Source organism: Aurantimonas sp. E1-2-R+4 (assembly GCF_036549515.1).
GTDB lineage: Bacteria > Pseudomonadota > Alphaproteobacteria > Rhizobiales > Rhizobiaceae > Aurantimonas > Aurantimonas coralicida_A.
Genome location: NZ_JAZHLK010000004.1, coordinates 55,067 through 110,164, shown reverse-complemented (window position 1 = coordinate 110,164; position 55,098 = coordinate 55,067). Strand labels below are relative to the sequence as shown.

Here is a 55,098-nt window from a genome sequence, read left to right as displayed (position 1 = left end):
TTGCCGTCACCGCTTTGCGAGGCGCTAACGGGTTCGGCCGGCTGCTGGCCTTCCGGCTGGGCTGCTGGAGTAGCGGGCGCCTCAGTGGTTTGCTGCTGCTCTGCCGGCGCTGCTGCCTGGGCGTCAGTCTCCGGAGCCGGCTGTTCACCGCCGGTCGAAGCTGCTTGCTCGCCATCCGTGGGGGCCGTTTCGGTGGCGGCTCGCGCGGCCTGTTGGCCATCGGCGGGAGCTTCCGGCGCCGTTGCCGCCTGCGGCGCACTCTCGGCCGACTGCTCGCACCCTTGCGCGGCGAGGTAGGCCGCGCCGGCAGTAACGCCGGCGACGCTGACCTCGCAGGTCTCGCGGACCTTGATTGCCTCGCCCGTCGCGACCTCCTGGTTTTCGCCATCGCTGACGACCAGGGTCGCGCTGCCGTTTTCGACCGAAATCGCCGTCAGCCGCACAGTGTAGCCTCCGAAGATCGCCGCCTGACCGGGCAGGAGGATGGCGCCGGACGCGCCGATCTGTTCTGCCAGCGCCGCAGGATCGCCGCCGGGTGTCGCCGTCGTGGCGGCCACCTCGGAGGGCGACGGCTGCGGCGTGGCGCTCGCGATCCGCTCTTCGAGGCTCTTCAGTTGGGTCGCAATTTCGTCCAGCTTGGCGGCCGCGCCGCCGGCGGCCTGGCCGGCCTGTTCCTGGACGGCTTGCGTGATCGCGTCGGTGCGGCTCTGCAGTTCGTTCGTCAGCTGGTCGAAGCGCGACCCCAGCGCGTTGACTGCTTCCGTCGCCGCGTCATCGCCGGTGTCGGCGGCCGGTTCCGAGAGGCGGGTGCTCAACGCCTCAACATTGGTCTGGATTTGACCGATCGGCGCCTTCAGCTCCTCGATCTGTCCCGCCATGGTTTCGCTGGCTTCGTCGAAGTCGGGCGCCGCCCACCAGCCGACGATCAGACCCACAAGGCCTGCGATCAGGATCGGGATAAATCTCGAGCCGCCCATCATGTCCTCCCACAGAACCATCGGCAAAACGCCGAGATTTCAGAATAGGGTCGGGAGCCCCCGGCCTGTCAATGCGAACAAGCGCAGTGGTGTCGGGCTGCACCCGAGCTCGGCGGGGAGGAGGGCACCAGTAGGGACAGCCTTCGTCTTCTATGCTACCGAGCCGGCAATAGAGCGCCAGTGCGTCCATCCGGACGCACAAAGGACGCTCTATCACTTTGGTTGAGCATCGGAATAATCCGAAAACCGGATCCACTTTTCGGTCCGATGCTCTAGCCGCCGAGCGAGACCGCCATGCCGACCGAACTGTCCGTCAATCTCAACGCCGTCGCCATGCTGAGAAACCGGCGCGACCTGCCCTGGCCGAGCGTGACCGCGCTGGGCCGGATCGCGTTGCAGGCAGGCGCGCACGGGCTGACGGTGCATCCGCGTCCCGACCAGCGGCATATCCGCTTTTCCGACCTGCCGGACATTCGCCGGCTGATCGATACGGAATTTCCCGGCGCCGAGTTCAATATCGAGGGCTATCCGACGCCGGAGTTCCTGGAACTCGTTCGCGCGGCGCGGCCGGAGCAGGTGACGCTGGTCCCCGACGACCCCTCTCAGCCGACCTCCGACCATGGCTGGGATTTCGTTGCCGCGGCGGCGTTTCTCAGGCCGATCGTGATGGCGTTGAAGGGCGAGGGCGCCCGGGTCTCGCTGTTCGCCGACCCCGAACCCGAAGCGATGGCGGCTGCCGCCGCAACGGGCTGCGATCGCGTCGAACTCTACACCGGCCCCTATGGCGCGACCCATGACGATCCGGACGCGGCGGCGCGCGAGATCGAGCGTCTCGGGCGTACCGCCGACGCGGCGCTGGCGACCGGTCTCGGAGTCAATGCCGGGCACGATTTGACCGTCGCCAACCTGCCGCCGCTGGTCGCGCGCATCCCCGACCTCGCCGAGGTCTCGATCGGCCACGGATTGACCGCCGACGCTTTGGAATTCGGTATGGCCGAGACCGTGCGCCGGTTTTGTCACGCCTGCGGGCAGGATGCCTGACCCGATGCTCTCGTGACGCAGGGCTTTCACAGGGCCATTGCCGACGTCCTTTCAGCGGGTGCTTGATCCCTGCCGCCATTGCCGCTAAATAGCCGTACCGTACGTTACGGTACGGCTGATGGGCAAGCGAACCACAAGCAGGACGGGTGGCGCGGGTGCAGACGATAGAGGATCTCGACAGCAACACGATGACGGCGCGCCAGCGCGACGTCCTCGATGCGGCGCTCGGCCTCGTCGTGGCGGCGCGGCGTCCCTTGACCATGGCGGCGGTGGCGCGGGCAGCGAGCTGTTCCAAGGAGACGCTCTACAAATGGTTTGGCGACCGTGACGGGCTTTTGACCGCGACCGTCCGCTGGCAGGCGGCCAAGGTGCGCGGCGTTCCGGCCCGAACCGGGCGCGACACGCGCCAGCAGCTTCACTCCGACCTTGCCCAATTCGCACGCGACTGGCTGACGGTAATCTCCGGGCCGACCTCGGTCGCGCTCAACCGGCTCGCGGTCGCAGAAGCCGGCTCCCAGACCGCCGATCTCGGTGCGATCGTTCTGAACAATGGTCCGTTCGCGATGGCCCGGCGGCTGAAGCCGGCGCTGGCGGCCGGGCGCGCGGCCGAAATTCTTGATTTCGACGATGTCGATGCCGCCTTCCGGACCTTCTTCGGTCTGGTCGTGCGCGACGTCCAGATCCGACTTCTGCTCGGCGAACCGCTTGATTTGCGCCCTGCCGATATCGACCGCGACGCCAAGCGCGCCGCGGATCAGTTCTTCGCCCTTTACGGGGCGGACGAGAACCGGCCGATCGTGGCCGGAGACATCAACTAGGAGGACACGACATGCGCGTCTATTACGATCGGGATGCCGATCTCAATCTCATCAAGTCCCGCAAGGTTGCGATCATCGGCTATGGCAGCCAGGGCCGCGCCCATGCGCTCAATCTGAAGGATTCCGGCGCCAAGGACGTCGCCATCGCCCTGCGTCAGGGCTCGGCGACCGCCAAGAAGGCCGAGGCCGACGGCTTCAAGGTGATGACGGTGGCCGAAGCGGCCGGCTGGGCGGACCTGATGATGATGGCCGCGCCGGACGAACTGCAGGCCGACATCTACAAGGACGAGATCGCCGCGAACATTCGCGACGGCGCGGCGATCGCCTTCGCCCACGGCCTCAACGTGCATTTCGGCCTGATCGAGCCGAAGGACACGGTCGACGTGGTGATGATCGCGCCCAAGGGCCCCGGTCATACGGTGCGCGGCGAGTACCAGAAGGGCGGCGGCGTTCCGTGCCTCGTCGCGGTGCATCGCGACGCCTCGGGCAACGCCCTCGATCTGGCGCTGTCCTATGCTTGCGGCGTCGGTGGTGGCCGTTCGGGCATCATCGAGACCAATTTCAAGGAAGAGTGCGAGACCGATCTATTCGGCGAGCAGGTGGTCCTGTGTGGCGGCCTGGTGGAACTGATCCGGGCTGGTTTCGAGACCCTGGTGGAAGCCGGCTATGCGCCGGAAATGGCCTATTTCGAGTGCCTGCACGAGGTCAAGCTGATCGTCGACCTCATCTATGAGGGCGGCATCGCCAACATGAATTACTCGATCTCCAACACCGCCGAGTGGGGCGAATACGTCTCCGGCCCGCGCATCATCACCGCCGAAACCAAGGCCGAGATGAAGCGCGTCCTGAACGACATCCAGACCGGCAAGTTCACCAGCGAATGGATGCAGGAATACCGTTCCGGCATGGCCCGCTTCAAGGGGATCCGCCGCCGCAACGACGATCACCAGATCGAGGAAGTCGGCGAAAAGCTGCGCGGCATGATGCCCTGGATCAAGTCCGGCGCATTGGTCGACAAGGCCCGCAACTAGCTCGACCCGCGCCTATCGCGCCGAATCGAAGATCGGATGGCCGGGCAACGAGGTTGCCCGGCCATCGTCGTTTAGCGTTGCGAGAGGTGTCGTTCCTAGCCGAGCGGCGAACGGCCATGATCGACAATGTCAAAATGTCCCGGCCGGCTTCAGCATTTGCAAAGGACTGTCTGGGATAATTCCGCTTGCAGATTGTCCCGGAGGCCATCATGGCAGCGCTCCCAGAACTCGAACCCGATGGATCGGAACGCCGCGTCGCCCAGCGCATGCGGACGCTCAAACGCGCCAAGGTGATCTTCAACGGCGGCTTCTCGACCTTCGATTGCATCGTGCGCAATCTTTCGGCGACCGGGGCGCTGTTGACCATCGACGAAGCCGCGCACCTGCCGAAGGCGTTCGAAATTCGGGTCGGAGAAGACCAGCACGCCCGTCCCGCTCGCCTGGTCTACCGGCGGGCGATGTTCGCGGGAATCCGCTTTCTCGACATCGCGGATGAGCAGGACGACGACAGGGAGGCGGCCGTCGCGAGTCAGTCGGCGGCGTTGGACGAACTGAACTCGGTTCAACACGAATCGGCGTCGACCCCCGGCATCCGCCGGATCGAGCCCGAAATCCTTCCGCCGGCGCTCTCAAGCCTGTTCGCCTGGTCCAGGACCGATCCCGCGTCGTAGCATCGCGCCATGGCCCCTAGGGACCGCGGCATCTCTCGAAAACCGTGGCAACCGGTCCACAAACGGGTGGACAGGCTCTCGGGCGCTCTCTATATAGCCGCTACCGAACGCCTCGGCGTCGTGGGTGATTAGCTCAGTTGGTAGAGCAGCTGACTCTTAATCAGCGGGTCGTAGGTTCGAACCCTACATCACCCACCAAATATCTTCCTGGCGCCACCTGCTGGAACACGATCCTTGCGCGCTGGTGGATATTCCGCCCGTGAGACTAGCTACATGGGGCCTTGGTGCGTAATCCGCGTAGCGCAGAAATGGCTAAGGGACTTTGGGTCGTCGGTTTCACAGCTTTCGGCAGACCCGGTCATGCCAGCTGCTGTCTTCCTCGACGCGATGCTCGCATCTCGCCATCGCGGCCCGTAACGCTTTATATGACGCTCCGTCTTTTATGTCGTGATGCCGGCAATACACACATCGGGCACTCGGGCTCCCACCCCTCATTCGGCCGTGTCGTTGGGCGGATCGTCCGCTTGGAAGTGGAATGTAGACACGATGGGCAACGCGGAATATCGGCTATGGGCGATACAAAATTGCGAGTCGAGGACTTCGACGCCGCGATCCCCGACCTCGGCGGGATAGCGGCACGGACGGCTCGCATGCATGCCGCGGACGGGAAGCGGTTGGTTCACGAGCATTTTAGGCGGCGTACCGAAAAGACGGGAGCGCAGCTTCGCTGGTTCCTCGGTAACGACTACGGGCGTTCCGTCGACCTCAAGAGGCGATACGACGGTGTCACAAGTTCTCCAAATGCGATGTCAGGCCAGGAACTCATTGAAAAAATATAGGATCGCCTGGCTGGAGCACGACACAACGTTCAAAGCGCGCGACAGTAACGGCTGCGGATTGTTCCGCGCCTTCAAGCTCGACGTGAGCGGTTCGGCCACGCATCACGTTGCTGACCTGCCGGGTAGGAGGTCGTGGGTCGCAGCATGAGCATCCCCAAGCTGAGGTCGAAAATTTTCGATGGGCTTTTTGCCATTTGGACAGCATCGTTCGCGATCGGGAGACTGGTATTGTGGGCAGCCGGATCACCTCCCGGACCCATTAGGGCGGCGACACGTCTATGGGTCCGCATGGCGCTGGTCGGACTGAAATATGTGGTCCGATTGCGGTATGTCGAATGCGGTCGGGAGTTCATTCCGCATGAGCCCTGCCTCATTATCTGCAACCATCAATCCACGTGGGAGACGCTTGCCTTTCTTGTTCTCGTCCCGAACGTCGCGATTATCGCGAAGCAGGAATTACTGCGAATTCCAATCGTGTCGTGGTATTTGAGAAAATCCCCGATGATCATCATTGATCGCGAGACAGGCGCAAGAGCCCTGAAGACCATGCTCGAACAAAGTCGGGCAGCGCTTGCCAGCGGCCGCTCGGTGCTCATCTTCCCGGAAGGTTCACGCAAGTCGGACGTGGAGCCGATCCGGTTCAGGCGCGGCGTCGAACTGCTTTACGCCAAGCTCGGCACCTCGGTCCTGCCAGTGGCGGTCAATTCGGGGAAATTCTGGGGCCCCGGCCAGCCCTATAAGCGAAGCGGTACGATCGTGGTTTCATACTTGCCACTTATTTCACCGGGCCATCCGCCCGCGGAATTCAGTCGCAAGGCCGAAGCGGCCCTCGAAGCGGAGCGGACGAGGATCGGCTAGACTCAGCGTTGTTGTCTCCCATGGCCGTCTCCGGCATCGGACCTGGATGGCCACATCCAGTCGCGGATTTCGGGCATGCCTTCGCCCTTGTCGACGATATAGGCGCGATGCGTCGCAAGTCGCTGGCGGAAATTGCTGGATCTCTTCCTCGCCCGCTGCTCCGCCGCGATCCGGCAGCCGCTCGATGGCGGTGATCGCCAGATGGAAGCGATCCAATTCGTTGAGCACGACCATGTCGAAGGGCGTCGTCGTCGTATGGACTTGCCGCGCGAAAGTGGAGAGCAGTTTTCCTTCGCAAAGGCGGGGAGAGGAGAACCAGGTCGTGCGAGCCCTTCAACGTCTCGAAGAAGGAAATCTCACGGGATTCTGCTTCGAATACGACGAACTTCATTGCTGTGTGTCTCCGGGATGTTCTGACGCGGTCGTTGCATCGACGTCCGGCCGGTCATCCGGATCGGGTACCCCCGCTAGCGAGACTGGCCGCCAGCCGCCATGGGTGACCTCGCAGGAAAATTCCAGGACGGCGCCGGCCTTGAACGGATACACTTGGTTTCGGACGCCGATTTTTCCCGGGCCGTGCCATCCATGTGGCGCGGAGACGGTCAGTCTGTCGCAGCCGACATCGAGATAGAGCCAATCGCCCCGATAGAGCAGCTTCAGGCGCAAGCGTTGCAGCTTCGTCGGTAGGCATGGACTGATCCACAGCGTGTCGTCACGAAATTCCAGCGCTGTCTGGCCGCGCTCGACGAGGTCGACCGTGCCGGCCATTGCACCGAGATGGATACCCTCGGCGGTCGTGCCGCCCTGGATGTCGGAGATATCGCTTTCGAGGGCCGTCACGAAGAGATCCCAGGATCGGCTCCGGTCGCCGCGAGCGAGAACCCAGGATTGAACGACCCGGCTCAGCGTCGAGCCGTCCGATGTGCGCCGGACGTAGTAATCGATATTTTTTTGGATCGCGTCCGGCTCGAACGGATAGCCGAGCGACGTGATCAGTTCGTGCAGTTCGTCGTAGGAGAACAGGTAGAACAGCATCAGGACGTCGGGCTGCTTCGAGGCCTTGTAGCGGTTGACGGTGTCGCCTTCCGCTTCCAGGATTCGGTCGAGCCGGTGAATGTCGGAATATTTCTCGCGATAGACCTCCCAGTCGAGCTCCTCAAGTTCCCCGTAGCCTTCGAACTGGGCGATAATCCCGTCCTTGAGGAACACCAGCCGCATCTTGCGGGCGATGTCGTTCCAGTGGTTGGTTTCTTCGGTTGTTAGCCCAAGCAGGTGTTCGAGTTCGCGACGGCGTTCGACCCCGACGTGATCGAGAACCTCCGCGGCGCGGCGCAGAACCCAGACCGCCATCACATTGGTGTAGGCGTTGTTGTCGAGGCCGGGCGTGTCTCGCCACGGATAGCAGTCGTGGAACTCGTCCGGTCCCATCACGCCGCCAATCTGGTAGCGGCCGGAGGCTTCGTCGTAGGTCGCGATACTCGCCCAGAAGCGGGCGATTTCGATCAGCATCTCGGCGCCGTACCAGGACAGGAACGCAAGATCCCCGGTCGTCTGCCAGTAGCGCCAGACATTGCAGGCCACGGCGGCGCTGACATGGCGCTGCAGATGGGTATTGTCGGGTGTCCAGCGCCCGGAACGCGGGTTGAGATGCAGTGTCTGGGTTTCCTCGCGCCCGCTCGAGCCGCTCTGCCAGGGATACATCGCGCCGTGGTAACCTGCCCCGCGCGCCAGCCGACGTGCTTCGGGCAGCCGCCGATAGCGGTAGAGCAAGAGCGCCCGGCTGATTTCCGGCAGGTGAAAGTTCAGGTAGGGCAGGATGAACAGCTCGTCCCAGAAAATATGCCCCCGATAGGCTTCGCCGTGCAAGCCGCGCGCCGGCACACCGGCATCGAGATCGACGGTGTTGGGGGAGACCGTCTGTAGAAGGTGGAAGACATGCAGCCGCAGGATCATCTGCGTGCGCGAGCCCTGATCGATAACGATGTCGCAGCGGTTCCATAAAGCGCGCCATGCACGCCTGTGAGAGTCCAGAAGCATGTCGAAGCGCTCGGCTTGTTCAAGCGCCTCGATCGCGGCCTGGCGCGGCTCGGAGATCGCCCGGTCCCGCGAGGTGAAGACCGCCACCGTCTTCTCGATCGTGACGTATATTCCTTCCGCGACCGCGAATCTCAGTTCCTGTCCGACATAGCCCTCTTCCTCGTGACGCTCGCACGCGACGGTGAGCGCATCGTCGCCCTCGAAAACCCGTGTGCGCGCCGCTTCCGCGATCCGCAGGCGCGACTGGCTCGTCTCGGCGATGAGCAGCATGCCGTCATCTCCCAGCACTTGCGTCTCAAGCGGCACGAGGTGCTTGCTGGCGAGTGGGCCGTAGCGCTCGACGCCGCCATTGATGACGCGCCCGTCCAGGGCGGTCCGCACGACAAGCTGGCCCGACCAGTTCTCCGGGAGTAGCGTGATCGCGATCGCCGCCAGATGCGGTCGTCCCATGTGGACCAGCCTGCGGCTGAGGAGGGACGTTTCGCGGCCATGGTCGTCGCGGATACGCACCTTGCGTTCGAGTACGCCGCCGCCGAGATCGAGCTCTTGCCGATAGGCGAGGATTTCGACGCGTCGCAGGTTGACCCAGTCGCCGTCCTCGGGGCGAAAGCGCAGTGGCAGCCAGTTCGGCAGATTGACGAGGTCCTCGTTCTCGACCATGCGGCCGGCGATGTCGGTGGACAAGCGGTTATAGCCGCCGGCAAGATAGGTGCCCGGATAGTGGACGTCGTCGGCTGCGCTCTCTTCCGCCGCGCCGCGTGTCGCGAAATAGCCGTTACCGAGCGTACAGAGCGCCTCGCGGACACCTTCCTGCGCCGGCTCGAAGCCCTCGTACACGAGCGTCCAGCGGCTATCGGCCATCGCGCCGCTCCATCGATGCGGGTCTTGCGGGTGGCGTGGGGGGCAACAGACTGAAGGCGGCGAGGTCGGCCACAACCACGTCGGCGCCAGCCTCACGAAGTGCGGCCGCCTGACCGGCGCGGTCGACGCCGACGACGAGGCCGAAGTCGCCGGCGCGGCCGGCCTGAACGCCGCTGATCGCATCCTCGAAAACCGCGGCTCGTTTCGGCGGAACGCCGAGCGCCGTGGCGGCGGCGAGAAAGATGTCGGGCCGCGGCTTTCCCTTCAGGTCGAGCCTCTGTGCGTCGGTGCCGTCCACACAAACGTCGAAGAGATCCGTGAGTCCGGCGGCGGCGAGGACGGCACGAGCGTTGCGGCTGGACGAGACGAGCGCCGTCTTGACGCCGCGTGCGCGCAGTTCGCGGATTAGCGCCACGCTGCTCTCGAAGACTTCGACGCCGTCTTTCTCCAAACTCTTATGAAAATACTGATTCTTGCGGTTGCCGAGTCCGGAGATGGTTTCACGATCGGGCGGATCTGTGGCCGCGCCAGGGGGAAGCGCGATGCCACGCGATTGCAGAAAGCTCTCCACCCCGTCATAGCGCGGCTTGCCGTCGACATAGCGCCGGTAATCGTCATCGAGAAATGGGCGGAACGGCGCTCCTGTCGCTCCAGCCCGCCGCTTCAGATACTCGTCGAACAGGCGCTTCCAGGCGGCAGCGTGGACGCGGGCTGTCCGCGTGACCACACCGTCGAGATCGAAGATCGCGGCGTCAAAATCCTCGACCCGCCAGGCGGCGTCTTCACGTCGCGGACTTTGCGCATAGCCCATCGTGTCGACCTTCTTTTCTATGCCAATGACCCTTGCGGCAAACGCAGGAAACGACGGCGAATGCGTCGGCGCGTGATGTCTCTTGCTAGCCTTGGTTCACAACAGACGGAACACCATGCGCGGCGTTACAGCACTTTCGACAGACCAGCAGTCATGTCGGCGCCGAGGCCTCTCTTGCCCAAATGACATACAGTCGCGATCGTCGGACGCCGGGCTTCCCCACGTGCAGATACCTCAACGACCGGGCCCAAAGCACCGATCGGCGGACACAGCTCCGCGATGAGGCATTCGACGCGGTATTATAGCCGAAGCAGGCGATCCAATCGGTCAGGAAAAGGCGACTTGGCTCATCTCTGTCGCACCAGTCGAGTGGTGGCGGTCGCCGCATGTGCAACTGTTGAAACCATGTTCGCAACAGCTGCCGCAGCATTCGTGCATTGCTTCGCGCAAAGCTTGGCGTGCTCGATGCAGCCGGACCCTGGCATTTCCAGGTGAAATGCCGAGATTCGCCACGGTCTTTCCGCGGGGCTCGCTCGACAAATCGACCCGTCGCAGAATCTCCGCATAGTCCGGCCGCAATGCGGGAAGGAGTTCGCGGAAACATTCGCAAGGGCTATCTTCGAGATCGATTTCGTCAGGATTTTTGCCCAGCGCGATCTGCTCCCGCACATAGCTGCCTTCCCGCCGCCGCCGCGCGGCCTCCCGTCGGTAGTGATCCGTGAGGGCAGACCGCAGCACCGTATAAAGCCAAGCGATCACGCTTTCACTCTTTCTGAGATCGACGTTGCTGGAAACTACCCGCAAGCAGAAGTTCTGAAGCACGTCCTCCGCCGTATCCCTGTCCCCGAGGCGGCGCAGGAGATAGCGCAGAAACTCGCCACGATGATCTGCCAGCGCAGCGGTAACGACCGGCATTACCGGCACCTGAGCATCATTGGGCTGAACCGGTTTCACATTGGGTGCGAGACTTCGGCGATCCGCTGCGAACATCTTCCAAAGCCTTTCCTGATTTGCTGCGCCGGGAGGACAGGGTCGTTTCCCGCTTCAGTCGCTAAGAAACAGCGCTTAAAAAACGATCCGGCCTTTTCCTATGGTCGAGCACGCAGTCCGAGCGCCAATTTGAGATCAATCATGCAAGAAGTGCGCGCAGGCGGCTTTGATCTTGATCAAAACCACCGGCCGCATCGGAAAAAAATTGGTAAAAGGTGTTGCGGACTCCTCGTAGGTTCGAGCCCTACATTACCCACCAAATTATCCCTCCATTTGTCTGTATGATGTTCTCCTGATAGGCGGCAGCGGGAATTGGCCGAATACGGAGCAGCGGCGACATGACCAGCGACGACGTGCTTGCGATCTTTCGCGAGGCCGGAGCCTATCTCGAAGGCCATTTCATCCTGACGTCCGGCCTGCGCAGTCCAGTATTTCTGCAGAAGGCCAGGGTGTTCATGCATCCGCCTTTGACCGAGCGTCTATGCCGTGCCCTGGCCGAGCGGATTCGGGCGGATGTTGCGGGACAGATCGACTACGTCGTCGGGCCGGCGATCGGCGGGCTGATTCCGGCCTATGAGACGTCACGGCATCTCGGCGTGCCGGCAGTATGGGTCGAGCGGGAAGGCGGGGTCTTCAAGCTCCGCCGGTTCGAGGTGCCGCGCGGCTCCCGCGTCGTGGTGGTGGAGGACATCGTCACAACCGGGCTGTCGATTCGCGAGACCATCGCGTGCCTGGAGGATCTGGGAATAGAGGTCGCGGCGACGGCCTGCATCATCGATCGTTCCGCCGGTAAAGCCGATGTCGGCGTGCCGCTGGTCGCACTGGCCGAACATGCGGTCCCGGCCTATCCGGCCGATGCGCTGCCGCCCGAACTCGCCGCAATTCCGCCAGTCAAGCCCGGTAGCCGGACGCTCTGAACCGCGACCATGGCCGGTGCTCGTCAAGCCGTTTACGGAATGTCGGCATCAGGTCCTATATAGGTTGTGGACCATGGCCGGTGCGCCGGCGAGATGAGGAATGCGACGGGCATGCTGTTCGGGCGACGCCATCCGGAAAAGTTTGGATCGAAGCTTCGTACGCTGCTTTGGCCGCGCCGCTCGTTCTCGCGCTCGTTCCGTTACCTGCAGAAGCGTGTTCTGCGGCTCAATGCGACGCCGCACGCCATTGCCGCCGGCTTCGCCGCGGGGGTCTTTTCATCCTTCACACCCTTCATCGGCTTCCACTTCCTGCTCGCCTTCGCGCTCGCCTATGTGGTCGCCGGCAACATGGCGTCGGCGGCGCTCGGAACGGCGGTCGGCAACCCGCTGAGCTTTCCGTTCATCTGGGGCGCGACCTATGAAATCGGGCAGTTCTTCCTGACCTCGCGGACGATCGATGGAACGGCGCCCTCGGGGATTGGCCGCGCCTTGACGCATATGGATTTCGCCTCGATCTGGACGCCCATCGTCAAGCCGATGCTCGTCGGCGGGATTCCCCTCGGCACCGCTGCCGGGTTGCTGGCATACGGGCTGGTGTTCGCCGCGGCGCGCAGCTTTCAAAAACACCGCACGCGGCGCATTCTGGAAGGGCGGCCGCCGGCCAGACCACTTCGGGGTGCCGAGAAGGCTCAACGCTCGGTCACGGCGGGGGGAAGCCTGCGCACCTCCGACGAAGTTTAACAATTCGGTGCATTGCTCCGGTGAAAGCGAGCCGATAGAAGGCGCCGAGCGACGTTTTGCGGCGCGAAACGGCAATGAAGGGCAGGGCATGGTCGACGAGGCCGAACGGGCGGAACAAGGCGGCGGCTTCGGCGAAACCGTCAAGGTCATCGTGCAGGCGCTGCTTTTGGCGCTGATCATCCGCACGTTCCTGTTCCAGCCATTCTCGATTCCCTCCGGCTCGATGATGCCGACGCTTTTGGTGGGCGACTACCTCTTCGTCTCCAAATGGAGCTACGGCTTCTCGAAATATTCGATCCCGTTCTCGCCGCCGCTGTTCGAGGGCCGGTTGCTCGGCTCCGCGCCGGATCGGGGCGATGTCGTCGTCTTCCGCAAGCCACGCGAGGAGGACACCGATTATATCAAGCGGTTGATCGGTCTGCCGGGCGATCGCATCCAGGTCCGAGACGGCGTGCTCTCCATCAACGGCAAACCGGTACCGCGCGAAGTGGTGGGCGAGTTCGTCGCCGACGACGGAACCACCGTGCCGCAATATCGCGAGACGCTGCCCAACGGCGCCTCCTATCTGACGCTCGATCTCAGCCCGAGCTCGGCCGGCGACAACACCCGCGAATTCGTGGTGCCGGACGGGCATTATTTCATGATGGGCGACAACCGCGACAACTCGCTGGATAGCCGGTTCGACGTCGGCTACGTTCCCTTCGAGAATTTGGTCGGCAAGGCGCAGGTGATCTTCTTCTCCGTCCAGGATGACGTGTCGCCGCTCGAAATCTGGAAATGGCCGACGGATTTGCGTCCGAGCCGCATTCTGACATGGCTAAGCTGAAAGCCGACAAGTCGCTCGACGAGCTCGAACGCCGGCTCGGCATTCGATTTCGCGAGCGGGCGCGGTTCGAGCGCGCGCTCACCCATTCGAGCCTGCGGCCCTCCGGTGGCAACGACCGCAGCTACGAGCGGCTGGAATTTCTCGGCGATCGGGTGCTCGGCCTTGTGATCGCCGAAAAGCTGTTCGAAATGTTTCCGAGCGCCGACGAAGGCGAGCTGTCGTTGCGGCTGAATTCCCTGGTCAGCGCCGAGACCTGCGCCGAAATCGCCGATGAACTCGGACTCTACGAATTCGTCCGACATGGCGGCGATCTGAAGAAGCTGAAGGGTGAGCGGACGCGGAGCATCCGCGCCGACCTCGTCGAATCGCTGATCGCTGCGATCTATCTCGGCGAAGGGCTGGAGACGGCGCGCGGCTTCATCATCGCCCATTGGGCGGGGCGTCTCGAGGATGCCGGGAGCGCCCGGCGCGATCCGAAGACGGCGCTGCAGGAATGGGCGCATACCCGTGGGCCGGAGACGCCGCACTATGCGATCGTAGACCGGTCCGGCCCCGACCACGATCCGGTGTTCACCGTCCGCGTCACCGTCCCCGGTATCGAGCCGGCGGACGGGCAGGGGCGCTCGAAGCGAATTGCCGAACAGGAGGCCGCCACCGCGGTCCTTATCCGCGAATCTGTCTGGAAGGACGACAATTGACCGACCAAGACGATCAGACCCAAGATACCGCGGTCCCGGCCGAGGGCGCTCTTGCGCCGACCCGCTCGGGCTTCGTGGCGCTGCTCGGCGCGCCCAATGCCGGCAAGTCGACGCTGGTCAATCAGCTCGTCGGCACCAAGGTTTCGATCGTCACCCACAAGGTGCAGACGACACGGGCGCTGGTGCGTGGCATCGCCATCCGCGACCGCACCCAGATCGTCTTCGTCGACACGCCGGGCGTGTTCGCGCCGAAACGGCGGCTCGACCGGGCGATGGTGCGGACCGCCTGGTCCGGTGCCAGGGACGCCGACATCGTGCTCGCTATCATCGATGCCGATCGGGGCATCAGCGAGGACGTGGAGACGATCCTGGAGCGGCTGAAAACCGTCGATCAGCCGAAGGTGCTCTTGCTCAACAAGGTCGATCGCATGAAGCGCGACCGCCTGCTCGGGTTGACCAAGGAGATTTCGGAGCGCGGCGATTTCGCCGAGATCTTCATGATCTCGGCGCTCAACGGCTCGGGTTGCGACGATCTGATGACCTATCTGGCCCGCGCGCTGCCGGAAGGCCCGTGGTATTATCCCGAAGACCAGATCACCGATCTGCCGCTACGCCAGCTTGCCGCCGAGATCACCCGCGAAAAGCTCTTCCTGCGACTGCATCAGGAACTGCCCTATTCGTCCCATGTCGAGACCGAATTGTGGGAAGCGCGCAAGGACGGGTCGGTGCGTATCGAGCAGACGATCTATGTCGAGCGCGACAGCCAGAAGCGCATCGTCATCGGTCACAATGGCGAGACCATCAAGGCGATCGGCCAGGCGGCGCGCAAGGAGATCATGGAGGCCGCCGACCAGACGGTTCACCTGTTCCTTTTCGTCAAGGTCCGCGAGAACTGGGGGGACGATCCGGAGCGCTATCGCGAGATGGGGCTGACTTTCGAGAAATAGTCAGCGCGATCGCCGAACATCGGATCGCCACCGGATTTCGGATGCTGTCCGATCCGGCGCGTCGACGCCGGTCAAAGCGGGAAGGGGACGCGGTTTCCCATGGAGTGGCGTGAGGACGCGATTGTGTTGGGCGTGCGCCGGCATGGCGAGACCAGCGTCATCGCCGAGGTGATGACCCGTGAGCGTGGCCGCCATCTCGGTCTCGTGCGCGGCGGGCGCTCGCGCAAGCAGCAGCCGATGCTCCAACCCGGCAATTCCGTCGCCATCCATTGGCGCGCTCGTCTCGACGAGCATATGGGCATCTTCCTCATCGAACCGCTGGAACTGCGCGCGGCGCGGCTGATGGAAAACGGCATCGGCCTCAACGGCGTCCAGCTTGTCGCGGCGCATCTGCGCCTGCTCGCCGAACGCGACCCGCACGCCCGCCTCTATGACGGGCTGGCGGTGATCGTCGATCATTTGGACGAGCCGGACAAGGCGGCGGAATTGATGCTGCGGTTCGAGATCGCGCTGCTGGAAGAACTCGGCTTCGGCCTTGACCTGGAGCGCTGCGCGGCGACCGGGCGGCGGGACGATCTCGTCTATGTCTCGCCGAAGACTGGCCGGGCGGTTAGCCGGGACGCCGGCAAGCCCTGGCGCGACAAACTCTTGCCGCTCCCCGGGTTCCTCATTGAAAGCGACACGGCGTGCGACCCGCAAAGCCTCGTCGACGGGTTTCGCATGACCGGCTATTTCCTCTCGCGGCATGTGTTCGAGCCGCGCGGCCTTGCCGAGCCGCTCTCCCGAGCAGGGTTCCTGGCCGCCATCGAGAAAATCCGCGCCCGAACAAACGCCTGATCGAACGCCGTCTTATGCCGGCAGCAATTCGCGCTCCACCGGCGCCTCACGGATCGGCCAGTGGACGACCGCCGCGATCAGGCCGAGGATGACGCCGAGCCACCAGACCGGATCGTAGGAGCCCATCGCGACGTAGAGATAGCCGCCGAGCCAGACGCCGAGAAACGAGCCGATCTGGTGCGACAAGAAGACCAGCCCGCCGAGCAGTCCCAGATAGCGGGTGCCGAACATGATCGCCACGAGCGCATTGGTCGGCGGCACCGTCGACAACCACAACAGCCCCATCACCGTGGAGAAGACGACGACCGTCGCCGGCGTCTGCGGCGTCAGCAGGAAGATGGTCACCGCGATCGAGCGGCCGATATAGATCAGCGCGAGGAAATGCGGCTTGGAATAGCGCTGGCCGATCAGGCCCGAGCCGATCGAGCCGATGATGTTGAAGAAGCCGATCAGGGAGAGCGCCGTCACCGCCCAGACCGGCGCCATGCCGAGGTCGGCGATATAGGCCGGAAAATGCGCGGTGATGAAGGCGACCTGAAAGCCGCAGACGAAGAAGCCGGTGGTCAAAAGCAGATAGCTCTTGGTCGCGAAAGCCTCGCGCAGCGCCGCGCCCATGGTCTGCTCCACCTCCGCCTGGAGGTTGCCGGAGGTGCGGCTGTTGCCGCGCAAGGCATAAGCGAACAGCGGCACCAGCAGCATCATGGCCGACAGGATGAGCAGAGAATCGGACCAGCCATAGCTGTCGATCAGTGCCTGGCTGAGTGGCGCGAACAGGAACATGCCGGCCGAGCCCGCGGCCGTGCCGAGGCCGAAGACGAAGGAGCGCTGCTCGGGCGACACCCGCCGCGCGAAGGCCGCCAGCACGATGCCGAATGAGCCGGCGGCGACGCCAAGCCCGACAAGGACGCCGGAACCGATGGTCAGCCAGAACGGCGTCGGGGCGATGGCGGTGACGCCGAGCCCGGCGGCGTAGAGAAACCCTGATAGAATCAGCACCCTGCCGGTGCCGAATCGGTCAGCGATGGCGCCGAAGATCGGTTGCCCGGCGCCCCAGAACAGGTTCTGGATGGCGATCGCGATGGCGAAATCCTCGCGGCTCCAGCCATGCTCGGCGAGCATCGGAATCTGGAAGAAGCCGATTGCCGAGCGGGGGCCGAAGGTCAACAGCGCGATGGCGCAACCAGCGGCGATCGCGATCCATGGCGTCGTCGCACCATTGGCGGTCGATGTGGTCGCGCTCATGCTTCGGTCTCCGGGTTCGGCACTTAGAGCGTTAGCATCCGGATCGAGCCTGAGGGAAACGCGTTTGGGTGATCGGTGTGATCACCGGGAAGAATACGGACTCGTCTTCCGTCTCCGTGGGCCGGGAGGCTTCGAGCCTTCCCCCCGCCTCCCAGTGTCGCTAAAAGGTCCGCGACAGCCGAGGAGGGGCGCTTGCAGTTGTTCGAACGGATCGCGCCGCTACGTGCCGCGCTGAAGGCTCATCGCCTCGCCGGCGAGACGATCGGCGTCGTGCCGACCATGGGCTATTTGCACGCCGGGCATCTGAAGCTGGTCGAACGGGCCGCGGCCGAGAACGACCGGGTCGTTGTCACCATCTTCGTCAACCCGACGCAGTTCGGTCCGAACGAGGATCTTGACGCCTATCCCCGCGATATCGAGAGCGATTTGGCGCGACTCGCGGATTTCCCGGTCGACTATGTCTTCGCGCCGCCCGTCGACGAGATGTACGGTCGGCCGATGCAGGCCTTCGTGGATCTGAAGCCGCTCGGCGACATCCTGATCGGCGAATTGCGCCCCGGCCATTTCCGTGGCGTGGCGACCGTCGTCACCAAGCTGTTCAACATCGTCCAGCCGGACCGCGCCTATTTCGGCGAGAAAGACTACCAGCAGCTGACGATCATCCGGCGGATGGTCGCCGATCTGGAAATGCCGATCGAGATCGTCGCCGTGCCGACGGTACGTGAAACCGACGGCCTCGCCCTGTCGTCGCGCAATGTCCGCCTGTCTTCGGAAGATCGCGCGGTTGCGACGGTACTGGCGAGCGCTCTCGACGAGGGCGAGAAAGTGGTCGCTGGCGGTGAGCGCGATCCGGCGACGGTTCTCTCAGCCGTTCGGGTGATCATCGAAGCCGAGCCCCGCGCCGATCTCCAGTCTCTCGATCTTCGCGACGCGGCGACGCTCGACGCCGTCGATCGGATCGGCGATCGGCCGGTGGTATTGTTGGTCACTGCGCGGTTCGGCGAGGTGCTGTTGATCGATCAGCGCGTGGCCGCGCGGAAGAGCCGATCCGCCCAAACGGGAGAATGCGCATGAGTTCGCCGATTCGCACGACGCGCCTGACGGCACCGGAACTTCGTTCTCGCAAGGGCGCGACGCCCATCGTCGCCGTCACCGCCTACAACACGATCATGGCGCGGCTCGTCGATCCGCATGTGGATTGCATCCTCGTCGGCGACAGCCTGGCGATGGTCGAGCACGGCATGGGGTCGACGCTCGGTGCGTCGCTGGAACTGATGATCGCCCATGGGCGGGCGGTGATGGCTGGCACGTCCAAGGCGCTCGTCGTCGTCGACATGCCGTTCGGCAGCTACGAAGCGAGCCCGTCGGACGCATTCCGTGCGGCCGCGCGATTGATGGCGGATACCGGCTGCGGGGCGGTCAAGCTCGAAGGTGGCATCCGCATGGCCGAAACGATCGAATTTCTGGCCGAGCGCGGGATTCCGGTTATGGCCCATGTCGGGCTGACACCCCAGTCGGTGAACGCCCTCGGCGGCTTTCGCACGCAGGGGCATGACGAAGTCGGGCGGGAACGGATTCTCGCCGACGCGCGGGCGGTCAGCGAGGCGGGGGCCTTCTCCGTCGTGCTGGAGGGTATCGTCGAGCCCTTGGCCGAGGCGATCACGCGGGACATTACTGCGCCGACCATCGGTATCGGGGCGGCGGCGGCCTGCGACGGACAGATCCTCGTGCTCGAGGACATGCTGGGCCTCACCGAGAAAGCGCCGCGCTTCGTCAAGCGCTACGCGGCCCTCGGCGAAGCTGTGGGCCAGGCGGTATCGAACTATGCCGAGGAGGTCAGGTCGCGGAACTTTCCCGGGCCGGAGCATGTCTATCGGCCGCGGGGCTGAGGCAGGCCTTCTTCCTCGGCGACCTTCGGCGATAACGCTGGGGATTCGCCGCTAAAGCGCCAACGGCAGAACGAAGGGCGTGCCGGAGAAGGCGTCTTCGCCGCGGCCGATCGCATGGATCGCCGCGACCATCCGACCGCCGCGTCCGAGCTTTTCGTCGGCCAGCGCGACGAGCCGCCGATTGGGTGTCGCGGACGGGGCGCGCCGCCGCAACTCCTGCGCCAGCGCGGCTTCCTCAAGATCCGGATTGATCGCCAGCGCCAGGATGAAGGCGGCGGCGGTGGAGCGGCTGATTCCGGCCCAGCAATGGATCGCCAGCGGCTTTTCGCGGTCCCAACGCCGTCCAAACACGAGCAGTTCGTCGATGTGGTCGACCGACGGCGCGATCATGCCCTCGATCGGCTCGGCGATGTCGTTGAAGCCGAGAAACAGATGACGCTCGGCGACAATGCCCGTCGGCCGAGGCACCGCCGTATCGGCATTGATCAGCGTCACGAGATCGCGCGCACCGTGCTGGGCGACGGTGGCGGGAAGTTCGGCAAGGGAAGAGACCACGAGATAGGACATGCGCTGACATTATGTCCGGTGCCGTCGCGCTGTCACCCCCGCCTGACCGCTTTGCCAACAATCGACGTCGTCGCCGCGACTTCGGCATCGAGTTCGGCGAATCGCTGAAGGAAGGCCGCCTCTGTCGCCGCCGTCGGCACGGGCGCGAAGTCATCAGGCTCGAACCGCGACGGTCCGGGCTTGCCGAAGAACGCCGCCGCTTCATGGGCTTCGAAGCCGGCGAGCAGTGTCGCCTCGAAATAGGCCGAGATCCGGTCGGCGGCCTTAATCGCCTTCTCGACCGGGGCGGGAAGCCTCGCCGGCAGACCGAAGCGCAGATGCACCGCCGCCTGGAGCCGCTTTTCGACCAGCTTGTAGTCGCCGCCCATGACGCTCTTGAACGGCGAGATCATGTCGCCGATGACATATTCTGGACCATCATGGAGAAGGGCCGCCAACCGCCAGCGCGGGTCGCTTTCTCCTCGCGCCACGATCGCTTCGACGATCAACGAATGCTGCGCGACGGAGAAGGCGTGATCGCCGCGCGTCTGGCCGTTCCAGCGGGCGACGCGGGCGAGGCCGTGGGCAATGTCCTCGATCTCGACGTCGAGCGGCGACGGGTCGAGCAGATCGAGCCGGCGGCCCGACAGCATCCGTTGCCAGACGCGCTTCGGCTTGGGTCCGATTCGGCTCATGCTTCGGTCCCGGTCCCGGACGCGGCCTGGTTGGGCTCCGGCAGGGAAAAGCCCGCCCAGGGCGGGATCGTCGCCGTCAGCGGGACTCCGTCGGAAGACAGCTTTTCGCCCTTCGCCAACATGTCCGCCAGCCGGTCGATCCGGACGAAGCCGAATCCGTCCGCGCCGGTCGTCGCCAGCACCGTTCCCACAGTCTTGCCGCCGGCCTCGATATTAGCGCCGGGGGTCAGATGCCGTTCGCCGGACAAGAGCATCAGGCGCCGCCGCGCGGTGCCGCGATGCTGCATCCGCGAGACCACCTCCTGGCCGACGAAGCAGCCCTTCTTGAAGGAGACGCCGCCGTTCTGATCGAGCAGCACGTCGTGGGGAAAGGCATCGGCGCCCGGATAGTCGGTTTCGGCCTCGGCGATGCCTGCGGCGACCCGCAGCGCGTAATAGTCAGCCGGGTCCGCCGCATCGATCCCGGCGGGCGCGTTGCCATAGCGACGGGCGACGTCTCCGTCCGGGAACCGCCGGTCGACGAAGGAGCCGGCGAGGGCGGCGTTAGCCTCGCCCCACAGCGCGAACACCGCCGTCGCTTCTGGCTCGATCGCGACCTTGCTGCGCAGGCGATAAAGTCCGAGGCGCTTGGTCAGACCCGCCGCCGCGGCCAGGGCGCAATCGAGTCGGTAGCCGCCGTCGATTCGTCCGATCAAAAATTCGAACAGGATTTTGCCCTGCGGTGTCAAAAGCGCCGAGGGCCGCATCTCCGCCGCGCCGAGCTGGTCGAGGTCGGCGGTGACCAGCGTCTGAAGAAACTGATCGGCATCGTCCCCGGTGACGGCGAGAACGGTCCGCTCCGGCAATTGGGCGTAGGGCATGGGCGGCTCGCTTGTGTGATCCAGCTCAGTTACGTAAGCCGGACACGGCAGAGGGACAAGCACGGGATAGCATCGATGGGCACGATCGCCACGACCTACGAGACGGTTCTAAAGGGCGGCACGGTCGTCAATCAGGACGGCGCCGGCGTCCGCGATATCGGGATCATCGACGGACGGATCGCCGCGATCGGGACGATTGATCCCGGATTGGCCGGGACGGTGATCGATTGCACCGGCCTGCACGTTCTGCCGGGTGTCATCGACAGCCAGGTGCATTTTCGCGAACCCGGCGCCGAGCACAAGGAAGACCTCGAAACCGGATCGCGCGCCGCCGTCCTCGGAGGCGTGACTTGCGTCTTCGAAATGCCGAACACCAATCCGCTGACCACGAGCGAGGCGGCGCTCGCCGACAAGCTGCATCGCGGCGGCCATCGGATGCATTGCGATTTCGCCTTCTGGGTCGGGGGAACGCGCGAGAACGCGGCGGAGGTTGCCGAACTGGAGCGGCTGCCGGGCGCCGCGGGCATCAAGGTGTTCATGGGCTCGTCGACCGGCTCGCTGCTGGTCGAGGACGACGACGGCGTCCGCGAGATCCTGAAACGCACGCGCCGGCGCGCCGCCTTCCACTCGGAGGACGAGTTCCGCCTGCGCGAGCGGGCGGCGCTGCGAATCGAGAACGATCCGGCGTCGCACCCGGTCTGGCGCGACGAAATCGCGGCGCTGCAATGCACCGAGCGGCTGGTGCGAATCGCCGAGGAAGAGGGCGCCCGCATCCATGTCCTGCATATTTCGACCGCAGAGGAGATCGCGTTTCTCGCCGGCCACAAGCGCAACGCCACCTGCGAGGCGACGCCGCATCATCTGACGATGACGGCGGACGATTATGCCCGCCTCGGCACCAAGCTGCAGATGAACCCGCCGGTGCGCGAGGCGCGGCACCGGGATGGAATCTGGCGGGGCGTCGCCGACGGCGTCATCGACGTCCTCGGCTCGGACCACGCGCCGCATACGCTGGAGGAAAAGGCCAAACCTTACCCGCAGTCTCCCTCCGGCATGACCGGGGTTCAGACACTGGTGCCGATCATGCTCGATCACGTCGCCAACGGCCGGGTGTCTCTCGTCCGCTTCGTCGATCTGACCTCGGCCGGGCCGCAGCGCATCTTCGGCATAGCGGACAAGGGCCGGATCGCGCTCGGCTACGACGCCGATTTCACCATCGCCGATCTGAAGCGCCAGACGACGATCAGCGACGGCTGGATCGGCTCGCGCGCGCAATGGACGCCCTATGACGGCAAGCAGGTCACCGGCTGGCCCGTCGGCACGATGGTCCGTGGCCGCCGGGTCATGTGGGATGGCGATTTGGTCGAGAGCGCTACCGGCGAGCCGGTGGAATTCCTGGAAGCTCTGCCGGTGCGACGATAGGCGCGGCGCGCCTGGGGCGGGGCGGGAACCGCCGCCTCCACTGCGTTCAGTCGCCGGCGACGAAGAAGCTGAGTCGCCCGTCCGGCGAAATGCCGACGCGGTAGAAATTATAAGCGCCGAACTCCTTCATCGCCTCGTAGTCGCCGGCAGTAACGAGCTCGAACAGTTCGACCAATTGCGACTTCGACAGGCTGTCGATGGCAACCTGGGTAAAATACGGCCAGACATAGATCTCGTTGTCGGCGCCCGGTTCGACGCGGACGTGGCCAGCCTGGAGAATCTCTTGAAGAATCGCCAGAATTTCCAGGCCTTCGCCATCGCCGGACGTCTGTTTTAGAAATTCAATCGGATCGCCGCCGACATCGCCGAAAGACAGAACCGTCCCGTCTTCGCCGGCCTCGATATAGGGGCGCAATTTCTCGATCTCGCCGGCCCTGGCGATCGCGATGAGTTTGGCGCGAAGGTCGCGCACCGGCGCGGGCAGCCCGTCGTCGCCATAGGCGATCTCGGTGGCGAGCGGAACCGCGAGCACCGTCTTCGCGTCGGCGGACGAAGGCTTCGATTTCAGATCGCCGCCGCTCTCGGGTTCCTCGGCGGGCGGCAATGGCGATTCGCCGTCGTCAGTGCGCTCGGGATCGGTATCGCTTGGGCTGTCGCCGTCGACAGGCGGCGTGGGAGCGTTCACGTCAGTGGCCGCGGAGGGCAGCGGCGGCAACGGAACGACGAGGATTCCTTCCTTGGAATCCGATTGTCCCTCAGTCGGTTCGATCTGGGAGAAGGCCTGAGCATTGGCCGCTGCGAGCAGGGCCACGCCAAATGCGGCGACGCTGATGACAAGGTTCACGCGGCGCATCGGCTTGGCAAAACTTTCACTGCCTTCGAACGAGTGCCGGGACGCCGGCACGACAAAACGGTCGGGACGACCCTGCGCGTCTATTGGATGGTCCGGTTCGGCCGGAACTCGCCAAACTCGATTCGCTGGCGTAGCGCCTCGACCATTCCCAGGACGTCGTCCTCGCCATGCAGCCTGACAAGCTCGGTCAGCGCGGTCGTGATCGCGGTCTCCGCCAGGATCTCGGCCTCGATCCCGTCCGAGATGCCGTCGGCCCAGGCTTCGTTGTGATATTCGAAAGCGACTTGCTTCTTTTCGGCCTGGATCATCTCGTCCAGCTCGGCACCCTGCAAATCGATCATTGCGATCCCCTCAATTCCAGCCTTTCGGCTTCACGTCCCGTTAACGTCCTAACACGATCTCATTGCAAAAATCGAAGCCGTTTTCGAGGACCGTTAATCCGAGGTTAATTTCCGTACCTAGCGCCAATCTCGCGTGCGAGCGTCGCCCCCTCGCCCTGATAGCGATTGACCGCGACGCGAGCGGCCGGTGTGCAACTGCGGTAGGTCGATTCGAACGAGCGGTAGCCGCCGTTGAAACTCGCCACCAGATGCCTTCTGTCAGCGTCGTTGGGCGCTTGCGCCTCGATCAGTTCCCGCATTTTCTCCCGCCACACGGCGGCCTGAGGATCGTTGCAAAGCGTCCGCAGAAAATGCATCGACCCGAGAATCGAAGCGAGGCGGTTCAACGACTTCGTGTAGGGCGCGTCGATCGGCGCCACCGTCGCCGGAGTTTCCCCCGCGTCCACGACACCCTCTTCTTGCGCCGGCGTCTCGGTTGTCTGTGCGTGTAGGTCAGTGCCGCCGACGGAACCCAGAAGGACCGCCGCGATGGCGATGGCCGAGAAAGAAACACGCAGACGCATCGGAAATCTTTCAGCTCTCGTTAACGGATTTGCAAGGGTTGCCTCACAATGCCGGGCCTTATCCCGCAGCCTGCGCCATTCTGGCAACAACCAGAGGCGCCGCCGACGGCGAAAGTCTGCCGAAACCCGCTCGCTGGCCTCCCACTCAGTCCTTGACCAGTTGCTCCGCAGCGGCGCTCACGGCCTGCCAAAGGCCAGGCGTCGTTCGGCCGTCGGCGTCCGCTGCTGCGACCTCCGCCAAGCTCATCAGATACAGCGCAGCGGCGTCGTCCGCCGCTTGCATCGCCGCGTCCTCGGGAACCCGTCCACAGAAAACAGCGATCACGGCGTGAAATGCGTCGTCGATCGCCTCGTGCAGTCGCAAAAAGGTCAGCGGTCCGGCGATCACGCCGGTTTCCTCGGCCAGCTCGCGCCGGGCCGCGGCGTCGAGGCGCTCGCCCCACATCACCTTGCCGCCGGGCAGGCTCAGGCGACCGGCGAAAGGTGGCTGCCCCCGTTCCACCAGGAGAACGCGATCGCGACTCATCAGGCAGACGGAGACGCCGACAAGCGGGCGGGCAGGGGGGTTATCCATGGTGTCTCATTCCGATCCCCTTCCGTTGCCCGCGCACTTCTTGACTTCATGTCGTCGCTCCGGCTCAACAGCGCCATGTGCGGACGCTTTACCCTGACGGCAACCCCCGAGACGATAGCCGAAATGCTTGCGCTGGCGGAGATCGAGCCGTTTCCCCCGCGCTATAACATCGCGCCCACCCAGCCCATTCTGATCGCAATCGGCGGCCAGGAGGAGCGGCCGGGGGCGAATTTTCTTCATCGCACGGCGCTTCTCGCCCGTTGGGGGTTCATTCCCGCCTGGGTCAAGGATTGGCGGAGTTTTCCGCTGCTGTTCAACGCCCGGGCCGAGACGGCCGCCGAGAAGAATTCCTTTCGCGCGGCGATGCGATACCGCCGCTGCCTGATCCCCGCCAGCGGCTTCTACGAATGGCGGCGGCGCGGGAGGGCGAAATCCGAGGCCTATTTTCTGCGGCCCGGCGATGGCAGGCCCTTCTGCTTTGCGGGATTGATGGAAACCTGGCTTGGCGCCGACGGCAGCGAAGTCGACACCGCCGCGATCCTGACGACGGCCGCCAACCGGCGGATCGCGCAGATCCACGAGCGGATGCCGGTCGTCGTGGCGCCGGCTGACCACACACGCTGGCTGAACTGTCGGGACAACGACCCTGCGGCGGTCGCCGATATTCTGTATGCCGCCAACGACGATTTCTTCGACCCGGTGCGCGTGTCGGACCGCGTCAACGCAGTGGCGAATACCGATCCGGACATCCAGCGCCCGATCGCCGAGGCGGAACCGCTGAAAACCGGGGGAGACGCGGCGCTCGAGGTTCAGCGGAAACTGCTTTGACCGACTTCTTCCAAACGCAAACCGAGCGATACGGACAGCCATGACGGACCTTCTGCCGGCGTCCTTTGGCGGCTTTGCCCTCGGACTCGGGCTGATCGTGGCGATCGGCGCGCAGAACGCGTTCGTGCTCGAACGCGGGCTCGTGCGCAATCACGTCCTCGCCGTCGTGCTGGTCTGCAGTCTGTCGGATGCTGTGTTGATCGTCGCCGGCGTCGCCGGACTCGGCAGCCTGATCACCGGCGCGCCCGGTGTGGTCCGGTTCGTCACCTTCGCCGGCGCTGCGTTCCTGTACGTCTATGCGTTCCTCGCCCTGCGCCGTGCCTTCGACCGCAACGCCATGGCCGTGCGGGGCGGCCGGCTCATGAGCCTGCGCGCGGCGCTCGCGACGGTGCTCGGGCTGACATTCCTCAACCCGCATGTCTATCTGGATACGGTGGTTCTGCTGGGAAGCCTTTCGGCGCGATACGCAACGGGGGCGGAGAAAGCCGCCTATGCCGGCGGCGCGATGGCCGCCTCGCTCGTGTGGTTCGTGGCGCTTGGCTACGGCGCGCGATTGCTGGCACCGCTCTTTCGAAAACCCGCCGCATGGCGGATTTTGGACCTTTCGATCGCCGCTGTGATGGCGATGCTGGCAACCGGCCTGCTAGTTGGAGGCGGGTAACTCGTCAGCCGGCGTCTTTTTTAGCGTTCGAAGTGTCAGCCTTCGCCTGCTTCTGCTTGCAGCAGCCCTGGCTCGCCGCCGCAATCGCGGGGATGCCGATCTCGTGGTAGTTGCGCTCAAGATCTACGTCACGCTCGCGGTCGCTCTTGGAGCGAAATTGAATTGTCTCGGTTTTCATGGCCTCGATCCGTGGCTTGTTTGGACAGCTACAGGGCACCCCGATCGTGCCATTTTCAAGGGCAATGGCTAAGACGAACTTAACGCCCTAAGCCTTTGTCCTTCTTGACAATATGAAGTGATAATCCCGCCACAAGGCTGCGGTTCCAAAGCGGCATGAATTTTCCTGATTCCACTGGAAAATCGGACGATTGTTGCGCGGAACCTCACGGGCGATCACGGGACATTTGTCGCAGTCAGACAAGTTGTTCGGCGGAGGCGAGGCGAAGCGCGTTTGTCAGCCGCCTCGATTGGCGCTAGCGAGAGCGCTGCAATTACGAGCGCGACGAGGACGACGCATGGATGACGGGTTTCGCGGGCTGAGGCTCTGGAACACGATGACGCGGACGAAGGAGGAGTTTCGGCCGCTGGATTGGCAGGATTCGGCAAAGGCCGAGGCAGACCGGCGCGTGCGTATGTATGTTTGCGGCCCGACCGTCTACGACTACGCCCATATCGGCAACGCCCGGCCGGTCATCGTGTTCGACGTCCTCTACCGGCTGCTGCGTCACCTCTACGGCGAAGATATTGTCACCTATGTCCGCAACATCACCGACGTCGACGACAAGATCAACGCACGGGCGGCGCGGGACTATCCGGACCTGCCGCTGAACGCGGCGATCGCCAAGGTGACGCAGGCGACCGCCGATCAGTTCCATGACGACGTCAAGGCGCTCGGCTGCCTTCCCCCGACGCACGAGCCGCGCGCCACCGACTTCGTCACCGGACACGCCGACGGCCACGACATGGTGTCGATGATCCAGACGCTGATCGACAAGGGCAACGCCTATGAGGCGGGCGGCGAGGTGCTGTTCGACGTCACCTCGATGCCCGATTACGGCAAATTGTCGAACCGGCGGCTGGAGGACCAGCAGGCCGGGGCGCGGATCGCCGCCGGCAGCCACAAGAAGAATCCCGGCGACTTCGTCCTGTGGAAGCTCTCGACCGAGAATGAGCCCGGCTGGGATAGTCCGTGGGGAAGAGGCCGGCCCGGCTGGCACATCGAATGCTCGGCGATGAGCGAAGCCTATCTCGGCAAGACTTTCGACATCCACGGCGGCGGCCTCGACCTGATCTTTCCGCACCACGAGAACGAGATCGCCCAGTCGCGCTGCGCCCACGGTACCGACCAGATGGCGCAGGTGTGGATGCACAACGGCTATCTGCAGGTCGAGGGCCGCAAGATGAGTAAGTCGGAGGGGAACTTCGTCACCATTCACGACCTCCTGCACACCGAAAAATTTGGCGGGCGGAAATGGCCGGGCGAGGTACTGCGGCTGGCCATGCTGATGACCCACTATCGCGAGCCGATCGACTTTTCTGTGAAGCGGCTGGAGGAGGCTGCGGCTATTCTGAGCCGATGGGCCGATGTCGCGTTTGGAGCTGAGACTATTGGTTACTCAGCTGTCCTCGCGGATGTGAACCCGCTTTTGGATGATCTAAACACGCCCCGGTTCATCAACGAACTTCACAGCTTGGCCCGAGCAGCTACGGGTGGGCAAGAAGAGAGTCGAAGGTCCTTTCGGCTCGCGCTGAGGCTGTTAGGCTTCGAGGAAACAGACTTTTTGACGCAGTTCGCGGCAGATGCTGACGTCCTCCTAGAGAAAGAAGCGAGGGAGACTGTATGGGCCGCCATTACTGGACGCCTCGAACTCATCCGCGAGAAGAATTGGCCCGAAGCTGACAGGATTCGCGACGAGCTTTTGGCCAAGGGCATCCAGCTCAAGGACGGCAAGGACCCGGAGACCGGCGAGCGGGTGACCACCTGGGAAGTGAAGCGGTAGACGCTGACCCACCCACTTGGGGCATTCACGTCTCTCATTTAGCTGCGTCGATCACACGGACGTGGCCTTCCGCGCCATAGGACAGGATGGCGCGATCGACCGTCGCTATCCGAATTCCGTGATGCCGCGCCGTGGCGACGATGAACCGATCCGCCGGATCGGGATGAAACGAGCCCGGCAGTGAGACGCTCGCGACGGCGATGGAAGGCTCCAGCGGCAGCAGACGAATGCTGGGGCGGGACAATGCGGCGTCAATCCAGAGGCCGACGTCGGTTGCGAGACTTAGTCGGCCTTTTTGGGTCAGCAAGGCGATCTCCCATGGCGTGATCGCCGAGATTGCGACCGCGCCCCGTCCGGCTTCCCGCCCGATGATATCTCGGGTCGCGTCACCCAACTTCGGGTCGTCGCCTAGAAGCCAGATCAGGACATGCGTATCGATCAGGATCACCGCAATGCGTCCCAATCTTCAGGATCGCTGGCCGGCGAGATGATGTCGTCATAATCGAGGATCGTGTCCTTCATCGCGCCGAACAAGGACTGACGCCCCTCATCCGTTTCCACGGGCACCATCTTCGCCACCGGCTTTCCGTGGCGCGTCACGACGACGGGTTCGTGATCGCGATTCATCGCATCGATGAGCTTGAGGCAGTCGGACTTGAACCGCGTCGCGGTTACGGTTTTTTCGGTCATGGCCAAGCCCCCTCAATTCTGTCTATAAAATATGTACATTAACTGCAGGGATGCAAGCGGGCTCGGTGTCGGTTTTGATCGGATGCGGTCGAGCGTCCCTGTCCATTTCATCAGACAGCGCTAGTAATCACTTCTAATGACAGGTCCGCTTCGCAAACCCTTTCCCGGCCTCGAGCCCTATCAGACCGGTCGCCTCGACGTCGGCGACGGGCACCAGCTCTATTATGAGCTGTGCGGCAATCCCGATGGCAGACCCGTCGTCTTCCTGCATGGTGGACCCGGCAGCGGCGCCTCGTCGCAGCACCGTCGGCTGTTCGATCCGGCGCGCTATCGCATCATATTGTTCGACCAGCGTGGCTGTGGCCGCTCGACGCCCCTCGGTCGTCTGGACGCCAATACCACCTGGCACCTCGTCGCCGATCTGGAGCGCCTGCGCGCCTTGCTCGGCGTGGAACGCTGGCTGCTGTTCGGCGGCTCCTGGGGCGCGACGCTGGCGCTGGCCTATGCCGAGACGCACCCGAAGCGGGTGAGCGGCATGATCCTGCGCGGCGTCTTCACCGGCCGGCGCTCCGAACTCGAATGGTTCTACGAGCGCGGTGCCAACCGGCTTTTCCCCGATCGATGGGAGGATCTCGTCGGGCAAATCCCGGCGGCCGAGCAGGACGACATCGTCGCGGCCTATCGCAAGCGGCTCACCCATCCCGATCGCGCCGTCTGCGCCGCGGCGGCACGCGCGTGGACGAACTGGGAGTCGGCGACGGTCATGCTGCGACAGACCCAGGCCGGCGAAAATGGCAACGGCGGGGCGGTGTCCGACGCCACGATCGCCTTCGCCCGGATCGAAAATCACTATTTCTACCACGACCTCTGGCTCAAGGAGGGCCAGCTGATTCGCGACGCACACCGCTTGGCGGACATTCCCGGCGTCATCGTCCAGGGCCGCTACGACGTGGTGACGCCGGCGGTCACCAGCTGGCAGCTCACCCAGGCCTGGCCGAAAGCGGACTACCGGATGGTGGAGGGCGCCGGCCACGCCTTCGCCGAGCCAGGCATCTTGCACGAACTGCTGGAGGCCACCGACCGCTTCGCGCGGTAGGGACTTGCGCCGTTAGCGAGAGTGCGCGGTTCAGCTTAAGATCACCAATATTCGGCAAAGCGGGCATGCAGAGGAGGGCAATCCCATGACCATTCACACCGGCGGCTGCCAGTGCGGTGCCGTACGCTTTCGCACCGAGATCGATCCGGCCAAGGCGTCGATCTGCCATTGCCGCATGTGCCAGAAGGCATTCGGTAGTTTCTATGCGCCTCTGGTTTCGGTGCGCGACCATAGTCTCGTCTGGACCAGGCGCGAGCCGAAGCGCTTCCAGTCGTCCAACCACGTCCGGCGTGGCTTCTGCGAGGATTGCGGGACGCCGCTCACCTACGAGGCGCCGGATGGTGTGGCCCTTGCCATCGGCGCTTTCGACGATCCGGCGGCGATACCGCCTGTCATCCAATACGGCGTCGAGGCGCTGTTGCCCTATGCCGATCGTCTCGCGAGCCTGCCGTCAAGGGCGACCGAACAGGACGTGGACGCAACCTCGTTTCTGCGCGACATCGTCTCGTATCAGCATCCCGACCGTCCCGGCGACGACGAGGCGACCTCACCATAGTCTTTCGCGGCCAATCGGGTGCCGGTCCGCCGTCAAGGTGGTAGCGATCCGGCGATGGCGCATCACCAAAACGGATCGGTGCCATCATCGAAAAGCGGGTGTCGCCCCACGCGCCATCTGATAGACCGCCGTCATCCAACTCTTTCATTGAGCAGTCTCATGCCAGCGGCCGACGCCGGATTAAACAAGGGCTTCGCCTACGCCCTTGGGGCCTTTGCCATCTGGGGACTGATCCTCCCGATCTACATGAAGCTGCTCGACCATGTCTCGCCCTTCGAGATCGTGGCGCATCGAATTTTATGGGCGATCCCCGTCGCCCTGCTGATCCTTTGGTGGCAGGGGGTGCTCGGCACGGTCTGGCGGCATTTCGCCAATGTGCGGACCGTGGCGCTGGCGGCACTGGCCGCGACGCTGATCTCGCTCAACTGGGGAACCTACGTCTACGCCATCGTGTCGGGACACGCGCTCGATGCCGCACTCGGCTATTATATCAACCCGCTGGTCAACATCCTGCTCGGCGCCGTCGTCCTCGGCGAGCGGCCGAACCGGCCGCAGTCCTTCGCGATCGGGCTCGCCACCATCGCCGTCGTCATCCTGACGGTACGGGCCGGCGGTCTTCCCTGGATATCTCTGACGCTGGCCTTTTCGTTCGGCATATACGGATTGCTGCGCAAGATGGTCCCCGTGGGAGCCAGCGAAGGCTTCTTCCTGGAGGTGATGATCCTGGCGCTGCCCTCGGCGGCCGTGCTCGTGGCGATGGCGGGCGAGAGCCGTTTCCTCGCCGACGGAGTGGAGACGGCGCTGCTCATCGGAACGGGTCCGCTGACCGCGATCCCGCTGATCCTGTTCGCGACCGGCGCGCGGCTGTTGCACTATTCGACGATCGGCGTCTTGCAATACATGGTGCCGACGCTGCTTTTCCTGGGAGCGATCTTCCTGTTCGGCGAGTCCTTCGATATCTGGCAGCTGGTCGCCTTCGGTTTCATCTGGGCAGCGCTGGCGCTTTACACTTGGGCGTTGTTCCAGAAGGCCCGGGCGGCGCGGCGAGCCCTGCGGCCGCAGGGCCTCTGAGCGGGCGCCATTCCTTGCGCGCGCTCAGGAAATCGCTCAGCCGCCGTCGGACCATGTCGTGCGGTAGAGATCGAGCCGGCGGTCGCGCAGATTGCGCACCGAGCCTTCGTAGCGGGCCCAACCGAGCGTCGCCAGGTTGAGGTCGGCGACGGTCACCATCTCGACATTCTCCGAGGCTTCGGCGGCGATACCGTCGCGGGCGAAGGGGAAGTCGCAAGGGGTGAAGATGCCGGACTGGGCGTATTCGATGTCGAGATTGTCGACATTGCCGAGATTGCCGGTCATGCCCGAAGTGACGACGTAGCATTGGTTCTCGATCGCCCGCGCCTGGCAGCAATAGCGCACGCGCAGATAGCCGTGGCGGGTATCGGTGTTGAACGGCACGAACAGGATGCGCGCGCCCTGGTCGGTGAGCCGCCGGGCGACTTCCGGGAATTCCGAATCATAGCAGATCATCACGCCGATCGAGCCGCAATCGGTCTCGATCGTGTCGATCGGATCGCCGCCCTTGATCTGCCAGTATTGCCGCTCGTTCGGCGTCGGGTGGATCTTCTCGCGGGCATGGACCGAGCCGTCGCGCAGGAAGACGTAGCCGACGTTCTGGATGTCGCCGTCGTCGGTCTTGGTGGCGTGGCTGCCGCCAATGATGTTGATGTTGCGGCGGATCGCCATGTCGGTCAGCCGCGCGACGAAATCCGGCGTGTGCTCGGTCAGCCGCTGGATCGCCGCCTCGGGCTTCAATTCCTCGGCCTCGCAGGACAGTAACATCAGCGTGAACAGCTCGGGAAAGACGACGAAATCGCCGCCATATTCCGACGCGACCTCGACGAAATAATCGACCGCGTCGTAAAAGTCCTGCGGCTTGGCGATCCGACGCGCCTTCATCTGGACGGTGACGACGCGCACCACATCCGGATTGCCGCGATTGACCGGCTGCTCCTGACGCAAAGGGTCGAAATAGGGGTTGCGCCAGACCATCAGCACGCCGTAGCCGCCGGAGGCGCGGTCGCTCGGATAGTAATTCTTCAAAAGGGTTTCCGGCTCGAAGCCGGATTTCAGATGGAACGAGGCGACCGGATCCTTCACCTCGCTTGCCTTGACGGCCTCCAGATAGACCTCGGGCGACGCATATTTCCTGGCGTTGCGCTGATAGCCCGGCATCCGGCCGCCGAAGGCGATGCCCTTGAGATGGAGATCCTGGCAAAGCCGACGCCGCGCGTCGTAGAGGCGTTTGCCGATCCTGAGGCGCCGCCGATCCGGATCGACACAGACCTCGGTTCCGTAGAGCCATTCCCCCCGGCGATCATGCATCGCCGCGTAGCCGCCGCCGGTTACCTCCGCCCATGTGTGCTGACCCAGCGCCTTCTCCTCGGACAGGATCATGGTCGCGGCATAGCCGACGATCTCGCCCTCGTAGGCGACGACGAACTGCCCCTCCGGGAAGGCCGAAAGCTGTCCCAAAATCATGCCGCGCGTATAGGCCGGCTCGTCCTTGAAGACCTTGGCGGAGAGGGCGATAATCGCGGCGACGTCGCTCTTTTCGGCCGTGCGAATTTCAAGTTTCGGGGTCGAGCGCTTCTCGGCCATGGGCGGGTGGGTCCTTGTCATGCGAAGGGGAGAGCGGCATGGCCGCGTTTTCTCGCATCTAGGACGAAACCCCGCATTCGCAACCGCGCGACAGGGGGGCGGAAGATCAAAGCCGCTCGATGATCTCCAGCCGCCCGTCGTCGCCATTCACTGATGTCGCGGCGACAAGATGCGGCACGATGTCGGCGACGTCGTCGATGATAATCGGCCGAACCTGATGGGCGCGGTGCAGGAAACCTTCCTCGCTCATGTGGTCGAACAGCCGCGACAGGGGATCCCAGAAGCCGCCGATATTGGCGATGACAATCGGTTTTTCGTGCCGGCCCAATTGGCTCCAGGTGAGGATCTCGACCAGTTCCTCCAGCGTGCCGATCCCGCCGGGCAGAGCGACGAAGGCGTCCGAGCGCTGAAACATCAGATGCTTTCGCTCGTGCATGTCCTCGGTGACGATCAGCTCGTCCAGCCGCTTCAGTTCCCGTTCGGTTGCCTCCATATCGATCAGGAAGCGCGGGATGATGCCGGTGACCTCGCCTCCCGCCGAGATGACGCCCTCGGAAACGGCGCCCATGATGCCGCGGGTGCCGCCGCCATAGACGAGTCGGATGCCGGCCTTGCCGATCGCCGTGCCGAGCTTTCGCCCGCTATCGATATAAAGGGGATCGCGGCCCGCCGAGGAGCCGCAATAGACGCAGACGGATCGAATCATGCTCATGGTCGCGAGAGTCGGATGGCGGCGGGAGGAGGTCAAGCGGGAAGGGGCAAGCCTACCTGATGATTTTCGCAGCGGATCATCGTGAAGTTCGGCCCGTCGGCCATCTTCACAGAACTCCCGGAAATGCCTCATCCACCGCCTGCAGCGTGTGTTCCGCCCACACCGCATCCCGCTCGGCCCGGGGCGTGTCGATCTCGTAGACGCCGCGCACGGTCGACGGCCGCGCCGTCAGAAAGACGATGCGATCGGACAGTTGCAGCGCTTCCCTCAGATTGTGGGTGACCATCAGCGCTGTCGTCGGCCGGGCCGACCAGACCGTCATCAAGAGCTCCCGCAGGCGGTTCGCGGTCATTTCGTCGAGCGAGACGAAGGGCTCGTCGAGCAGCAGCAGCGCCGGCTCGATGGCGAAGGCACGAGCGAGCGCGACCCGGCGCGCGAGGCCCAGCGACAACTCGCCCGGATAGCGCGATCGCATCTCATCCAGGCCGAGAATGGCGAAGAGATCGCTAAGGTCGACGTTGGCCTTCGCCTCGGGCAGCGCTAGCCGGACGTTGTCTTCGACCGTCCGCCAGGGCAGGAGGCGCGGCTCCTGGAAGACGGCGGCGACCCGCCCCGTCTCGTCGGGCAACCGGACGTGCCCGGAAAAGTCGGTGTCGAGGCCAAGGATGATCCGGAGCGTCGTCGTCTTGCCGCAACCCGACGGGCCGATCAGCGTGGTGAAGCTGCCGGGCGGCGCCTGGAAGGCGATCTCCGCGATCGCCCGCACTTCTGCGCCGTCGACCGCGTGGAAGATCTTGTCGCGGACGAGGACGTCAAGCGGGCCGGATGCGCCAGCGGGTGGAATAGGCTTCGAGCGGTTGGACAAGCAGGAACTCGATCAGGAGCATGATGGCGACGAAGGCCAGCGTGTAGGCGAGAATGGCGGCTACGTCGAACAGTTGGAAATAGAGATAGATCTGGAAGCCGACGCCGTTCGAGCGGCCGAGGAGTTCGACCACCAGCGCGATCTTCCAGATCAGCGCGATGCCGGAACGGGACGCGGCGGCGAAATAGGGCTGCAACTGCGGGATCACCACGTGGCGCATCGTCTTTGCCCGGCCGAAGCGGTAGACGGACGCCATCTCGCTCAGGTTCCGGTCGAGGGCGCGGGCGCCCTCGCGCATCGTCACGACGACATTGGGGATCTTGTTGACGGCGATGGCACCGATCGCGGCGGCCTCGTTGAGGCCGAACCAGATATAGGCGAGGACGATGACGACAAGCGCCGGGAGGTTGAGGAAGAGGATCACCCAGGGATCGAAGAACCGGTTGGCGTCGCGATTGAGGCCGAGCGCGATGCCGATCGCCGCGCCAATCGCCATGGCGAGCACGAAGGATACGGCGACGCGAAACAGCGTCATCGCCAGATGAAAAAACAGCTCGCCGGTCCTGGTGTCGCGCCAGAAGGCGTCGAGCACGGCGGGCGGCGCCGGCAGGGCGCGGCTGTCGGCGAAGGTCGCCACGACCCACCAAAGGGCGAGCAGGCCTGCCAGCGACAAAAGCGTCATCAAGGCCGGGCCAGCGCGAGCGACGCAGCGGCGCCCACCTGCTATGGTGGGACTATCAGCCGCCATCGGCGAGGCCGGGCCAGTAGGTGCCTTCGACCAGTTCCCTGGATGGCCCGACAAGCTTTTCTCCGCCAATCTCGGCGAGCAGCCGGTAGAGCGTCCTCGCATCGGCTTCTTCCTCCGCTGCACTGCGGGAGGGGATGCCCTCGCGGTAGCGATTGCGCAGGGTTTGCAGCGTCTTCTCGTCCTTGGCCTTGGTCAGGGGGGCAACGATGTCCCACTCCGCGTCGGACGATTCGAGCAATCCTTTCGTTGCCTTGTCGGCGGCGAGGAAGCCCCTGATCGCCTTCGGATGCTTCTCGGCGAAGCTGTCGCGGAATACCCAGCCGAGTGCCGCGACCGGACCCGAGGCTCCCATTTCCATGGCGGCGTCGGCCCCCGAAATCAGAGTGCGAAATCCCTCCGCCTCGAGGCGCGCGGCGTAGTGCCAGAAATTCAGCACGGCATCGAGCTCGCCGGACCTTGCCTTTTCGGTCAGCAGCGGCGGTGCGCCGAAAACCACGTCGTTTTCACCGGCGAGGTCGGTTCCGTAGTTCTTTTTCGCCAAGGCTTGGATCAGCAGCCAGTTCTTGTCGAGTGGCCCACCGGCGACGCCGATCGTCTTGCCCTTCAGATCGCCGAGAGCCTTCATGTCGCTGTCGCCGGCGACCATCATCGAGCCGACCGACGTCGAATAGGGCGCGAAGGTGAAGTCGGCGCCGGTCGCCCGCTGGCGCGAGACCCACAGCCAGTCGGAGACGATGATATCGACGTCGCCCGCCTGCAGCGCGACGTTGGAAGCATCCTCGCCGGCGAAGGGGACGATTTCCACATCGACACCGTTCTCTTCGTCAAGCCCGTTGCGGGTCATGGCGTCGAGCGCCCAGTTGACGGTGCCGTATTTGAGCACGCCGACGCGAATTTTTTCCTGCGCCATCGCGCCGGTCGCGAAAAGCGCGAGCAACACGGCGGCGCCCAGCGCCGAGCGAAGCCAAGCCATGATGGCGATCCTCCCAATCATGTTTCTAACAATGCCCTGATCCGAGAGCATAGCACGTGCTGCCGGCGCGACGCGTCGACGCCAAGGATCGGGAAAATGTCCCCATCGCGACAGACGCGGCGTGTCAGGAACGCGCGTCGATCGCCTCGGCGATCTCGTCGGCCATCTTCAGCAGTCTTACGATCACCGGAACCGCGAGCGCGACGATCGAGCGGTCCTGTCCACGCGCTCGCTGGGCCTCGCGGACTTCCTCGACGATCGCCCCGACCGCCGGGATGAAGCGGATCGCCAGCGAGATCGCCAGGCTCACCTTGCCGACGTCGAGGCCGAAGCGGGTGAGGGGACTGAGCGCCCGTTCGATCACCGCGACGAGGTCGGCGGTGCGTGTGGTCAGCGTGACGAGGGATGCGGCGAAGATCAGGGCGGCGAAGCGCAGGACGAGAATCAGCGCCGCGGAGAGGTCGATCAGCCAGAGCTGCGCCGCGAACAGAATGGCGAGGACCCAGAGAACCGGGCGGATCTGGGCGAAGGCGGCCTGGGCCGGAATGCGTGCCAGCGCATAGCCGGCAAGGACTATGACGAGCGCGGTCGCCGCGAGCCACACGTCGTCGATGGCGAAGAGGACGGTCCCGAGGACGAGGAGGGCGATGAGCTTTACCGACGCGCGGACGCGGTGGACGGGACTCGAACCCGGCCGGTAGAGACCCGCGATCACCCGACGATCCTCAGATAGGCTGCGATCGCTTCCTTCGGCGCGGCGTCGGTGACCAGCCGGCCATCGTCGAAGACCAGCACCCGGTCGAAACCGGCGAGGAGATCGAGATCATGGGTGACGAGGATCACATGCTGATCCAGCGCCGCCACGGCGTCCATGACACGACGCGTGTTGCGCCGGTCGAGGAGTGTGGTCGGCTCGTCGAGGACGAGCCAGGCCGGTTCCAGAATCATGACGCCGGCCAGCGCTACCATCTGGCGTTCGCCGCCGCTGAGCTCGTGGACGAGCCGATCACCAAAACCGTTCAGGCCGAAGCGGTCGAGGGTTTGCTCGACCCTGCCGGGGATGTCGGCGGCCGCGACGCCGCGGCCCTTGAGCCCGAAAGCGAGATCCTCGCCGACGGTCGGGTAGACGATCTGATTGTCCGGGTTCTGAAAGACGAAGCCCACCTGGCGGCGCACTTCGCGGCCCTTCGTCCGGGTGTCGAGTCCGCAGACGGCGACCTGCCCGGTGGTCGGCAAGATCAGCCCGTTGAGCAGCCGGGCGAAGGTGCTCTTGCCGGAGCCGTTGGCGCCGATGATCGCGATCCGCCGTTCCGCGAGCCGCAGGTCCAGATCGGCGAGGATCCGGCGCCCGGCGCGCTCGAGCGAAACTCCGGCGAGCTCGATCATCGACCGCGGGTCTGCCGTCAGGCCCGGCCCGCGCGCACTCGCGAGGGGATCAGCGGGTAGGACCGCTTGACGGTCGTGATCACCGCCGCGGCGATGCCGGCCTTGATCAAATCACCCGGGATGAAGGCAGCCGAGCCGGTGAGGGCCGTCCAGAGCGGAATGTCGGCGATGGCGGCAACCACCGGGATGCCGATCGCGTAGAGAACGACGATGCCGCCGAAGACCGAGATCAGGAAGGCGCCGACAAAGCCGAGGCTGGTCCAGAAACGCTCGGTCAGCCAGCCGATGACATAGGCGGCGACGATCCAGCCGAACAGGAAGCCGGCGGTCGGGCCGGCGAAGACGCCGATGCCGCCACGTCCGCCCGACAGGAGCGGCAGGCCGATCGCCACCAGAACAAGGAAGAGGACCATCGACAGTGCGCCGCGCTTGGCCCCGAGGATACCGCCGGCCAGCATCACGCCCATCGATTGCGCGGTGATCGGCACGCCCAGGGCCGGGATCGTCAGCGGCGGAAACACCGCGAGCACGGCCATCAGAGCGGCGAAGAGGGCGATATAGACAACGTCTTTGGTAGCCATCGGAGGATGCCTTTGCTGCGGGGTGGAGGGCCGGCGAGAGCGCGCCGTGTGGCGGCGAACGCTGCTTTCTCTGACCCGATCGGGCGGTAAAGGTCAATTGGAGCTGCGGAAGATGCGTTGCGTTTCCGCCGCGATGCGCGGTCACGTCAATGTCCGGCGCACCGCGTCGGCCCAGCCGGCGAGCTTGCGCCCGCGCGTGGCCGCGTCCATTTGCGGCTCGAAGCGGCGCTCCAACCGCCAGCGCTCGGAAAAGCCGGCCATGTCCGGCCAAACGCCTGCCTTCTGTCCAGCCACCCAGGCAGCGCCGAGCGCTGTCGTTTCCAGCACGACCGGACGGTCGACCGGCGCATCGAGAAGGTCGGCGAGGCGCTGCATCGTCCAGTCCGATGCGACCATGCCGCCGTCGACGCGCAGGATCGTGTCGCTCGCGCCGGTCCAGTCTTTCTTCATGGCCGAGAGAAGGTCGGCGGTCTGGAAGCAGACGGCCTCGAGCGCCGCGCGGGCGATCTCGTTCGGACCGGTGTTGCGGGTCAGGCCGTAGATCGCGCCGCGCGCCTCCGCGTCCCACCAGGGCGCGCCGAGCCCGGTGAAGGCCGGCACCATGTAGACGTCCTGGGCGTCGTCGGCCTCGGCCGCCATCGGGCCGGTGCGATCGGCGCGCTCGACGACGCCGAGCCCGTCGCGGAGCCATTGCACGGCAGCCCCGGCGATGAAGATCGAGCCTTCGAGGGCGAATGCGGTCTTGCCGGACAGGCGATAGGCGATCGTGGTCAAAAGCCGGTTGGAGGATGGCACGCGGGTATCGCCGGTGTTGAGCACCGCGAAGCAGCCGGTGCCGTAAGTGGATTTCAGCATCCCCGGCGCGAAACAGGCCTGGCCGAGCGTCGCCGCGTGCTGGTCGCCGGCGATCCCGCAGACCGGGATCGCAGCGCCGAACAACGACGTCTCGGTCACGCCGAATTCGGCGTCGCAGTCCTTCACCTCCGGCAAGAGCGCGCGGGGGACGTTCAGCAGCCTGAGGAGGTCGTCGTCCCAGGCGTTCGCCTCGATGTCGAACAGCATGGTGCGGCAGGCATTGGTGGTGTCGGTCGCGTGGACCTTGCCGCCAGTGAGCCGCCAGAGCAGGAAGGTGTCGACCGTGCCGAAGGCAAGCTTGCCGGCCTCAGCCTTGGCGCGTGCGCCCTCCACATGGTCGAGCATCCAGGCGATCTTGGTGCCGGAGAAATAGGGGTCAACGATCAGACCGGTCTTTGCCGTGATCTCCGGCTCGGCGCCATCATCGACGAGCTTGCGGCAGATGTCGGCGGTGCGGCGATCCTGCCAGACGATGGCGTTGTGGATCGGCTTGCCGGTGTCGCGGTCCCAGATCAGCGCGGTCTCGCGCTGATTGGTGATGCCGATTGCGGCGATGTCGGAGGCCGACAGCGACGCGTCGGCGAGGGCGATGCGGACCGTGGCGACGACCGAGCGCCAGATGTCTTCGGGATCATGCTCGACCCAGCCCGAGCGCGGAAAATGCTGCGGAAACTCCTGTTGCCCCACGCCGACGATGCGAAAGCCGTCGTCGAAGACAATGGCGCGTGACGATGTCGTGCCCTGGTCGATGGCGAGGGCGTATCCGGACATGGGCGTTTCTCCCTGAGGCGCAAGGTTGTACGCGAATAGCAGAAAGCCGGGGCGAGCCCGGCTTTCCTTGTCGTTGCGGACCGGCCGATTATTTGGCGGCCGGCTTTTCCATGGCGGCGTCGCCACTGGCCGCGTTGGCGTCAGCCCAGCTCTTGACCAGCTCGTCGTAGTTGACGGTCATCGGCTGTTCTTTTTCGTTCTCGATCTTGGGCTGAGGGGCGAGCGTGCCGTTCTTCTTGGCCTCCTCGACCCAATAGGCCAGATCCTGCTCCTCGTTGAGCTTCGGGCCGATGTCGCCCTGGATCCCGGCGCGCTCGAGACGCTCCAGGATCTGCTCCTGCTCGGCGCAGAGCGAATCCATGGCTCCCTGCGCCGTCTTGGCGCCGGAGGCTGCATCGCCGATCGCCTGCCACCAGAGTTGCGCCAGCTTCGGGTAGTCCGGCACGTTGGTGCCCGTCGGCGACCACTGCACGCGCGCCGGCGAGCGGTAGAACTCGATGAGACCACCGAGCTTCGGTGCCCGCTCGGTGAAGCTGGCGTCGCGGATCGTCGATTCGCGGGTGAAGGTCAGGCCCACATGGCTCTTCTTCACGTCGACGGTCTTCGAGGTGACGAACTGCGCGTAGAGCCAGGCGGCCTTGGCGCGATCGACCGGGGTCGACTTCATCAGCGTCCAGGAACCGACGTCCTGGTAGCCGAGCTTCATGCCCTCCTTCCAGTAGACGCCGTGTGGCGAGGGGGCCATGCGCCATTTCGGCGTGCCGTCCTCGTTCACGACCGACAGGCCGTCCTTCACCATGTCGGCGGTAAAAGCGGTGTACCAGAAGATCTGCTGGGCGATCTCGCCCTGCGCCGGCACCGGACCGGATTCGGAGAATGTCATGCCCTGGGCGGCCGGCGGCGCATAGGCCTTCAACCAGTCGAGATATTTCTGGATGGCGTAGACAGACGCCGGGCCGTTGGTGTCGCCGCCCCGGGCGACGCAGGAGCCGGTCGGTTGGTCTTTGTCATTGACGCGGATGCCCCATTCGTCGACGGGCTTGCCGTTCGGAATGCCCTTGTCGCCATTGCCGGCCATCGACAGCCAGGCGTCGGTGAAGCGCCAGCCGAGCGAGGGATCCTTCTTTCCATAGTCCATGTGGCCATAGACTTTCTTGCCGTCGACGTCGCGGCCGGTAAAGAACTCGGCGATGTCCTCATAGGCCGACCAGTTGACCGGAACGCCGAGATCGTAGCCGTACTTCTCCTTGAAGTCGGCCTTGTTTTTCTCGTCGTTGAACCAGTCGTAGCGGAACCAGTAGAGGTTCGCGAATTGCTGGTCGGGAAGCTGGTAGAGCTTGCCGTCTGGCGCGGTGGTGAAGGAGGTGCCGATGAAATCTTCCAGGTCGAGGCCCGGATTGGTGACATCCTTGCCTTCGCCGGCCATCCAGTCGGTCAGGCTGCGGGCCTGCTGGTAGCGCCAGTGGGTCCCGATCAGGTCGGAATCGTTGATGTAGGCGTCGTAGATATTCTCACCCGACTGCATCTGCGTCTGCAGCTTTTCGACGACGTCGCCCTCGCCGATCAGGTCGTGGGTGACCTTGATGCCGGTGATCGCCTCGAAGGCGGGCGCCAGCACTTTGGATTCGTATTCATGCGTGGTCAGCGTTTCCGAGGCGACCTTGATGTCCATGCCCGACAGCGGCTTGGCTGCGTCGACGAACCACTGCATTTCCGCTTCCTGATCGGCGCGGTCGAGGGTCGACACCTCCTTGATTTCGGCATCGAGGAATTTTTTGGCCGCTTCCATGTCGGCGAAAGCCGGCGCGGATGCGAGCGCGATGGCCAGCATCGCTGCCGAGCCCATCAGATGGCGTTTCATAGTCTTATACCTCCCAAAACGAGTGCCGGTCTTTTGGTGTGGCGGATCCGCGACGACCGGTGGGACGCGGAGTGGCCGGAATCCGCCTCGCTAGACGAGGCGAAAGACGAGAATGAAGAAGACCGCGCATACGATCAGCGCGTACCAGAGAGACAGGTCGACGCCCCAGAGCCAGGCAAGGCAGATAAAGGCCGAGCCGAGCAGCGAGACGAACAGGCGGTCGCCGCGGGTCGTCTCGAAGCGCAGGATGCCGACGCGGGGACTGCCGCCGGGGGAGGCGTATTCCCAGATGCCCATGCCGGCGATCATGGCGAAGATCACTAGGAAGAAAATCGCGGTCGGCCAGGTCCAGGCCATCCATGAGAAATCCATCAAACCCTCCCCAGGGCGAAGCCCTTGGCGATGTAGTTACGCACGAACCAGATGACGATCGCGCCGGGAATGATGGTCAGCGCGCCGGCTGCGGCCAGAACGCCCCAATCCATGCCCGACGCCGAGACCGTGCGGGTCATGATTGCCGAGATCGGCTTGGCGTCGGTCACCGTCAGCGTCCGCGCGATCAACAGCTCCACCCATGAGAACATGAAGCAGAAGAAGGCGGCGACGCCGATGCCGCTGGCGATCAGGGGCGTGAAGATCTTGAAGAAGAAGCGCGGGAACGAATAGCCGTCGATATAGGCGGTCTCGTCGATCTCTTTCGGAATTCCCGACATGAAGCCTTCCAGAATCCAGACGGCGAGCGGCACGTTGAAGAGTGTGTGGGCGAGCGCCACCGCGATATGCGTGTCGATCAGTCCGAAGGCCGAATAGAGCTGGAAGAAGGGCAGGGCGAACACCGCCGGCGGCGCCATCCGGTTGGTCAGCAGCCAGAAGAACAGGTGCTTGTCGCCAAGGAAGCGGTAGCGCGAAAAGGCGTAGGCGGCCGGCAAGGCCACCGCCACCGAGATCACCGTGTTCATGGCCACGTAGATGATCGAGTTGATGTAGCCCGAATACCAGGATGGGTCGGTGAAGATCACCGCGTAATTGGCGAGCGTCGGATTGGCCGGGAAGAGCGTGACGCTCGACAGGATTTCCTGGTTGGTCTTGAAGCTCATATTGATGAGCCAGTAGATCGGCAGCATCAAGAACAGGATGTAGACGATCGGGATCAATGCCTTCCAGCGGAAGTGGCGTGTTCGTGCCCGCTCACGCGTCCTGAGCGCGGTTTCCGAATGGCTCGCTGCCGGCAGGCCGCGGTGGGTCTCGTGGCCGGCGGTGGTGGTTTGATCGCTCATTCCGAAACTCCCGTCAGCGGCTTGTCGGCTCCGGCGTTGGTCATCACGGTGTAGAAGACCCAGGAGAGCGCGAGGATGATCAAGAAGTAGACGAGCGACATGGCGGCCGCCTCGCCGAGGTTGAACTGGCCGATCGCGAGCTTGACGAGGTCGATCGACAGGAAGGTGGTCGAGTTGCCCGGACCCCCGCCGGTGACGACGAAGGGCTCGGTGTAAATCATGAAGCTATCCATGAAGCGTAAGAGTACGGCGATCAAAAGCACCCGGCCCATCTTCGGCAGCTGGATGAAGCGGAAGACGGCCCAGCGCGACGCGCCGTCGATCTTGGCGGCTTGATAATAGGCGTCTGGGATCGAGACGAGGCCGGCGTAGCACAACAGCACCACGAGGCTGGTCCAGTGCCAGACATCCATGACGATGACGGTGACCCAGGCGTCGAACGGATCGCGGACGTAATTGTAGTCGATGCCGAGCGCCGCGACCGAATAGCCGAGCAACCCGATGTCGGTGCGGCCGAAGACCTGCCAGATGGTGCCGACGACGTTCCAGGGGATCAGCAGCGGCAGCGCCATCAAGACGAGGCAGACGGAGACCCAAAAGCCTTTCTTCGGCATCGACAGCGCCACCAGAATGCCGAGGGGAATCTCGATCGCCAGGATGATTCCCGAGAACATCAGATTGCGGATCAGCGCGTCGTGGAATCTTGCCGAGGTCAGGATGTCCTGGAACCAGGATGTGCCGGCCCAGAAGAACTGGTTGTTGCCGAAGGTGTCCTGCACCGAATAATTGACCACCGTCATCAGCGGGACCACCGCCGAGAAGGCGACAAGCAGCAGCACCGGCAGGACCATGAACCAGGCTTTGTTGTTCCAGGTCTTTTCCATGATCTGTCTCCCTATGCCCGCTCGACCAGCCAGGAATCGGCGTAAAGGTTGAGCGCGTCCGGCGCGAAGCGGACGGCCGGGTCCGCCGGAATGCTCGCGCCTTCCGGCACGATGGCGCTCAGCCGCGTGCCCGCCAGCGTCGCGCGCACGATGCGCTCCGAGCCGACATCCTCGACCTTCTCGACCGTGACGGGGATGCCGTCGTTTCTGCCGACGATCTCGACGAATTCCGGCCTGATTCCGAGTTCGGTCTTCTGGCCTGAACGGAACCCGATCGGGTTGCCGGGAAGGGCGATGCGTATGTCGGAGATGACGGCCTCGCCGCCCTCCATCCGGCAGGGCAGGACGTTCATGCCGGGCGAGCCGATGAAATAGCCGACGAAGGTGTGTTTCGGCCGCTCGAACAGCTCTTCCGGCGTGCCAATCTGGACGACCTCGCCGTCATACATGACGACGACCTTGTCGGCGAAGGTCAGCGCCTCGGTCTGATCATGGGTGACGTAGACCATGGTCATCTGGAACTCCCGGTGCAGTTGCTTCAGCTCCGAGCGCAACTGCCACTTCATATGCGGATCGATGACGGTCAGCGGCTCGTCGAACAGGATCGCGTTGACGTCGGAGCGCACCAGGCCGCGCCCGAGCGAGATCTTCTGTTTTTCGTCGGCAGTCAGGCCGCGGGCCTTGCGGTCGGCCTTTGCTTCCAGACCGATGCGGCGGATCATGTCCTCTACGCGGGTCTTGATCTCGGCGGCCGGCACCTTTCGGTTCTTCAAGGGGAAGGCGAGGTTCTGGCGCACGGTCATAGTGTCGTAGATGACCGGAAACTGGAACACCTGGGCGATATTGCGCGCCTCGGGCGTCAGTTCGGTGACGTCGCGGTCGTCGAAATAGACGTGCCCCTCGGAGGGCGTCAGCAGTCCGGAAATGATGTTGAGCAGCGTGGTCTTGCCGCAGCCGGACGGACCCAGCAGCGCATAGGCGCCGCCATCCTCGAAGGCGTGGTCGACCTCGCGGAGCGCGTAGATGCCGGCGTCGCCCAGCGCTCGCGAATAGGCGTGGCGGATATGATCGAGACGGATGCGAGCCATGAACGTCTCCTCAAGCCGCTTGTCGCGCGGACGCGGACGTGGCGTTGCCGTGTTCGTCGAAGATCAGGATTTTCGCCGGATCGAAGGACAGGCGAATAGGATCGCCGGGTTCGATGCGGCGGACTCCGTGGACGAGGGCAATGATGCTGTCGTTGCCGACATCGGCGTGGACGAAGGTTTCCGAACCGGTGACCTCGGTCAGGACGACTTGCGCCTCAAAGCCGCCGTCGCCGGTCTCGAACGCCAGATGATGCGGCCGGATGCCGCCGCGATAGGCACCGTCCGGAAGATCGGAAAAAGCGGGTCCGGCATCGAAGACGACGCCGTTCGGCGAGGCGAAGTGTGTTCCGGTCTTGACGAAATCCATGACGTTGAGCGGCGGATCGGAGAAGGTTCGCGCCGTCAGCAGGTCGTGCGGCTGGCGGTAGATCTCGGTGGTCTCGCCGAACTGGGTGACGCGGCCTTTCGCCATCGTCGCGGTGCGCCCGCCCAAGAGCAGCGCCTCATGCGGCTCGGTCGTCGCGTAGACGAAGATCGCGCCCGTTTCGGCGAAAATTCGCGGCAATTCTTCGCGCAATTCCTCGCGCAGCTTGTAGTCGAGATTGGCGAGCGGCTCGTCGAGCAGAACCAATTCGGCGTTCTTGACCAGAGCGCGGGCCAGCGCCGTGCGCTGCTGTTGGCCGCCGGAGAGATTGAGCGGCGTGCGGTCGAGAAACGGCGTCAACTTCATCAATTCGGCGGCCTTGTGCACCGCCGCCTCGATCTCGGCCTTGGAATGACCGGCGATCCGCATCGGCGAAGCGATGTTCTCGTAAACGGTGAAGGAGGGGTAGTTGATGAACTGCTGGTAGACCATGGCGACGTTGCGTTTGCGCACGGGAACGCCGGTCACGTCCTTGCCGTCCATCAGGATGCGGCCAGAGGTGGGGACGTCGAGGCCCGCCATCAGCCGCATGAGGCTGGTCTTGCCGGCGAGCGTCGGACCGAGCAGCACGTTGAGCGAGCCACGCTCGAGGGTCAGCGACACGTCGATAATGTGTTTTTCGCCGCCGACGCTGCGGCTGACGTTCTGCAATTCGAGCAAATTGCCCTCCCAGGCGGCTGCTATTCGGCCGCTTTGCGCCAGTCAGCTTTTCGATTCTTCATGTGTTCGGCAAGCCTTGATTGCTGGTTCCCGTCAAGCCGAAGTCCGAGCTTGGTTCGACGCCAGAGAATGTCCTCCGCCGTCCTCGCCCACTCGTTGCGGACGAGCCAATCGACCTCGGCCTCATAGAGCCCGTGACCGAAATCCTGCCCCAGCGCACCGGGCCGAACGAACTTGCGGATGTCGGTGCCGTAGCCGCGTGCCAGACGCCGAACGGTGCGCGCATCGAATTCCGGAACGGAGCGCTGCAATTCCTCTTCCAACGCGGCCAAGCCATCGACCGGAAAGTCGCCGCCGGGCAGCGGCTTGTCGCCGGTCCAGCGCGATCCCCTGGCGCCGAGGCGGCGTTCGATCTTCTCCAGAACCTCCTCGGAGAGCACCCGATAGGTGGTGATCTTGCCGCCGAAACCGTTGAGAACCGCCGGTTCGTCCTTGTCGCCCTCGACTTTCAGGACGTAGTCGCGCGTGGCCTCCTGCGCCTTGGACGCGCCGTCGTCGAAAAGGGGGCGCACCCCGGAATAGGACCAGACGATGTCGTCGAGGGCCACCGGCCGCTTGAAATATTCGCTGGCCGCTGAGAGGAGATACTGGATCTCCGCCTGGGTGATCGCCGCGTCGGCCGGATCGCCATCGAAATCCTGGTCAGTGGTGCCGACAAGAGTGAAGTCTTCATCATAGGGGATCGTGAAGATGATCCGCCCGTCGGCGTTCTGGAAGATATAGGCGCGATCATGCTCGTAGAGCTTGCGGGTGACGATGTGGGAGCCCTGGACAAGGCGGATGTTGTGGGCCTCGTTCCGGCCCATCGCGGTCTGGATGATCGCGTCGACCCAGGGGCCGCCCACATTGACGAGGAAGCGGGCAGAGACCGTGAAGGTCCGGCCATCGTCCTGGTCGACCAAGGTGACCTGCCACAGCTTGCCCGCGCGCCGGGCCTCGATCACCTTGGTGCGGACCATGATGTCGGCACCGCGCGCCGCGGCGTCGCGGGCGTTCAGGACGACCAGGCGGGCATCGTCCACCCGGGCGTCGGAATATTCAAAACCCTTGTGGAATTCGTCCTTCAGCGATGCGCCCATAGGGCCGTCGAGATCGACCGTCGTCGTCGCCCTCAGCTTCTTGCGGCCGCCGAGATGGTCGTAGAGGAACAGTCCGAGCCTCAGCAGCCATGCCGGCCGAAGTCCGGAATGGTGCGGCAGGATGAAACGCAGCGGCCGGATGATGTGCGGTGCGATGCCCCACAGCACTTCGCGCTCCATCAGCGCATGGCGCACAAGGCTGAATTCGTAGTGTTCGAGATAACGCAAACCGCCATGGACCAACTTGGTCGACCAGGAGGAGGTGCCGGAGGCGAGGTCGTTCATCTCGGCCAAGCCGACCCGATAGCCGCGCCCCGCGGCGTCGCGGGCGATGCCGCAGCCGTTGATGCCACCACCGATGATGAACACGTCGTAGTCCAGAAGAGCCTCCCCAGGCTTCGCGTTGCAACATTCAAGTTGCGATTGCGAACAGTGAGAAGGTTATTACGAAACCAAATCGAAGGTCAAACGAAAATTAACTAAGGGAAGGCCTGTTTCGGTCGCCGACGTGCGGGGCGGTTTCGATCAAGCGCACATCGTTGTCGCGGCAGATACGGTGGATGGAGGTGGGGGCGATGTCGGTGACGAAGGTGTTCATCTGGTCGAGGTGGCCGATGCGCACCGGCGCGCTGCGCTCGAACTTCGACGAATCCGACGCCAGAATCACATGACGGGCGTTGGAGATGATCGCTTGGGCGACGCGTACTTCGCGATAGTCGAAGTCGAGAAGCGACCCGTCGGCATCGATCGCCGAAACGCCGATCACGGCGAAGTCGACCCGGAACTGGCGGATGAAATCGACCGCTGCCTCGCCGACGATACCGCCGTCGGAGCGGCGCACGACGCCGCCGGCGATCACGACCTCCATCTCCGGATAGGGCCGCATGGCCGTGGCAACGTTGATGTTGTTGGTGATCACCATCAGTCCGGCGTGGCGAAGGAGGGCGTGCGCGACCGCTTCGGTGGTGGTGCCGATATTGATGAACAGCGAGGCCCGGTCGGGAATGAGATCGGCGACGGCCTTGCCGATCGCCGCCTTTTCCTCGGCCGCGATCGTCCGCCGAGCGTCATAGCCGACATTCTCCACGCCGGAGGAGAGAACGGCGCCGCCATGCACGCGGGACAATAGCCGCTGCTCGCAAAGCTCGTTCAGATCCTTGCGGATGGTCTGCACGGAAACGTCGTAGTGCCCCGCCAGTTCGTCGACGGTGACCCTGCCCGAGCGCTTGGCGCCCTCGAGAATCTGCATTTGGCGATCGGACAACATGGTGGATCCCTCCCAAGACGGAAGGGATCATGGGAAAAACGAAACTAAAACGCAAGAAACGAAAGTGGAGCACCCGCGCTGACCATCGGATGGATTCGACTCGCTGTGCCGCAAGGCCGCTTGCACCAGACAGGATCAAGCCTTGCCGGCCAGAACGCGCCGGGGATGACGAGAAGCGCCTTAGCGAATGATCCAAGTCAAGGCCAGAGTTGGTCCAGAGGCTCGTTGATATTGATGTTCCCTGAGCCACTCGAGCCCTCTGTCAGGCAATAGCAGTTCATGTTCTCAAGAACGAGGCAGCCGTCAGCACCCATAGCCATGCAGATCGCGCAGCATTCCTCCGCTGGACTGGGAGGCAGCTTCGGCCGACCTCCGCCTCCGCCCTTCTTCTTGGCTTCCGCCACATATTCCTGGTTCTGCGACAGTGCGAAGCCGACCTTTCCACTCTCGGGGTCGACCACAAAAACGGTCTTGAAGGGCGATTTTTCCACGGCGCGCATCGCCTGCGCGACCGTCCGTCGCGAACTCATGGCTATGACCGCTAGATCCGTCTCAAATTCCTTTGCGTTGGCTGACATCTTAAATTGAAAGGCCTGAAATGCAGCGCACGTCAGATAATGAAAGGTTCTCTCGGTTTCCTTTTTATGATCGGCCATAATATTCTCCTGTACTTGAAAATCCAGGGAATTTCGATATAATTTAGCATTATTCGCAAAAAGACCGGAATGACAACCCTAAATAAGCGAAAAATTCCGCAAGGGCATAAAATTGAAAAGCTTGGCCGAGGCTATTAAGCTTGGATGCCCTCGATCGCCTGTCCTCGGACTATCCTCAGATCGCCGTGCGGTCCGCCTCGGCCAGGTAGATTTCGCGTAGCCGCCGCGCCACCGGCCCCGGCGCGCCGTCGCCGAGCGTCACGCCATCGATCTCCACCACCGGCAGCACGAAGGCGGAGGCGGAGGTGATAAAGGCTTCCTTGGCCCGCTTGGCCTCTTCCAGCGTGAAGCTGCGCTCCTCGATCCGCAGGCCGTCCTCCTCCGCCATTCGCAACACGGCGGCGCGGGTAATGCCGTGCAGAATCGCATGTGACAGCGCGCGCGTGACCAGGGCGCCGTCTTCCGTGAGGATGTAGGCATTGTTGGAGGTGCCTTCAGTGACCATACCGTCCTCGACCAACCAGGCGTCGTCAGCGCCTTTCGCTTTGGCTTCCGTCTTGGCGATCGAGGGATAGAGCAGCTGCACGGTCTTGATGTCGCGGCGAGCCCAGCGCAGATCCGGCACCGACGCGATCTTGATGCCGGTGCGCGCGGCGGGCTTGTCGCGCAGCCCCATCGCCTGGGTGAACAGGACCAGCGACGGCTTGGTCTCTTCCGGCGGAAACAGGAAGTCGCGGTCGGCGGCGCCGCGCGTCACCTGCATATAGACCATGCCTTCGTCGATGCCATTGCGCTTCACCAGCTCCCGGTGGATCGCCAGGAGTTCCGCGTCGCTGGCCGGGGTCGTCATCTTGAGCTCCGACAGCGAACGCTCGAGGCGCTTCATGTGGGCGGCGAAGTCGACGAGCTTGCCCGACAGGACGCTGGTCACCTCATAGACCGCGTCGGCGAACAGGAAGCCACGGTCGAAAACCGAAATCTTTGCCTCTTGTTCCGGGAGGTAGTCGCCATTGACGTAGACGGTGCGGCTCATGCCAAACTCCGGGCCGGATGTTGCGTTGCCCGCTCCATACGACAGGGCGGCGGGGCAGGGAAGGTCGTCGCACGATATCGCCGTTAGGCGGAGTCCTCTCACTGGGGCTTTCGCAGGTCCAGCGACGTGCTAATTCATCGGGAACAGGGACCGACCGCGAGAGACAATCGAGTCGGGCCAGCGAAACCGGAGGAGAGATTCTTGGACATTGGACAGACGACGCCGGCGATCGTGTCGGGTGCGGGATCGGGGCTTGGCCGTGGCACGGCGCGGGCGCTCGCGGCGATGGGCGCGAAGGTCGCCGTGCTCGACGTGAACGAGGAGGGCGGTCGCGCGGTCTCCGAGGAGATTGGCGGCCTGTTCATCAAGTGCGACGTGTCCGATCCGGGCGCAGTGGCCGACGCCGTGGCCAAGGCCGTCGAGGCGCACGGAACGCCGCGCATCCTGGTCAATTGCGCCGGCATCGCAGTCGGCCGCAAGACGGTGTCGCGCGGCGAGGCGCACGATCCGGCGCTGTTCCAGAAAGTGATCGCCGTCAATCTCATCGGTACGTTCAACCTCTCGTCCCAGGTGGCGCTGAGGATGTCGGAGGCCGAACCGCTGAACGCGGACGGCGAGCGCGGCGTCATCGTCAGCACGGCCTCGGTCGCCGCCTTCGACGGGCAGATGGGGCAGATCGCCTATGCCGCCTCCAAGGCCGGTATCGCGGGGATGACGCTGCCGATGGCGCGCGACCTAGCCAAGTCCGGCATTCGGGTGATGACCATCGCCCCCGGTATCTTCGAGACGCCGATGCTCGCCGGTATGCCGGAGGATGTGCAGGCCTCGCTCGCCGCCTCGATCCCGTTCCCCTCGCGGCTCGGCACGGCGGAGGAATACGCCAAGCTCGCTATCCACGTCGTTGAGAACCCGATGCTGAACGGCGAGACGATCCGCCTCGACGGCGCGATCAGGATGCAGCCCAAATAATCGACTATCGGCCGGACGCGATCGCGAGGCCGGCCCATAGACCTGTCACGCGGGCGAGCGGTGCTCGTCCTGGCTCGATCCAGCGGGAGATAACCCAATGAGCGAAACCGACATCGTCCTTCAACGCCGCGAGGGCCGCGTCGCGATCCTCACCCTCAACCGTCCCAAGGCACTGAACGCGCTGAACAGCGCGGTCATGCGCCAACTGGTCGAGCTAACCGGCTCGCTCGACCGCGATCCCGAGGTTGGCGCGATCCTGATCACCGGCTCGGAGAAGGCCTTCGCGGCCGGGGCCGACATCAAGGAAATGGAAGACCGCTCGGCAATGGAGATGATGCTCGCCGACTGGTTTTCCGAATGGGAGGCGCTGGAGCGGGTGCGCACGCCGATGATCGCGGCCGTCGCCGGCTTCGCTCTCGGTGGCGGTTGCGAGCTGGCGATGATGTGCGATCTCATCGTCGCGGCCGACAGCGCCAAGTTCGGTCAGCCGGAGATCAAGCTCGGCATCATTCCCGGCATGGGCGGCTCCCAGCGCCTGACCCGCGCGGTCGGCAAGTACAAGGCGATGGACATGATCCTCACCGGCCGGATGATCGGCGCCGAGGAGGCCGAGCGCATCGGTCTCGTTTCGCGGTTGGTGCCGGCGGATAAGCTGATGGAGGAGGCGCTCGGCGCGGCAACGACGATCGCGGACTTCTCCAAGCCGGCGACGATGACCGCCAAGGAAGCGACCAACCGTTCCTTCGAGGTCGGTCTGCGCGAGGGACTTCTGCACGAACGCCGGATCTTTCACGCGCTGTTTGCCGGCGGCGACCAGAAGGAGGGGATGTCGGCTTTCCGCGAGAAGCGGCCGGCGACCTTCCGACACGGCTGACAGTGAGCCTGCGGCACCGGTTTGCGAGGGAACGGGTGTCGCGGTCGTAACCCGGCACAGGCCAGATGAAAAAGAACCCCGGCGCCGAGCGCCGGGGTTCTGTCACTGTCGGATGGCGCGGGCAGAGCCCGCCGACCGTCTTACTTGGTCGTGGTTTCGCCTGCCGGGTCGGCCGGCTTCTCGGCATCTGCGCCGTCCGCAGGCTTCTCGCCTTCCTTGGACATGCTTTCCATGCCCTCTTTCATCTTGTCGTCTTTCATCATCGCGCCGCCGGCATCGGCGGTCTCGACGTAGTCGTACTTGCCGTCCTTCCACTCATAGAGGACGTAGCCCGGCAGGGTCACGTCACCCTTGTCGTCGAACTTCAGATCGCCAATCACAGTGGTGAAATCGTTGGCATTGAGCGCCTCGACGACGGGGTCGTAGTCGGTGGAGCCGGCTTTGGTCACCGCGTCCGCCCAAGCCTGGATCGCCGCGTAGGTGTAGAGCACGTAGCCCTCGGCGGTCTTGCCCTGCTTCTCGAGCTCGGCGACGACCGGAGCGGCCGCCTCGTTCTTGCGCGGGTCCGGGGAGAAGGTCATCAGCGTGCCCTGGCCGGCATCGCCGGTGATCGCCCAGTACTCGTCGCTGACCAGTGCATCGCCGGACATCAAGATGGTGTCCATACCCTGCTCGCGCATCTGACGCGCCATCAGGCCGGCTTCGGTATGATAGCCGCCGACATAGACGAGGCCGACGCCGGCTTCCTTCATCTTGGTGACAAGAGCGGTGTAGTCCTTTTCGCCGGCGGTGTAGGACTCCACGAGAACCGGGGTCTTGCCGGCCGCCTCGTAAGTCTTCTGCGTCTCGTCGGCCAGGCCCTTACCATAGGCGGTCTTGTCGTTGATGATCGCGACCTTGAGATCTGGGAAGGTCTCGGCGATGTAATTGCCGGCAACCTCACCTTGCTGGTCGTCACGGCCGCAGACGCGGAAGATGCCGCCACCGGGACGCTTGTCGGTGAAATCGGGATTGGTCGAGGCCGGCGAGATCTGCACGATCTGCTCGTCGTTATAGACCTGGCTGGCCGGGATCGAGGAACCCGAGCAGAAGTGACCGGCGACGAAGGGCACGCCCTGCGAGGCGAACTGGTTGGCGACCGCGACGGCCTGCTTCGGGTCGCAGGCGTCGTCGCCGACGGACAGTTTCAGCATTTCGCCGTTGACGCCGCCCTTGGCGTTGATGTCGGCGACGGCTTGCTCGGCGCCGGTGCGCAACTGCTCGCCGAAGCTGGCATACTGGCCGGTCATGGGGCCGGCGACGCCGATAGTGATCTCGGCGTAGGCCGCGCCCGCGAAGACGAGGTTGAGCGCTGCGCCCGCTAGAAGTATTTTCTTCATGAGAATCTTCCCTGTTTATTCTTTGAGGCGGCCAGAAGGCCACGGAGATGCAATGTGCATCCCCTCCTGGCGGGGATTAAAGACCGGATCGGCCGGCGTTGGAATAGCGCCGGCCTAAAAATTCAAAGATGCTGAATCGCGGAGCAGACCGATCAGTTTTCGTGGCGCAAAACGCCGTATTGCCGGCTCATTTGCCGAGTGCGCACGAAACTGCGCCCGGCGGCCGCGAAAGCGAACAGCACGATGTAATCGATAAGCGCATAGTAGAACGCGACGCCGAAGGTCGCGGGCGGCAGAAAGAAGGTCCCGCCAAACAGGCTGAAATGAATAAAGCGGACCGCGATGGTCAGAAGCAGGACATAGAACGCCATCAGACCCCAGCCGCTCCAGGTCAGAGCTGTCGACCGCCCGATCATCCAGGCGCCGCCGCCGCCCAGAATTACCGTGACGAACAGGAATTCACCGATCGCGACTTCCCAGAGCAAGGACATTTCGGGCGCCATCAGTGTGCTCCTCCCTCGAGATAGGCGCTGCGAACCTCCTCGCGGGCGAGTAGCTCCTTCCCGGTGCCGGTCATGGTGATTGTGCCGTTGACCATCACGTAGCCGCGATGGGCGAGGCGCAGGGCATGGAAGGCGTTCTGCTCGACGAGAAAGACCGTCAGGCCCTCGTTGCGGTTGAGTTCGCGAATGACCTCGAAGATCTGCTTGACGATCAAAGGGGCGAGGCCGAGCGAGGGCTCGTCCAGCAACAGCAGCTTCGGCCGGCTCATCAGCGCCCGTCCGATCGCCAGCATCTGCTGCTCGCCGCCGGACAGGGTGCCGCCACGCTGGCCGCGGCGCTCTTTGAGGCGCGGAAACAGCTCGAAGACCTTGCGCAAATCGTCGTCGAAAAAGGAGTCGTCCTCCAGGATCGCGCCCATCTGGAGATTCTCCATCACCGTCATGCGCCCGAACACCCGGCGCCCCTCGGGCGACTGGGCGATCGACTTGGACATGATGGTATGGGTCGGCAGATGGGTGATGTCCTCGCCGCGGTAGACGATCTGGCCCTCGCGGGCGCGCGGATTGCCGCAGATCGTCATCATCAGCGTCGATTTTCCGGCGCCATTGGCACCGATCATCGTAACGATCTCGCCTTCGTAAACGTCGACATCGACCCCCTTGAGCGCCTGGATCTTGCCGTAGAAGGTCTGAAGGCCACGGATCGTCAGCAACGGTTCGGCCGTCGGCTGCGTTTCGACAACGGCGCTCATGTGGCGCCTCCCTGAGGGCTTGCGGGCGCGGCGTTGGCGGGCCCTTTCTTGATGTGAAGGTCTTCCT

At 64.1% G+C, this 55,098-nt stretch carries 60 protein-coding genes, 1 tRNA gene and 1 pseudogene (2 of these 62 only partly in view); 23 read left to right on the top strand and 39 right to left on the bottom strand.

The genetic code is table 11. From position 1 onward, the window contains the following. Positions 1–977: the 5' portion of a hypothetical protein gene (locus VQ045_RS03500; RefSeq protein WP_331829173.1), read on the bottom strand. Its footprint begins 646 nt before the window's first position; the window shows 977 of its 1,623 coding nt (coding positions 1–977); the start codon lies at positions 975–977; its stop codon lies off the left edge, out of view. Positions 978–1,271: 294 nt separating this feature from the next. On the opposite strand from VQ045_RS03500, the gene VQ045_RS03495 reads away from it, so the two are divergent. From VQ045_RS03495 to VQ045_RS03470, 6 genes are all read left to right on the top strand, one after another. Next, positions 1,272–2,018: a pyridoxine 5'-phosphate synthase gene (locus VQ045_RS03495; protein ID WP_327624129.1), complete on the top strand. Its 747-nt coding sequence runs from the start codon at positions 1,272–1,274 to the stop codon at positions 2,016–2,018. Between the two features lie 188 nt (positions 2,019–2,206). Then, on the top strand, positions 2,207–2,836 hold the full coding sequence (locus VQ045_RS03490) for a TetR/AcrR family transcriptional regulator C-terminal domain-containing protein (protein ID WP_327624218.1): 630 nt from the start codon (positions 2,207–2,209) through the stop codon (positions 2,834–2,836). 11 nt (positions 2,837–2,847) lie between these two features. Beyond that, entirely contained in the window at positions 2,848–3,867 is a 1,020-nt protein-coding gene (ilvC, locus tag VQ045_RS03485; RefSeq protein ID WP_327624128.1) for a ketol-acid reductoisomerase, read from the top strand. Between the two features lie 209 nt (positions 3,868–4,076). Further along, positions 4,077–4,538 (top strand): PilZ domain-containing protein, encoded by a 462-nt coding sequence (locus tag VQ045_RS03480; RefSeq protein WP_327624127.1) that lies wholly within the window; start codon positions 4,077–4,079, stop codon positions 4,536–4,538. 122 nt (positions 4,539–4,660) lie between these two features. Continuing rightward, a tRNA-Lys gene (locus VQ045_RS03475) sits at positions 4,661–4,736 on the top strand. A gap of 929 nt (positions 4,737–5,665) precedes the next feature. Next, positions 5,666–6,235: a lysophospholipid acyltransferase family protein gene (locus VQ045_RS03470; RefSeq protein WP_327624848.1), complete on the top strand. Its 570-nt coding sequence runs from the start codon at positions 5,666–5,668 to the stop codon at positions 6,233–6,235. Between the two features lie 2 nt (positions 6,236–6,237). Here the strand turns inward: VQ045_RS03470 and VQ045_RS03465 are convergent. From VQ045_RS03465 to VQ045_RS03450, 4 genes and pseudogenes are all read right to left on the bottom strand, one after another. Beyond that, a pseudogene (locus tag VQ045_RS03465) lies at positions 6,238–6,490 on the bottom strand (hypothetical protein); the annotation flags it as partial. A gap of 132 nt (positions 6,491–6,622) precedes the next feature. Further along, positions 6,623–9,133 carry a glycoside hydrolase family 65 protein gene (locus VQ045_RS03460; protein WP_331829172.1) on the bottom strand — a complete coding sequence of 837 codons (2,511 nt, stop codon included), beginning with the start codon at positions 9,131–9,133 and terminating at the stop codon, positions 6,623–6,625. Then, positions 9,123–9,944, bottom strand: a complete 822-nt coding sequence (locus VQ045_RS03455; RefSeq protein WP_331829171.1) for a beta-phosphoglucomutase family hydrolase — start codon at positions 9,942–9,944, stop codon at positions 9,123–9,125. Before VQ045_RS03455 ends, VQ045_RS03460 begins: the two co-directional genes overlap by 11 nt. Before the next feature lie 327 nt (positions 9,945–10,271). Continuing rightward, positions 10,272–10,934, bottom strand: a complete 663-nt coding sequence (locus VQ045_RS03450; RefSeq protein ID WP_331829170.1) for an RNA polymerase sigma factor — start codon at positions 10,932–10,934, stop codon at positions 10,272–10,274. A 338-nt stretch (positions 10,935–11,272) separates the two neighbouring features. Between VQ045_RS03450 and pyrE the strand changes: the two genes are divergently transcribed. The 6 genes from pyrE (at position 11,273) to recO (ending at position 15,900) form a co-directional block, all read left to right on the top strand. Next, positions 11,273–11,851, top strand: a complete 579-nt coding sequence (pyrE, locus tag VQ045_RS03445) for an orotate phosphoribosyltransferase (protein WP_331829169.1) — start codon at positions 11,273–11,275, stop codon at positions 11,849–11,851. 111 nt (positions 11,852–11,962) lie between these two features. Next, complete coding sequence (locus VQ045_RS03440; protein WP_331829168.1) at positions 11,963–12,592, top strand: DUF2062 domain-containing protein; 630 nt, start codon at positions 11,963–11,965, stop codon at positions 12,590–12,592. Between the two features lie 88 nt (positions 12,593–12,680). Then, positions 12,681–13,418 carry a signal peptidase I gene (lepB, locus tag VQ045_RS03435; protein ID WP_331829166.1) on the top strand — a complete coding sequence of 246 codons (738 nt, stop codon included), beginning with the start codon at positions 12,681–12,683 and terminating at the stop codon, positions 13,416–13,418. Continuing rightward, positions 13,406–14,116 (top strand): ribonuclease III, encoded by a 711-nt coding sequence (rnc, locus tag VQ045_RS03430; RefSeq protein ID WP_331829165.1) that lies wholly within the window; start codon positions 13,406–13,408, stop codon positions 14,114–14,116. Before lepB ends, rnc begins: the two co-directional genes overlap by 13 nt. After that, on the top strand, positions 14,113–15,063 hold the full coding sequence (era, locus tag VQ045_RS03425; RefSeq protein WP_327647341.1) for a GTPase Era: 951 nt from the start codon (positions 14,113–14,115) through the stop codon (positions 15,061–15,063). Before rnc ends, era begins: the two co-directional genes overlap by 4 nt. Before the next feature lie 99 nt (positions 15,064–15,162). Beyond that, entirely contained in the window at positions 15,163–15,900 is a 738-nt protein-coding gene (gene recO, locus VQ045_RS03420; RefSeq protein ID WP_327647339.1) for a DNA repair protein RecO, read from the top strand. 12 nt (positions 15,901–15,912) lie between these two features. Here the strand turns inward: recO and VQ045_RS03415 are convergent, their stop codons facing one another. Then, a complete protein-coding gene (locus tag VQ045_RS03415) occupies positions 15,913–17,142 on the bottom strand; it encodes an MFS transporter (protein WP_331829164.1) in 1,230 nt (409 codons plus the stop codon). Between the two features lie 192 nt (positions 17,143–17,334). Here VQ045_RS03415 and panC point away from each other — a divergent pair, with 192 nt between their 5' ends. Then, positions 17,335–18,216, top strand: coding sequence for a pantoate--beta-alanine ligase (panC, locus tag VQ045_RS03410; protein WP_331829163.1), 882 nt, complete (start codon positions 17,335–17,337; stop codon positions 18,214–18,216). Continuing rightward, positions 18,213–19,031: a 3-methyl-2-oxobutanoate hydroxymethyltransferase gene (panB, locus tag VQ045_RS03405; RefSeq protein ID WP_331829162.1), complete on the top strand. Its 819-nt coding sequence runs from the start codon at positions 18,213–18,215 to the stop codon at positions 19,029–19,031. The genes panC and panB overlap by 4 nt, the downstream gene beginning before the upstream one ends. A 51-nt stretch (positions 19,032–19,082) precedes the next feature. Here the strand turns inward: panB and VQ045_RS03400 are convergent, their stop codons facing one another. From VQ045_RS03400 to ygfZ, 3 genes are read right to left on the bottom strand one after another with little or no spacing between them, the layout of a single operon-like run. Continuing rightward, positions 19,083–19,598 (bottom strand): tyrosine phosphatase family protein, encoded by a 516-nt coding sequence (locus VQ045_RS03400; protein WP_331829161.1) that lies wholly within the window; start codon positions 19,596–19,598, stop codon positions 19,083–19,085. A 32-nt stretch (positions 19,599–19,630) separates the two neighbouring features. Next, the gene (locus tag VQ045_RS03395; RefSeq protein ID WP_327624832.1) at positions 19,631–20,272 is read right to left on the bottom strand and encodes an HD family hydrolase; all 642 of its coding nucleotides are present in this window, start codon (positions 20,270–20,272) and stop codon (positions 19,631–19,633) included. Further along, positions 20,269–21,132, bottom strand: a complete 864-nt coding sequence (gene ygfZ / locus VQ045_RS03390; RefSeq protein WP_331829160.1) for a CAF17-like 4Fe-4S cluster assembly/insertion protein YgfZ — start codon at positions 21,130–21,132, stop codon at positions 20,269–20,271. Before ygfZ ends, VQ045_RS03395 begins: the two co-directional genes overlap by 4 nt. Positions 21,133–21,216: 84 nt before the next feature. On the opposite strand from ygfZ, the gene VQ045_RS03385 reads away from it, so the two are divergent. Further along, positions 21,217–22,554 carry a dihydroorotase gene (locus tag VQ045_RS03385; RefSeq protein WP_331829198.1) on the top strand — a complete coding sequence of 446 codons (1,338 nt, stop codon included), beginning with the start codon at positions 21,217–21,219 and terminating at the stop codon, positions 22,552–22,554. A gap of 46 nt (positions 22,555–22,600) precedes the next feature. Here VQ045_RS03385 and VQ045_RS03380 read toward each other — a convergent pair whose 3' ends face one another. The 4 genes from VQ045_RS03380 to VQ045_RS03365 form a co-directional block, all read right to left on the bottom strand. Then, complete coding sequence (locus VQ045_RS03380) at positions 22,601–23,398, bottom strand: hypothetical protein (protein ID WP_331829159.1); 798 nt, start codon at positions 23,396–23,398, stop codon at positions 22,601–22,603. A gap of 89 nt (positions 23,399–23,487) precedes the next feature. Further along, the gene (locus VQ045_RS03375) at positions 23,488–23,748 is read right to left on the bottom strand and encodes a hypothetical protein (protein WP_206453373.1); all 261 of its coding nucleotides are present in this window, start codon (positions 23,746–23,748) and stop codon (positions 23,488–23,490) included. A 104-nt stretch (positions 23,749–23,852) separates the two neighbouring features. Then, positions 23,853–24,311, bottom strand: coding sequence for a TIGR02301 family protein (locus VQ045_RS03370; protein WP_327624828.1), 459 nt, complete (start codon positions 24,309–24,311; stop codon positions 23,853–23,855). Between the two features lie 145 nt (positions 24,312–24,456). Then, a complete protein-coding gene (locus VQ045_RS03365; RefSeq protein WP_327624827.1) occupies positions 24,457–24,885 on the bottom strand; it encodes an NUDIX domain-containing protein in 429 nt (142 codons plus the stop codon). A 48-nt stretch (positions 24,886–24,933) separates the two neighbouring features. On the opposite strand from VQ045_RS03365, the gene VQ045_RS03360 reads away from it, so the two are divergent. Both VQ045_RS03360 and VQ045_RS03355 read left to right on the top strand, forming a co-directional pair. Then, the gene (locus VQ045_RS03360; protein ID WP_327624826.1) at positions 24,934–25,713 is read left to right on the top strand and encodes an SOS response-associated peptidase; all 780 of its coding nucleotides are present in this window, start codon (positions 24,934–24,936) and stop codon (positions 25,711–25,713) included. Between the two features lie 40 nt (positions 25,714–25,753). Then, positions 25,754–26,374 (top strand): LysE/ArgO family amino acid transporter, encoded by a 621-nt coding sequence (locus VQ045_RS03355; RefSeq protein WP_331829158.1) that lies wholly within the window; start codon positions 25,754–25,756, stop codon positions 26,372–26,374. A 4-nt stretch (positions 26,375–26,378) separates the two neighbouring features. Here the strand turns inward: VQ045_RS03355 and VQ045_RS03350 are convergent, their stop codons facing one another. Next, a complete protein-coding gene (locus VQ045_RS03350) occupies positions 26,379–26,552 on the bottom strand; it encodes a hypothetical protein (RefSeq protein WP_327624824.1) in 174 nt (57 codons plus the stop codon). 337 nt (positions 26,553–26,889) lie between these two features. On the opposite strand from VQ045_RS03350, the gene cysS reads away from it, so the two are divergent. Then, positions 26,890–28,374: a cysteine--tRNA ligase gene (gene cysS, locus VQ045_RS03345; RefSeq protein WP_331829157.1), complete on the top strand. Its 1,485-nt coding sequence runs from the start codon at positions 26,890–26,892 to the stop codon at positions 28,372–28,374. A gap of 34 nt (positions 28,375–28,408) precedes the next feature. On the opposite strand, the gene VQ045_RS03340 is transcribed toward cysS, so the two are convergent. Further along, complete coding sequence (locus tag VQ045_RS03340; RefSeq protein WP_331829156.1) at positions 28,409–28,822, bottom strand: type II toxin-antitoxin system VapC family toxin; 414 nt, start codon at positions 28,820–28,822, stop codon at positions 28,409–28,411. Next, complete coding sequence (locus tag VQ045_RS03335; protein ID WP_331829155.1) at positions 28,819–29,064, bottom strand: type II toxin-antitoxin system Phd/YefM family antitoxin; 246 nt, start codon at positions 29,062–29,064, stop codon at positions 28,819–28,821. Before VQ045_RS03335 ends, VQ045_RS03340 begins: the two co-directional genes overlap by 4 nt. Positions 29,065–29,200: 136 nt before the next feature. Between VQ045_RS03335 and pip the strand changes: the two genes are divergently transcribed. From pip to rarD, 3 genes are all read left to right on the top strand, one after another. Continuing rightward, positions 29,201–30,160 carry a prolyl aminopeptidase gene (gene pip / locus VQ045_RS03330; RefSeq protein ID WP_331829154.1) on the top strand — a complete coding sequence of 320 codons (960 nt, stop codon included), beginning with the start codon at positions 29,201–29,203 and terminating at the stop codon, positions 30,158–30,160. Between the two features lie 85 nt (positions 30,161–30,245). Next, a complete protein-coding gene (locus VQ045_RS03325; protein ID WP_331829153.1) occupies positions 30,246–30,716 on the top strand; it encodes a GFA family protein in 471 nt (156 codons plus the stop codon). 159 nt (positions 30,717–30,875) lie between these two features. Continuing rightward, positions 30,876–31,787 (top strand): EamA family transporter RarD, encoded by a 912-nt coding sequence (gene rarD / locus VQ045_RS03320; protein ID WP_331829152.1) that lies wholly within the window; start codon positions 30,876–30,878, stop codon positions 31,785–31,787. Positions 31,788–31,823: 36 nt separating this feature from the next. Here the strand turns inward: rarD and VQ045_RS03315 are convergent, their stop codons facing one another. The 19 genes from VQ045_RS03315 to VQ045_RS03225 all read right to left on the bottom strand — a co-directional run bounded on the left by VQ045_RS03315 (position 31,824) and on the right by VQ045_RS03225 (position 50,554). Next, entirely contained in the window at positions 31,824–33,374 is a 1,551-nt protein-coding gene (locus tag VQ045_RS03315) for a GNAT family N-acetyltransferase (protein WP_331829151.1), read from the bottom strand. 106 nt (positions 33,375–33,480) lie between these two features. Further along, entirely contained in the window at positions 33,481–34,086 is a 606-nt protein-coding gene (locus tag VQ045_RS03310) for a TIGR00730 family Rossman fold protein (protein WP_331829150.1), read from the bottom strand. 106 nt (positions 34,087–34,192) lie between these two features. After that, the gene (locus tag VQ045_RS03305) at positions 34,193–34,951 is read right to left on the bottom strand and encodes an ABC transporter ATP-binding protein (RefSeq protein WP_331829149.1); all 759 of its coding nucleotides are present in this window, start codon (positions 34,949–34,951) and stop codon (positions 34,193–34,195) included. Further along, complete coding sequence (locus tag VQ045_RS03300) at positions 34,899–35,636, bottom strand: ABC transporter permease (protein ID WP_331829148.1); 738 nt, start codon at positions 35,634–35,636, stop codon at positions 34,899–34,901. The genes VQ045_RS03305 and VQ045_RS03300 overlap by 53 nt, the downstream gene beginning before the upstream one ends. A gap of 52 nt (positions 35,637–35,688) precedes the next feature. Then, complete coding sequence (locus tag VQ045_RS03295) at positions 35,689–36,672, bottom strand: ABC transporter substrate-binding protein (protein ID WP_331829147.1); 984 nt, start codon at positions 36,670–36,672, stop codon at positions 35,689–35,691. A gap of 124 nt (positions 36,673–36,796) precedes the next feature. Continuing rightward, on the bottom strand, positions 36,797–37,387 hold the full coding sequence (locus VQ045_RS03290) for an energy-coupling factor transporter transmembrane component T family protein (protein ID WP_331829146.1): 591 nt from the start codon (positions 37,385–37,387) through the stop codon (positions 36,797–36,799). Then, positions 37,384–38,058: an energy-coupling factor ABC transporter ATP-binding protein gene (locus tag VQ045_RS03285; protein WP_331829145.1), complete on the bottom strand. Its 675-nt coding sequence runs from the start codon at positions 38,056–38,058 to the stop codon at positions 37,384–37,386. Before VQ045_RS03285 ends, VQ045_RS03290 begins: the two co-directional genes overlap by 4 nt. A gap of 17 nt (positions 38,059–38,075) precedes the next feature. Further along, complete coding sequence (locus VQ045_RS03280; protein ID WP_327624811.1) at positions 38,076–38,639, bottom strand: biotin transporter BioY; 564 nt, start codon at positions 38,637–38,639, stop codon at positions 38,076–38,078. Positions 38,640–38,780: 141 nt separating this feature from the next. Continuing rightward, positions 38,781–40,265: a glycerol kinase GlpK gene (gene glpK, locus VQ045_RS03275; protein ID WP_327624810.1), complete on the bottom strand. Its 1,485-nt coding sequence runs from the start codon at positions 40,263–40,265 to the stop codon at positions 38,781–38,783. An 88-nt stretch (positions 40,266–40,353) separates the two neighbouring features. Beyond that, positions 40,354–42,126: an ABC transporter substrate-binding protein gene (locus VQ045_RS03270; protein WP_327624809.1), complete on the bottom strand. Its 1,773-nt coding sequence runs from the start codon at positions 42,124–42,126 to the stop codon at positions 40,354–40,356. Between the two features lie 90 nt (positions 42,127–42,216). Beyond that, the gene (locus VQ045_RS03265) at positions 42,217–42,498 is read right to left on the bottom strand and encodes a DUF2160 domain-containing protein (protein ID WP_331829144.1); all 282 of its coding nucleotides are present in this window, start codon (positions 42,496–42,498) and stop codon (positions 42,217–42,219) included. Next, positions 42,498–43,403, bottom strand: a complete 906-nt coding sequence (locus tag VQ045_RS03260) for a carbohydrate ABC transporter permease (protein WP_327624807.1) — start codon at positions 43,401–43,403, stop codon at positions 42,498–42,500. Before VQ045_RS03260 ends, VQ045_RS03265 begins: the two co-directional genes overlap by 1 nt. After that, positions 43,400–44,287 carry a carbohydrate ABC transporter permease gene (locus tag VQ045_RS03255; protein WP_327624806.1) on the bottom strand — a complete coding sequence of 296 codons (888 nt, stop codon included), beginning with the start codon at positions 44,285–44,287 and terminating at the stop codon, positions 43,400–43,402. The genes VQ045_RS03260 and VQ045_RS03255 overlap by 4 nt, the downstream gene beginning before the upstream one ends. Positions 44,288–44,298: 11 nt before the next feature. Beyond that, positions 44,299–45,375 carry an ABC transporter ATP-binding protein gene (locus VQ045_RS03250; RefSeq protein WP_327624805.1) on the bottom strand — a complete coding sequence of 359 codons (1,077 nt, stop codon included), beginning with the start codon at positions 45,373–45,375 and terminating at the stop codon, positions 44,299–44,301. Positions 45,376–45,385: 10 nt separating this feature from the next. Continuing rightward, entirely contained in the window at positions 45,386–46,459 is a 1,074-nt protein-coding gene (locus VQ045_RS03245) for an ABC transporter ATP-binding protein (RefSeq protein ID WP_327647310.1), read from the bottom strand. 20 nt (positions 46,460–46,479) lie between these two features. Further along, positions 46,480–47,967 (bottom strand): glycerol-3-phosphate dehydrogenase, encoded by a 1,488-nt coding sequence (gene glpD, locus VQ045_RS03240; protein WP_331829143.1) that lies wholly within the window; start codon positions 47,965–47,967, stop codon positions 46,480–46,482. Positions 47,968–48,073: 106 nt separating this feature from the next. Continuing rightward, positions 48,074–48,865 (bottom strand): DeoR/GlpR family DNA-binding transcription regulator, encoded by a 792-nt coding sequence (locus VQ045_RS03235; protein ID WP_331829142.1) that lies wholly within the window; start codon positions 48,863–48,865, stop codon positions 48,074–48,076. A 197-nt stretch (positions 48,866–49,062) separates the two neighbouring features. Beyond that, a complete protein-coding gene (locus VQ045_RS03230) occupies positions 49,063–49,521 on the bottom strand; it encodes a hypothetical protein (protein WP_327624801.1) in 459 nt (152 codons plus the stop codon). Positions 49,522–49,696: 175 nt separating this feature from the next. After that, complete coding sequence (locus VQ045_RS03225; RefSeq protein WP_331829141.1) at positions 49,697–50,554, bottom strand: D-amino-acid transaminase; 858 nt, start codon at positions 50,552–50,554, stop codon at positions 49,697–49,699. A gap of 201 nt (positions 50,555–50,755) precedes the next feature. Here VQ045_RS03225 and VQ045_RS03220 point away from each other — a divergent pair, with 201 nt between their 5' ends. Further along, on the top strand, positions 50,756–51,523 hold the full coding sequence (locus VQ045_RS03220) for an SDR family NAD(P)-dependent oxidoreductase (RefSeq protein ID WP_327624799.1): 768 nt from the start codon (positions 50,756–50,758) through the stop codon (positions 51,521–51,523). Between the two features lie 97 nt (positions 51,524–51,620). Then, entirely contained in the window at positions 51,621–52,397 is a 777-nt protein-coding gene (locus VQ045_RS03215; protein ID WP_327624798.1) for an enoyl-CoA hydratase, read from the top strand. Positions 52,398–52,537: 140 nt separating this feature from the next. On the opposite strand, the gene VQ045_RS03210 is transcribed toward VQ045_RS03215, so the two are convergent. The 4 genes from VQ045_RS03210 to VQ045_RS03195 all read right to left on the bottom strand — a co-directional run. Next, positions 52,538–53,776, bottom strand: coding sequence for a branched-chain amino acid ABC transporter substrate-binding protein (locus tag VQ045_RS03210; protein WP_327624797.1), 1,239 nt, complete (start codon positions 53,774–53,776; stop codon positions 52,538–52,540). Positions 53,777–53,928: 152 nt separating this feature from the next. Continuing rightward, a complete protein-coding gene (locus VQ045_RS03205) occupies positions 53,929–54,279 on the bottom strand; it encodes a DUF6867 family protein (protein ID WP_327624796.1) in 351 nt (116 codons plus the stop codon). After that, positions 54,279–55,031 carry an ABC transporter ATP-binding protein gene (locus VQ045_RS03200; protein WP_327624795.1) on the bottom strand — a complete coding sequence of 251 codons (753 nt, stop codon included), beginning with the start codon at positions 55,029–55,031 and terminating at the stop codon, positions 54,279–54,281. Before VQ045_RS03200 ends, VQ045_RS03205 begins: the two co-directional genes overlap by 1 nt. Then, on the bottom strand, positions 55,028–55,098 hold the final stretch of the coding sequence (locus tag VQ045_RS03195) for an ABC transporter ATP-binding protein (RefSeq protein ID WP_327624794.1). Its footprint extends 904 nt past the window's final position; only the last 71 of its 975 coding nucleotides appear in the window; the start codon falls outside the window, past its right edge; its stop codon occupies positions 55,028–55,030. Before VQ045_RS03195 ends, VQ045_RS03200 begins: the two co-directional genes overlap by 4 nt.

Coding starts and splice junctions, on each gene's coding strand:
- VQ045_RS03495 (WP_327624129.1), top strand. CDS start 1,272: ATGCCGACCGAACTGTCCGTCAATCTCAACGCCGTCGCCATGCTGAGA.
- VQ045_RS03490 (WP_327624218.1), top strand. CDS start 2,207: ATGACGGCGCGCCAGCGCGACGTCCTCGATGCGGCGCTCGGCCTCGTC.
- ilvC (WP_327624128.1), top strand. CDS start 2,848: ATGCGCGTCTATTACGATCGGGATGCCGATCTCAATCTCATCAAGTCC.
- VQ045_RS03480 (WP_327624127.1), top strand. CDS start 4,077: ATGGCAGCGCTCCCAGAACTCGAACCCGATGGATCGGAACGCCGCGTC.
- VQ045_RS03470 (WP_327624848.1), top strand. CDS start 5,666: ATGGCGCTGGTCGGACTGAAATATGTGGTCCGATTGCGGTATGTCGAA.
- VQ045_RS03460 (WP_331829172.1), bottom strand. CDS start 9,133: ATGGCCGATAGCCGCTGGACGCTCGTGTACGAGGGCTTCGAGCCGGCG.
- VQ045_RS03455 (WP_331829171.1), bottom strand. CDS start 9,944: ATGGGCTATGCGCAAAGTCCGCGACGTGAAGACGCCGCCTGGCGGGTC.
- VQ045_RS03450 (WP_331829170.1), bottom strand. CDS start 10,934: ATGTTCGCAGCGGATCGCCGAAGTCTCGCACCCAATGTGAAACCGGTT.
- pyrE (WP_331829169.1), top strand. CDS start 11,273: ATGACCAGCGACGACGTGCTTGCGATCTTTCGCGAGGCCGGAGCCTAT.
- VQ045_RS03440 (WP_331829168.1), top strand. CDS start 11,963: ATGCTGTTCGGGCGACGCCATCCGGAAAAGTTTGGATCGAAGCTTCGT.
- lepB (WP_331829166.1), top strand. CDS start 12,681: ATGGTCGACGAGGCCGAACGGGCGGAACAAGGCGGCGGCTTCGGCGAA.
- rnc (WP_331829165.1), top strand. CDS start 13,406: ATGGCTAAGCTGAAAGCCGACAAGTCGCTCGACGAGCTCGAACGCCGG.
- recO (WP_327647339.1), top strand. CDS start 15,163: ATGGAGTGGCGTGAGGACGCGATTGTGTTGGGCGTGCGCCGGCATGGC.
- VQ045_RS03415 (WP_331829164.1), bottom strand. CDS start 17,142: ATGAGCGCGACCACATCGACCGCCAATGGTGCGACGACGCCATGGATC.
- panB (WP_331829162.1), top strand. CDS start 18,213: ATGAGTTCGCCGATTCGCACGACGCGCCTGACGGCACCGGAACTTCGT.
- VQ045_RS03400 (WP_331829161.1), bottom strand. CDS start 19,598: ATGTCCTATCTCGTGGTCTCTTCCCTTGCCGAACTTCCCGCCACCGTC.
- VQ045_RS03395 (WP_327624832.1), bottom strand. CDS start 20,272: ATGAGCCGAATCGGACCCAAGCCGAAGCGCGTCTGGCAACGGATGCTG.
- ygfZ (WP_331829160.1), bottom strand. CDS start 21,132: ATGCCCTACGCCCAATTGCCGGAGCGGACCGTTCTCGCCGTCACCGGG.
- VQ045_RS03375 (WP_206453373.1), bottom strand. CDS start 23,748: ATGATCGATTTGCAGGGTGCCGAGCTGGACGAGATGATCCAGGCCGAA.
- VQ045_RS03370 (WP_327624828.1), bottom strand. CDS start 24,311: ATGCGTCTGCGTGTTTCTTTCTCGGCCATCGCCATCGCGGCGGTCCTT.
- VQ045_RS03365 (WP_327624827.1), bottom strand. CDS start 24,885: ATGGATAACCCCCCTGCCCGCCCGCTTGTCGGCGTCTCCGTCTGCCTG.
- VQ045_RS03360 (WP_327624826.1), top strand. CDS start 24,934: ATGTCGTCGCTCCGGCTCAACAGCGCCATGTGCGGACGCTTTACCCTG.
- VQ045_RS03355 (WP_331829158.1), top strand. CDS start 25,754: ATGACGGACCTTCTGCCGGCGTCCTTTGGCGGCTTTGCCCTCGGACTC.
- VQ045_RS03350 (WP_327624824.1), bottom strand. CDS start 26,552: ATGAAAACCGAGACAATTCAATTTCGCTCCAAGAGCGACCGCGAGCGT.
- cysS (WP_331829157.1), top strand. CDS start 26,890: ATGGATGACGGGTTTCGCGGGCTGAGGCTCTGGAACACGATGACGCGG.
- VQ045_RS03335 (WP_331829155.1), bottom strand. CDS start 29,064: ATGACCGAAAAAACCGTAACCGCGACGCGGTTCAAGTCCGACTGCCTC.
- pip (WP_331829154.1), top strand. CDS start 29,201: ATGACAGGTCCGCTTCGCAAACCCTTTCCCGGCCTCGAGCCCTATCAG.
- VQ045_RS03325 (WP_331829153.1), top strand. CDS start 30,246: ATGACCATTCACACCGGCGGCTGCCAGTGCGGTGCCGTACGCTTTCGC.
- rarD (WP_331829152.1), top strand. CDS start 30,876: ATGCCAGCGGCCGACGCCGGATTAAACAAGGGCTTCGCCTACGCCCTT.
- VQ045_RS03315 (WP_331829151.1), bottom strand. CDS start 33,374: ATGGCCGAGAAGCGCTCGACCCCGAAACTTGAAATTCGCACGGCCGAA.
- VQ045_RS03310 (WP_331829150.1), bottom strand. CDS start 34,086: ATGAGCATGATTCGATCCGTCTGCGTCTATTGCGGCTCCTCGGCGGGC.
- VQ045_RS03295 (WP_331829147.1), bottom strand. CDS start 36,672: ATGGCTTGGCTTCGCTCGGCGCTGGGCGCCGCCGTGTTGCTCGCGCTT.
- VQ045_RS03285 (WP_331829145.1), bottom strand. CDS start 38,058: ATGATCGAGCTCGCCGGAGTTTCGCTCGAGCGCGCCGGGCGCCGGATC.
- VQ045_RS03280 (WP_327624811.1), bottom strand. CDS start 38,639: ATGGCTACCAAAGACGTTGTCTATATCGCCCTCTTCGCCGCTCTGATG.
- glpK (WP_327624810.1), bottom strand. CDS start 40,265: ATGTCCGGATACGCCCTCGCCATCGACCAGGGCACGACATCGTCACGC.
- VQ045_RS03270 (WP_327624809.1), bottom strand. CDS start 42,126: ATGAAACGCCATCTGATGGGCTCGGCAGCGATGCTGGCCATCGCGCTC.
- VQ045_RS03265 (WP_331829144.1), bottom strand. CDS start 42,498: ATGGATTTCTCATGGATGGCCTGGACCTGGCCGACCGCGATTTTCTTC.
- VQ045_RS03260 (WP_327624807.1), bottom strand. CDS start 43,403: ATGAGCGATCAAACCACCACCGCCGGCCACGAGACCCACCGCGGCCTG.
- VQ045_RS03255 (WP_327624806.1), bottom strand. CDS start 44,287: ATGGAAAAGACCTGGAACAACAAAGCCTGGTTCATGGTCCTGCCGGTG.
- VQ045_RS03250 (WP_327624805.1), bottom strand. CDS start 45,375: ATGGCTCGCATCCGTCTCGATCATATCCGCCACGCCTATTCGCGAGCG.
- VQ045_RS03235 (WP_331829142.1), bottom strand. CDS start 48,865: ATGTTGTCCGATCGCCAAATGCAGATTCTCGAGGGCGCCAAGCGCTCG.
- VQ045_RS03230 (WP_327624801.1), bottom strand. CDS start 49,521: ATGGCCGATCATAAAAAGGAAACCGAGAGAACCTTTCATTATCTGACG.
- VQ045_RS03225 (WP_331829141.1), bottom strand. CDS start 50,554: ATGAGCCGCACCGTCTACGTCAATGGCGACTACCTCCCGGAACAAGAG.
- VQ045_RS03215 (WP_327624798.1), top strand. CDS start 51,621: ATGAGCGAAACCGACATCGTCCTTCAACGCCGCGAGGGCCGCGTCGCG.
- VQ045_RS03210 (WP_327624797.1), bottom strand. CDS start 53,776: ATGAAGAAAATACTTCTAGCGGGCGCAGCGCTCAACCTCGTCTTCGCG.
- VQ045_RS03205 (WP_327624796.1), bottom strand. CDS start 54,279: ATGGCGCCCGAAATGTCCTTGCTCTGGGAAGTCGCGATCGGTGAATTC.
- VQ045_RS03200 (WP_327624795.1), bottom strand. CDS start 55,031: ATGAGCGCCGTTGTCGAAACGCAGCCGACGGCCGAACCGTTGCTGACG.